Raw genomic sequence first — 57,671 nt, 5'->3', positions numbered from 1 at the left:
ATTGAACTTCTAATGAATCATGAAGAGAAGAATGTTCCTATTTTCAACCATATCGATTCTATCGGGATCAGACATAAGATATGGAGAATAGACAACCGTCTGAAACTTCAGCAGTTCAAAGAAGTAATTGATCAGATCGACTCTTTCTATATTGCAGATGGTCACCACAGGATCGGATCTACCGCTCTGAATGCCAAGCATCACAAAGAGAAAAACAAGAGACACAACGGTACAGAAGCCTATAATTTTGTATACAGTTTCATCGTATCCAACCAATCGATCAAGATCCATGATTACAATAGAATCTTAACGGATCTTAACGGGCTTTCCAGTGAAGAATTTTTAAAAGAACTGGACCAGTACTTCCTGATCCACGAAAAAGGCGAAACATCCTATTTCCCTTCTCAGAAATTCCATATCTCCATGTATCTGGACGGTAAGTTCTATTCCCTTCACGTGAAGCATGATCTCCGTTCAAGAGAAATGTCGCTGGATAATCTTGACCATCATCTTTTGGACAAATACATTTTCAAAAATATCCTGAAAATAGAAAATTCAGACAGCTCTGAGAAGATTTCCTACGCAAAAGGGACTTCTAACCTACAGGGAATTAACTTTTTAAAGGAGAAAATAGACAGTGGCGAAGGAAAAGTCGGTTTCGGAATATATCCGGTAAGTTTCAACGATATGATTAAAATTTCAGATCTGAAACTGAGCATGCCTCCAAAATGTACATTCATCGAACCGAAATTGGTTACAGCACTGTTAATGTACGACATGAAACCTTAATAAATTACTAATTTTTCCCTACTTTTATAAGCGGAAAAAGAAAGGTAAATAAAAAATGAAAAAAATCTTCATTATACTTCCACTCTTTTTGAGTGGATTTTTATTTTCTCAAAAAAAGCCCCAGAAAAAACCTGTAAAAAAGGCGACCACGGCAAAATTCAACTATCACGATGAGTTTAAAAAGATCTCAGACGAGATCATGACCAACGGTGCAGCCTATGAAAATCTAGGAGAACTTACCAAAGGGATCGGTCCGCGATTCAGTGGGACTTCCGGCTATATAAAAGCGGTGGAATGGGCAGAAAAAAAGCTCAAATCCATCGGCATTGAAATGATCTGGAGAATGGAAGCTAAAGCTCCGGTCTGGATAAGAGGAAAAGAATCCCTGGAGATAAAAACCGCTAACGGGGATTGGAAAAACATCAGAATGCTTTCTTTCGGAAATTCTGAAGGAACAGGCGGAAAAGATCTTACGGGGGAAATTGTTTTAATCAATTCAACTGCCGAACTTAATGCCATGTCCGTAGGGCAATTGAAAGGTAAAATAGCTTTCGCTAATCTTCCAATGGATCCAAAGGTCATTAATACAAATGATTCTTATCTGGCCACCGCAAAATCCAAATTAATTTCTGCTTCCGTGATTGCAAAAACAGGAGCAAAAGCTTTAATTATAAGATCGTTAACAACAGCAATGGATGATACACCTCATGCAAAAATGGTGTATTACGAACCTGATGACAAAGTAAGAATTCCTGCTCTATCCATTGGAGTAAGATCTGCTGATGAATTAGAAAAATTACTAAAAAATCAAAAGGTTACCGCCAAAATAAATATGACTGCCCAGTCAAAAGGCGACACGACCAATCCCAATATTATTGCTGAAATCCAAGGTAAAAAGGATGCAAAAGTGATCGTTTTAGGAGCTCAATTAGACTCGTGGGATTTTGGGGAAGGCGCTATTGATGACGGAACCGGTATTGCACAGTGCATCGAGGTTTTAAGAACATTCAAAGCGCTTGGTATTGAAAATAATCATACGATAAGAGTTGTTTTTTATGCCAACAGCGAAAACGGAGGACAGGGACGCGAAATGTATGCAGCCTATGTGAAAAAAAGGGATGAAAAACATGTTTTTGCTTTAGGAACAGATGCGGGAGGATATTCACCTAGAGGATTTTCCTTAGATATGCCGCCACAAAGACGAAAGCAGATTTTCGAATGGAAGAATTATTTCCTGCCTTACGGAATTTATGATTTTGACCAGACTGAAGCTATTCAGGATATATCCCCACTGAAAAAGCTGGATATTCCTTTGGCAGAACTGGTGGTAGATACTCAACGGTACTTCGATTACCATCACTCTGAACAAGATACTTTTGATAAAGTGAACAAAAGAGAACTTCTTTTAGGTGCCGTTGCCATGACACAGCTGATCTTTATGATCGATAAAAACTGGTAATATGAACAAGACCTTCACCCTTTCCCTTTTATTAGCAGGAATGGCTGTTTTCGGGCAGTCTAAGGAAGACTCTATCCAGTTCAGTAAGATCTCCACAGAAATCCTGAACAACGGAAAAGGCTATACCGACTTAAAAGATCTTACCAAAAACATTGGAAACCGTCTGAGCGGAAGTGAAGCTTATGAAAAATCGGTGAAATGGGCAGAACAAAAACTACGTGATGCCGGAGCTGACAAGGTATGGCTTCAGGAAGTGATGATCCCGGTTTGGGTCAGAGGAAAAGAATCTTTGCAGATCAAGACGGCGGATGGAACATGGAAAAAACTGAAAATGCTTTCGCTGGGAAATTCTGAAGGGACAGGCGGAAAAGATGTGTCAGGTGAGATTATTATGGTGAGGTCTTTGGAAGAATATGACAAGCTTCCTGCATCTCAAGTAAAGGATAAGATTGTATTCTTTAACTATCCTTTTAATCAGTCACATGTACAAACTTTTATTTCTTACAGAGAGGCCGGCGCGTACCGACGTTCCGCTGCTAATTTAACAGCTCAGAAAGGTGGAAAGTTTGCTGTCATCAGGTCTTTATCTTCAGCATTTGACAATGTTCCTCACACGGGTAATATGCGGTATGATGACAATATTTCTAAGGTTCCGGCCGTAACCATCGGAAATACAACAGCAGATGAACTGGAATTATTATTAAAAAATAAAAAAGTTACTGCAAAACTCAACTCCAACTGTGGCATGAAAGGTGAGAAACTCTCCCATTCTGTAATTGGCGAGATCACCGGAAAAAAAGACCAGAGTGTCATCGTGGTTGGAGGACATCTTGATTCCTGGGATGTAGGGGAAGGAGCGCATGACGACGGTGCAGGAATTGTTCAGAGCATTGAAGTTCTGAGAACATTTAAAAAATTAGGCATTCAAAATAACCATACCATCAGAGCGGTCTGTTTTGCCAATGAAGAAAACGGAACAAAAGGTGGAAAACAATACGGAAAAACAGCGAAAGAAAGCAATGAAAAGCATCTTTTTGCTATAGAATCTGACGCCGGAGGTTTTTCTCCAAGAGGAATTTCCCTGGAAATGGATGACAAACACAGAAAGCAAATCCAAAGCTGGGTGAATCTGTTCCTCCCTTACGGAGTCTATAACTTTGAAGGAAAATATTCAGGCTCAGATATTGCTCCGCTGCATGAAATGGGAGTTCCTACGGCAGAACTCGTCCCTGATCCTCAGCGTTATTTTGACATTCACCACACAGAAGAAGACACCTTTGAAAAAGTCAACCGCAGAGAACTTCTTTTGGGAGCAGCGGTCATGACTCAACTTATTTATATGATTGATAAAAACTGGTAAACTATGAAAAAGATAATTGGAACTTCATTATTATTTTTAGGAATGGCTGCTTTTGGCCAGTATAAAGAAGATTCTATACAGTTCAATAAAATTTCTACGGAAATTCTAAACAACGGAAAAGGCTACACAGAGCTTAGGGATTTAAGCAAGAACATTGGCCACCGTCTCAGCGGTTCCGCAGCGTACGATAAAGCCGTAAAATGGGCAGAACAGAAGCTTCGCGATGCCGGCGCCGATAAGGTATGGCTTCAGGAAGTAATGGTTCCCGTATGGACGCGGGGAAAAGAATCCCTGCAGATCAAAACAGCAGACGGAAAATGGAAAAACCTGAAGATGCTTTCACTGGGAAATTCTGAAGGTACAGGCGGAAAAGACGTTTCAGGTGAGATCATCATCGTGAAATCTATGGAGGAATATGACAAGCTTTCATCAGATCAAGTAAAGGATAAGATCGTGTTCTTTAACTACCCTTTTAGTCAGTCTTTTGTGGAAACATTCAGAGGCTACGGCGATGCTGCAAAATATAGAGTAACTGCTGCTTCATTAACGGCTAAAAAAGGTGGAAAATTTGCCATCGTGAGATCCCTGTCTTCAGCTTTTGACGATGTTCCGCACACCGGAGCGATGCGTTATGAGGATAAAGTGTTGAAGATTCCGGCTATAGCTATCGGAAGTACAACGGCAGACGAACTTGAAGCCCTTCTAAAAACGCAGAAAATTACTGCAAAACTGAACTCCAATTGCGGAATGAAGGGTGAGAAGCTCTCCCACTCTGTGATTGGTGAAATAACGGGTAAAAAAGACCAGAGCGTCATTGTTGTCGGAGGACACCTGGATTCATGGGATGTAGGTGAAGGAGCACATGATGACGGAGCCGGAATTGTTCAGAGCATTGAAGTTTTGAGAACGTTTAAAAATTTAGACCTTAAAAATAATCATACGATCAGAGTTGTTTGCTTCGCTAATGAAGAAAATGGCGTAAAAGGCGGTATCCAGTACGGAAAAACAGTAAAAGAAAAGAACGAGAAACATATTTTTGCCCTGGAATCTGATGCCGGAGGTTTTGCTCCAAGAGGTATTGCCCTGGAAATGGATGATCAAAAAAGAAATCAGATCAAAAGCTGGGCTGGCCTGTTCCTGCCTTATGGCGTTTACAATTTTGAAGGCAGATATTCGGGAACGGACATTTACCCGCTTCACGATATGGGAGTTCCTACCGCTGAATTGGTTCCGGATTCCCAGAGGTATTTCGATATCCATCACACAGAAGAAGATACTTTTGAAAAGGTAAACCGAAGAGAACTTCTTTTGGGTGCCACGGCGATGACACAAATGGTTTATATGATTGATAAAAACTGGTAGGATTTTACCTTTAAAATACTTTTGCCTTTATAAGTGAAAGATGTTGTCAACAGGTTGATTTTGATGAAGTTAGTCGCTTCCCATGATTAACTTGTTGATTTTTTTTATTTAATCTTTGTGTGAAAAATCTCCCGCAGATTTCTCAGATCGCGCAGATTTTATTATTGTGAATATAAAAATCTTTGATTTTTAAAAGGTTTATGTGAACTTCCTGTTTTCAAAGCATTCACTTTAAAATAACTAAAGTGTCAAAAAACTTTTGTGACTTTTGTGGTTAATAATTTCACAGATTCTATGCGGTTTCTATTTTTTTAAATTCTTCACCATTCTCCTGTATTTAAATTCATAAAGGAAACTTTTCCAGTAATGCCGTAATCCACCACCCGATTCCCAGTTAATATCAAACTTATCTCCTTCCAAAGAATAACCGGGCTGTATAATCTTAACATGAAGCATTGGCGGATTATCTTTTATTTTTTCATAATAATCAGGCTCCATATTTGATTTTCTGTAATATTGAATTTCGATAATCGTTTGTTTCTGTGATGCTTTAAAAATGTAAAGATTAATATCATACAAATCCTGATACTCTTTTTTTACTAATTCAATAACAGCATCTAGCGGCAAAGGTGTTTTATATCTGTTGATCTTATTCCTTAATTTTCGCATTTCCCGAAAGTCTTCTCCGAATTCATTAAAATCTGAAACAAGAAAAGTAGGTTGATGAGATATTTTATTCCAGCAATATTGTTCTGCCATTTTTATAAGCCTGGCAGCCATACTCTGTATATTTTCTTCTAAACTTTCCGGAGTCACTTATTATAGATTTATGCAAACTTAAAGTTACTTAATCACAAAAACAAGTTAAAAAATTCACTTTGGCATGAAATTCGCAAGCTAAATCATTGAAAAAAAATTATTTAAGCACAAACGATGAGAAAAGGTTACCGCGGAATATTCAGTTTCCGCTGAGCCGGAATAAGGCTGTCATCATATCTGATATAGTCCTATTTTCTTAGATACCGTATACAACGGAAGAGATAATCCTCTTATCAATTCCATTTTACGATGCAAACTGTGTACGGTGTCAAAGCTCATGAATCCTTTGTCGGGATTCAATACTGCTTTTAAATTAAAATTTTCTGGGTAACTTAAAGTATACCCTGATGTAAGACAATCAAACGGCCATATGATCATGACCTTAGCCAAGTATAACCATGATCCGTGCGCTATTAATGTATAACGGAATAATTCCGGACCGTTCTATGAAAGAACGGAAAACAGATGTATAACCCTTAAAAAGAGATTATGATGAGAGATTTTTTTGAAATGATTTTTAAGAGAAATGAAGATGCCGCAAAAATGAATATCTGGAGCCTGATGCTTCTGCTAAGCTTTGCTGTTTTTTCCGTATTGGTATATTTTATATATGCTACCAAACCAGGCTTTAACAGCTTAATAGTATATCTTACTGCATTTGCAGCTTATCTGGGCTTTGGACTTGTATTTATCAGCTCCCTTACCGGAAAAATGAATTCTTCCCAAATGAGGAAGAAATCCAGACACGCATAACTTTAATTTCAATTTTACTAGAAAACCGTTCAAGCAATTTGAACGGTTTTTTTTATGATCTACGGCTTTGTGTGATTTCCAAATATTTTTAACCTCCTGCAGATTTTCCAGATTGAATTATTTTAAACCATTAGGATCAATTAAGGAAAATTAAGACAAAAATCAAACGATTTTTTTAAGCGATTCCACTTAAAGTAAAACTAATCCTAAACACTATTAAAAGCTTAAAAACCTAATCGTTAAAATTTAAAAGAATCTGTATAATGTAAAGATTTTACCGTTTTATTCAACCACAAAAAGCACAAAAGCTTTTAATCTTAAACACTTTAGTACTAAAAGTTTAACATCCTGAAAATAAGAAGTTCACATAAGCCGAAAATCAAAGATTTTCATAAAAACTTAAGTGTACTTTCTATCCGCAATCCATTCAACGTTAAAAATAACTAAAGTGTTTACTAAGCTTTTGTGTCTTTTGTGGTTAAAAATTTTTGATAAGATTTAGAATCTGCGCCATTCGTGAGATCTGCGCGAGATTTTTAACCACAAAAGGAACAAAAGTTTTTAATCCTAAACACTTCAGAACACTTTAGCCTTAAAAGTTTAACATCCTGAAAATAGAGGAAGATCACAGAAACAGAAAATCAAAGATTTTCATAAAAACTTAAGTGTACTTTCTATGCGCAATCAATTCAACTTCAAAAATCACTAAAGTGTTTTTAAGCTTTTGTTACTTTTGTGGTTGAAAATTTTTGATAAGATTTAGAATCTGCGCCATTCGTGAGATCTGCGCGAGATTTTTAACCACAAAAGGAACAAAAGTTTTTAATCCTAAACACTTCAGAACACTTTAGCCTTAAAAGTTTAACATCCTGAAAATAGAGGAAGATCACAGAAACAGAAAATCAAAGATTTTCATAAAAACTTAAGTGTACTTTCTATGCGCAATCAATTCAACTTCAAAAATCACTAAAGTGCTTTTAATCTTTTGTGACTTTTGTGGTTAAAATTATCTAGCCCCTAGAAGTTATACACGCATACACGCCCCAATCCTAAAACCCTAAAACTTTCAAACACTCAAACATCAAATCCCACCTTCAGAAACTCCTTCTTCTCCAATTTCACCTCCATCACCTTTCCGTCTCTTCTGATCTTCACATTGATGGCATTCTGCCCGCTTTCAACTCTGTTGAGGAAATAGTGACAAGCACCGTCTTTGTCCAGATTTTCAAGATTGGTATTGTTGATGCTGATGATCGCATCTCCTACTTTCAGTGGGAAGTTTTCTTCCTGAAATACGAAAGCAACAGTAGGCTTTGCATCTATAAAGCGGTATCCGAAGCCGAAAGACTCCAGTTTGGCGGGTTCATTTTTGATGCGTTTCATGTAGATTTTATTTCCGGTCCAATCGAGGATGAAAATAAAGTTTTTAAAGAAATCATTTCCGATCAGGCTTGTGCTTCCGGTAGCGATAATTTCATTTGAAAAGCTCTCATTGCCCAAAGACAAACCTGCTGTCCTGAAAATATAGCCAGGAGCAGGCTTTGCAGCCCCATAAGCGCCCACTGAGTTCGTTCCGTACACTTCTACACTCTTTAACGCTTTTTCGGCATTATAAGCGTTGTCTGCGATTTTTAATCTTCCGGAAAATCCGGTATCAAAAGTGAGATCTATTTTCTTGCCCTGTAAATCGGTTTCTACGACAGGGGTTTTCTGCGCTCTCGGACTGAAGGGAATGACAATATCAAAGTCTGCAGGATTAAACTGAGCAAGATCTTTTGACGCTTCCATTGAGTTTTCCGAGTAATTGATTTTCCAGAACAGCTTCGCCATTTGGTTTGCTCCCAGAATACCATCTATTTTAAAACAACTCAATTCCGAAATACTGAAATCCATCACCACAGCTCCTACATCCTTGAAAACAGCTTTATCAACGGTCATTTCGGGCAGAATGGTAAAAATCTGTTCCTGCTTATTCTTCTGTGAATCCTTTACGGTACTTCTGTGTTTTTTCTCTAAGCCCAGTTCAGTATAAACCGCCGTAGAAATTACGGTAGGTGCACCGGTATCAAACAGAAAATTGTATGATTTCCCGTTGATGTTTACCTGTACAAAAGGCAGATCATTGGCAAATCTCAGGTTAATCTTTTCTACCGGATTCTGAAGCTGTACTTCCCCGCTTTTGAAGAATTTCTTCCCCTGTGCGGAAATGGTGGTTGTGGAGAGAATGAGAAGCGTGTAGAGGATTTTTTTCATGTGAATAATTTACCACGAAAATAGTGTTTTTCATTATTTACTAAACAATAAAACAGCACAATCAGATATTCCACACTATTTAAATCAATTATCTTACTGATTTTTAAACATTTGATTCAAATTTATTGGAAAATATTTTAAAATTTTTGGAAAATCTTTTCTGGCAAAATATTTACCAATTCCTCTTTATACTTTTCATCTAGAATTAAAAATTTCCAATCTTTTTCGTCCTGTGATATAGCACATGCTTTCATTTTTGCGTTAATCAAATAATAATCTTCTTTATCAAAATATTGAATATTATCTTTCCCATACTTGGCTTTCAATGCTAAATTAATCTTTTGTTTTGCAATTTCTGCATTGGGTATTAAACTCCACTGCACTTGAAATTTCATTTTGAAAGAGTAATTTGCTATTGAAAAATATTCATCATTTATTTTTTCAGGTTTTTCAATGTCGTCTATTTTAAAATTGCTAATATCAACCATAAAAGCTGGATTGTTATAGGCCATGTTCAACATATCGATCACATGTTCCTTAGTAACTTGGTTCAGATATTTTGGATAAATAAAATTTACAGCATTTTCTATTCTCTTTGATTTTATATTTTCTATAAAAGCTGTCAGTGATTTCCTGATATCCTGTTTATAATCAACATTCTGTCCCTTAGTACATGATACTATTGAAAAGAAACAAATCATCAGTATAAATAATTTTGTTTTCATCATTTAACAAATTTACAAATTGGATTATTAAAAAAGCCGTCCTCACGGACGGCTTTCAATATTTTAAATTCTCAATTACTGTACTTTCACAAGCTCAACATCGAAAACTAACCAGGCGTTTGGTGGAATAACACCTCCTGCTCCTCTTTCTCCGTAAGCCATTGCTGGTGGGATCAATAAGGTAGCTGTTTCACCTTCTTTAAGCAATAGGATTCCTTCATCCCATCCTTTGATTACTCTTCCCATTCCGATTGGAATTTCGATAGGCTCGTTTCTTTTGAATGAAGAATCGAATTCTGTACCGTCGATTAATTTACCTGCATAGTGTACAGATACATTGTCACCAGATTTAGGAGCTTTTGCACCTGCCACTGTTTTTGTGATTTTGTAGTATAATCCTGATTCTGTTTTCTGCATTCCAGCTTTAAGGTCTTCAACCATTTTCTCCTGGTTCGCTTTGAATTCTTCTTCTTTTTTCTTTCTGTCAGCTTCTTCTTTAGCGATATAAGCTTTATTGTTTTCTGCGATTTTAGCTTTTCCTTCCGTGAAAGTTTTTGCTGCATCGTAGTTTTTGTAAGCATCACCTTTTCCGAAAACAGAAACTTTCTCTAAAACGATATCCGTTTTAGGCTTGTCCTGAGCTCCTTTTTCTACGTTAGCGATTGCATCGATTACATCGTTACCTTTTACCACTTTTCCAAAGATCGTATGTCTTCCGTCTAACCAAGGAGTAGCCACTTCAGTGATGAAGAACTGAGAACCGTTTGTATTAGGTCCGGAGTTTGCCATAGAAAGGATTCCTTTTCCTGTATGTTTAAGGTCGTTTTTCTCGTCCTCGAATTTATATCCCGGATCTCCCATTCCTGTTCCCTGAGGATCACCTCCCTGGATCATGAAATCTTTGATCACTCTGTGGAAAATAGTTCCGTCATAAAAAGGAACGCCTTTCGCCTTAGCTTTGTTATCTATTTTCCCTTCTGCAAGACCGATAAAATTGGCTACAGTTACTGGTGCTTTTTTGTCTTCGAACTGCACGATCAGGTTTCCTTTAGAAGTCTGAAGATTTGCATAAAGTCCGTCATTAAGACCTTCGTAAGTTTCTTTGTCTACGTTCATTTTTTTATAGATTGGGGTACAACTCAACAGCGAGATACTTGCCGCTGCCAGAATTATATTCTTGTTAAACAATTTCATTATTTATAGAGCTTTTAATTTTATGATTAATGGTATATCGTTGTCTATATTCTTTTCGTCTCCAAAAGTCCCGTAGGCCAGTGAAGAAGGTACCAAAAGCGTTACTTCCTCTCCATCATGCATAAAGCGCAAAGCATTCTCTACCGCTTTCAGTTCATCAAAATGCCCGAATCTGGCATCTCTTCTTTCAAAAGGTTTATCGTAGATCTTGGTTTCATCAAAATCATACAGATCATAGGAATAAGAAATCGGCGTATCATCCGCTCTTCTTGTTCTCTGATCAAAACCCTCAACCGTTACCCAGTAATTAAGCTGTGTAGGATAATATTTCACAGACTGGCCCTTGATCCAATCCTGAATCTGGCCTCTTTCTATGGTATTCAGATTCCTCATTCTTTCCTTGGAAACATCCAGATCTTTCTGGCTTAATACTCCGCCAACGGGAGGATGCGCCTCGGGAGCTTTCCGGTTGCAGCTTAGCAGGCATACTGCTGATATGAAGAGTAATTTTTTCATAAACTTTTGCGAAAATACGCATTTCGGGGAAATATTGTTCAATAGGTTTTAAAAAATTTTGGAGAAAATGGTGAAGAATTTTCCAGGGGTGGAATTATGGGAGATTTAAAGATTAAAAAAAATTAACCACAAAAGTCACAAAAGCTTAGAAAACACTTTAGTAATTTTTAAAGTTAATAGATTGCGTATAGAAAGTACACTTAAGTTCTTATGAAAATCTTTGATTTTCTGCTTCTGTGATCTTATTGTTTTCAGGATGGTAAAACTTTTAAAACTTAAGTGTTCTAAAGTGTTTAACATTAAAAACTTTTGCCTCTTTTGTGGTTGAATTAATGAAATATTTAAAACAAAAAATCACCCCATAAAGAGGTGATCTTATATTTTGATATTCAAATATTTATTGAATGGTTACTTTAATCATCTGTGGCAGCGAAGGAAGTGTATTGAACGGATTCGGGTTGGCTAGCTGCTGTACCGGCAGGCTTTCCGTCTGTGCCGGCTGAGATCCGATATGTGCACCTGGGTAAGAACTTACCAGAGTTCCACTGTCAAAAAGCCCCATGATCGAAGAGATATCACCTCTTGTGGAGCCGTCTACCCCATTATTAGTGGTTGCTGCAAACCAGTCATTAGATTGTCCGTACATCGTTACCAGTGCGATACGGTCTCCTTTTCGGGCAGAAATGGTTTGGGATACTTTCCCTCCGTTTTTCCCGTCTATTCTGGGCTTTAAAACAGTATTCGCAGGATCTTTAAGAACAAATACTTCTTTTACACCGGATTTGGTTTTAAGGAAATTCGCCAGAACGTCCGCATTCCCCTGTTGAGAAAGTTCTTTCAAGCCTTGTCCGCGGTCATTCTCTCCTGTTTTAAAAACAGGACTCTCATTACCACTGTATACGACGACCAATACTGGTGAAAACGGAGAATTTGGACCTGTAATTCCGGTAAGATATTGGGTTAAAGCAGTTACTTTTCCTGTTTCAGCAAGATCTGTCAATCCGTTGGCTGATAATTTTCCCGGTGTAAAAATAGGATCTTCTTTCACCAGTGTACTTCCCGAACTATGGGATACTGTCCATACACCGGCGCTGATAGGGGTTTCATTGGCTGTACCGCCCGAGGTATTGGTTAATTTCAAAGTAAATTTGGTGCCTCCTTCAAAAGTAAGCTCAGCCTTCAGTAATTGTGAAGCGGGAGTACTCAATGCAACTTCTATAATATTCTTTGGAGTTGCTTCTGTGTCGCCAGGATGGGTAACAGCAGGGCCTGTAGGCTGATTGACCCGCGTCCCGTTATCCCAAAGCCTGATCTGTGAAGAAACATTCCCGGTTACCGGATCACCGTTATCCTGATATAACTTTATTCCGGGATTTGCCGGAGCAAAAAACAAGTCATTACTGTTTCCGTACATCGCTGCAAAACTGATAGTCTGACCTTTTCCCGCATAAAAACTGAAAGAAGTGGATTCTCCCGGATTAAGAACCGGTGATGATCCTGCATTCTGGAAAGTTCCGGACTGTGATAATGACTTACCTTCAATGATATTTTCTACGGTGATTACGGCTGAATCATTGACTGCCATTTCTCCATCATCATCAGTGCTGCACGAAGAAAAAGCTAAAACGCTCATTAAAGAAAGCAGACCAAGAGGTCGTTTGAACTTTACAAATTGCATAGTATTCTAAATTTTCTGAAAAATTACCAATATTTAACGAGAAAATAAAAAAACCAGCAGAATAAATTTCCGCCGGTCCTATATTGAATTAAATAATGCTTATATTAAACAGTCTCCAAAACATCTTTTTCAACCACAACTCTCCATCCGAAAGGATCTTCGCTAAGGTTGTTCTGAAGGTCTGTAAGATCTTTTTTAAGTAGAGCTGCATAGCTTTCCTCATCAGATAATCTTGGAAGTTCAAGCTTCACACCTTCATGTCCTAAAGCCTGGAATATAGTCGTTACTACTGCTGTTCCTACTCCCCAAACTTCTTTCAATGTTCCGTTTTTCTGAGCTTCTACCACAGTTTTCACTGCTACAGGCTCTATTTTCACTTCAATTCCTCTTTTCTTAGCCAATTGGATGAAGCTGTCTCTCGTTACTCCGTCAAGGATTTTCTCAGAAGTAGGAGGTGTATAGATCGTATCGTTTATTCTTACAAATACGTTCATTGTTCCACTCTCTTCGAAATATTCGTGGGTAGCATCATCCGTCCAGATGATCTGCTCATATCCTTCCTCGATAGCAAGTTGTGTAGGATAGAATGAAGCCGCATAGTTACCTGCTGCTTTAGCTGAACCTACTCCTCCGCTGGCTGCTCTTGAATAATGATCTGAAATTTTTACAGAAACAGGTTCTGAATAGTAGCTTTTCGCCGGTGTTGCCACGATGGCAAACATATATTTATTGGCAACTCTTGCTTTTAATGCTTCTTCCGTAGCAAAAATCAAAGGTCTGATATATAAAGACATTCCTTCTCCCTGAGGAATCCAGTTTCTGTCGATATCTACCAATGCCTTTAATCCGTCTAAAAACATTTCCTCAGTTACTTCAGGCATGGCCAGACGGCTTGCTGATTTATTGATGCGTTCAAAATTCTTTTCTGGCCTGAAAAGGAAAACCTGCCCGTCTTTGTCTTTATAAGCTTTCATACCTTCAAAACAAGCTTGTCCGTAGTTCACCCCCATCATGGCCGGAGTAAATGGTATAGGACCGTAAGGAACCAATTTTACATCACCCCATTTTCCATTTTCATACTCACATATCACCATATGGTCAATAAAAGTACTTCCAAATGAAAAATTGTTCGGATCAAAGTCCGAAAGTCTGGAGTTTTCAGTTTTTTGAATTATCATTTTTAAAAATTTTTACGATGTTCTACAAATTTAACATAATTTTCTAAATATAAAAATTTTGGAGTAAATTTGACAAAAAAATAGCTTGAAAAGAGAGATTAAAACCACAAACGACGGTAGTAAAACATTGTTTATCAGTGACTTAAATGAAAACTACCATTCTCATCATGGAGCGCTTCAGGAAGCAGAACATGTGTTTATCAAAAACGGATTAAATCAATTAAATGATTATGAAATTAATATTTTAGAACTCGGTTTTGGAACAGGTTTGAATGTTTTGGTGACAATTAATGAATATTTAAAAACTGACAAAAATCATGTTATCAACTATTTTTCCCTCGAAAAATACCCCATAAATGAATCTGAAATTAATGATTTGGCCTACTTTGAGCATTTTGATAACCCGGAATTCAAAAATATTTATCAAAAAATTCATCAGGCTGAATGGGGAAAATCCACCGAAATCATTAGCGGTTTTAATCTAAAAAAGATAGAATGCGACTTCTTTGACTTGAAAACCATAGACTTACCAAAAATTAACCTTGTATACTTCGACTGTTTTGGAGCGAGGGTACAGCCTGACCTTTGGGAAAAACCACTGTTTGAAATGGTTTCCGACAAAATGTCCGTTAACGGTTTGTTAACAACTTACTCTTCTAAAGGAAGTGTCAGAAGAATTCTTCAGGAACTGAATTTTAAAGTAGAGAAGAAACAGGGACCACCGGGAAAACGCGAGATGATTAACGCTATAAAAATGGAAGATCAGGAAAACATTGAAAGCTAGGAAGCGAAAGCAAACCTATGGAACCCATAGACAAATTTGCAGATTGCTGTATTGGCCCTTTCCACTTATTTCCTTATTTTAGCTATACAAAATATTATATATGATTGATAAGATCAACATTAGAGTGTATGCGTGTGCAGTAAAAGATAAAAAAGTACTGACCCTGTTTGAAGAATATGCCGGGGAACCTTTAATGAAATTTCCGGGAGGAGGTCTGGAATTCGGAGAAGGCCTTATAGAATGTCTTCACCGTGAATTCGATGAAGAGTTGAATGTAAAGATAGAAGTTGTAGAACATTTTTATACGCAGGAAGACTTCCTGGTATCCCGTTTCAGAGAAAACGAACAGCTGCTTACCATATATTATATAGTCAACATTACCACTGAAGAAGATTTCCTTATCCTTGATCCGTGTATTGAAAGAACAGAATGGATCGATATCGATACACCGGACAATCCTTTCCCACTTCCAATCGACAAAATTGTATTTGATAAATTAAAAGAAAAATTCCTGTAAGCAACTTACAGGAATTTTATATGTATTCTTTTATTTTCTGGTTTTAAAATCTCCAGCGCCTGGATAAGGTTGTAAATATCCGGAGTTCCAGTTAGATTGAAGTAAAGACTCTATAAACTCGTCTGTTCTATTCTTATGTGGGTTGTACTGGTCTTTCAGATCAATGTCTGCCATCTTCCCTTTTACATTCCACCAGAAAGCACTCCATCCGCCTCTCATTTCTTTAATGATCTCATAGACGTTTTTTCCGGTTGCCCTGTTCATCAGCTTGGCAAAAACCTGGCCTTCTGTAGTCGTAAGATCTCTAAGCTGCTTTTCATACTGATCGGCAAGCATGTTCTGTCTTTCCTTTACAAATTTCCTTTTGGCTTTGCTGTCCATATCGGTCATATCAGCCTGAATATCTCTGTACTGCTGAAGTGCAGTGACAAACAGCGGATACACCCTGTTCAGCTTTTTATTAAGGAAATAGTAGTAATTTTTATCCAGTTGGTTATTAAACCTGGGTTTATTGACCAGAACCAGCTCATCCAGCACCACTACGGGCTCGCCGTTAATTTCATAAACCTTCATCTTTTGGCGTTCGTCATAATAATATTTATTACCGAACTCATCCACTTTCAATGATTCCGCAGGATATTGATTGAGAGGCTTTGCAACAATAGAATCCTTCTGACCAAAAACACTGACTCCCAAAAAGAAGATAAAAAGACAGACAATCTTACTAAAATTCATTATTTTTACACTTATAATAACAAAAATTACACGCAAAAATCATTCCCTTTTATGAAATTTGAAAAGAAATCTTTAAAATTTTTAGAAAATTATTTAAACACCTCTTCTCCAACAGGTTACGAACATAAAGGACAAAAAATCTGGATGGACTACATCAGACCTTATGTAGATAAAATTGAAGTGGATCATTACGGAACTTGCTATGGGATAATCAATCCGGAGGCCGAATTTAAAGTAGTGATTGAAGCTCATGCTGATGAGATCTCATGGTACGTAAATTACATTACAGATGACGGATTAATCTATGTCATCCGAAATGGAGGCTCAGATCAGACCATTGCACCTTCAAAAGTCGTTCATATCCATGGTGAAAACGGAATTGTAAAAGGAGTCTTCGGATGGCCTGCCATTCATACCAGAACCAATCAAAATGAACCGGTTCCGAAAATTGAAAATATCTTCATCGACTGTGGTGCTGTTTCCAAGAAGGAAGTAGAGGAAATGGGAATTTATGTAGGATGCATGATCACTTACCCGGACGAATTCTTTGAAATGAATGACAGGTATTTCGTCTGCAGAGCATTGGACAACAGAATCGGAGGTTTTATGATCGCAGAAGTAGCCAGACTTTTAAAAGAGAATAAAAAAACGATTCCTTTCGGGCTGTACATCACCAATTCCGTACAGGAAGAAGTGGGTTTATATGGAGCAGACATGATCGCTGATACCATCAAACCTAATATCGCCATCGTTACAGATGTGACCCACGACACGACTACTCCAATGATTGAGAAGAAGAAAGAAGGTGATCAGAAGTGTGGCGACGGACCTGTGGTTTTCTTTGCACCAAGTGTTCACCATACGATCAGAGAATTGATTATTGATACGGCAAAATCTAAGAAGATTCCATTCCAGAGAGCAGCTGCCAGCAGAGCTACAGGAACTGACACCGATGCCTTTGCTCACTCTAACGGCGGGGTACCAAGTGCATTAATTTCCCTACCTTTGCGCTATATGCATACAACGGTAGAAATGGTATCCAAAGAAGATGTAGGCAACGTGATCAAACTGATCTACGAAACGCTTCTGAAGATTAAGCCGGAGATGAAACTGAAGTATCACTAATAAAGACACCAGATTTCAGACATCAGATAACAGACTTTAAGAGTCTGACATCTGATATCTTGCATCTGACATCTAAAATCTAAGTAAAAATGAAAACGAAGCTTATTGCTCCTTCCCTTTTATCCGCAGACTTCGGGAATCTGCAAAGAGACATTGAAATGCTGAACAATTCCCAGGCAGACTGGTTCCACATCGATGTGATGGACGGAAGATTTGTACCCAACATTTCATTTGGTTTTCCGGTCATGAAAACGGTTCAGCAGCATGCTAAAAAATTCGTGGACGTTCATTTGATGATCGTAGAACCGGATCAGTATGTAGATGAATTCATCAATCACGGTGCAGACCTTATCTCTGTACATTATGAAGCATGTACGCATCTTCACAGAACGATTCATCATATCCAGAGCAGAGGTGCAAAAGCAGGAGTTGTTTTAAACCCTTCTACGCCGGTTCTGATGCTCGAAGATATCATCGCTGATGTGGATCTTGTTCTTTTAATGAGTGTCAATCCGGGATTCGGAGGGCAGAAATTCATTGAGAACACGTACAAAAAGATTGCGGAAACTAAAGATCTTATCCTGAGCAATAATTCTACAGCTTTAATCGAAATTGATGGCGGAGTTAATCTTGAAAACGCTTCAAAACTATTCGAAGCAGGTGCAGACGTACTGGTTGCCGGAAATGCAGTTTTCTCTGCAGAAAGCCCGGAAAGAACCATCGAATTGCTTAAAATCTAAACATTTTAGACATATCCATACGAAAAGGCAGCTGAATCAGCTGCCTTTTCTTCTAAAAAAATATAGGGTTATTAGTCTGTCTGTTGAAAATTAAAGCTCAGATCTCCTCCATTGTAATCCTGCGAGATATTAGTCGGGAAAACCTGGGATGAAGTTGACAGCCATCGGTATTCCAGAAATTTTATATTCCCTGCAGTCACCGGATAGACCGCATTGCTGTTATCGGGTTTATTCTTCTTGTACCAGTCATTGGAATTCATTGTAATCATATACTTTTTGTCTTTTTCCAAAGCCAGCGCTTCAATCGCTTTCGTCAGTAAAGTATTCGATGTCGCTACATTGACGACCTCCGTTCTTAAGACTGTTTTGGAAGTATAATCCCAGATGGTAATTTTCAAGGCTGGATTCACATCCGGCAGTTTCACGGTAATGGCATTGATCTTTCCTTTTACATTAGGAGAAAACACGAGCCCGAATTCATAATTCCCAGCATTAACAAAATTGGTGACTGTGGTAAATCCTGTAGCTTCATGGTATTTATTTAATGGATTCTCTTCAGCATATACGATGGGTTGTGGAACAGGCTCATCTTCATCCTTACTGCAGCTTGCTGTCATCAATATTGAGCTCACGGCTATTGCTGTACATAAATTTTTAAGAGACAACGATCTCAAATTGAAAAATACTTCTAAATGTTTCATGGGTTTTAATTTTAATAATTGATAGGGCAAAGATTAAAATAACCCGAAAGTAAACCATCAGGAAAAACACTTATTGACAGGAGTTATTGCACCGTTTTTTGCTTCAGTCTAAAAACTTAGGGAGTAAATATATAGGCCTTTTGATTTTCAGAATATCTCATTTAAAACCACAAAAGACTGCTTATAATGATTTACTCTCGCAGATTTAGCTGATGGAACAGATTCTAATTTCACGCTTTTTTAAACATTAAGATCTATGAAGGATGTAAGATTAGTTAAGAAAAAATAAAATGATTTTTTAAGCTGTACTTCTTAAAGTGAAGCTAAAACTTAATATTCTTAAAAGCTTAACAAAATCTTAATGGTTTGATTTTTTTCTCCCGCAAATGATGCGGATAAAGCAGAAGAGCAAAACTAAAGATCTGCGTCATCTGATTGATCTGCGTGAAATTGTAAAATCATGCGATCTCTATTCATCAATTTCATTGATTCCAACTTTGCTTTCCTTTATAAGCATGATCATAATTTTCTTTGCGTTAAAAAAACGTTATTTGCTCCACAGGTTTTGATACTGATCCGTTTTGCATATGACCCTTTTTTTGCAATCGCAATTAAAAAAATAAAAAGACAGCTCTTGCGGGCTGCCTTTCTTCTTGCGGAATTTGAGCTTATGTGGTTATTAGTTTTTTTGTCGTAAGACTTTAATGCTTAAGATTCCCAGTGCTATTACTCATGTAAAAGTCCTAATAAAAACCTATATCATGCATCCGTAGAAATACTGAATTTGAAATTAAGTATTTCTACGTAATCCTGAGATTTATTGAGTCAACTGCCTGTTCCAGATGCACGCGCAGACCACTAAAGCGATACTTATGACTGAAAACACAGTCCTTACATTATTTAAAAGATTCCACCTGTTTTCAAAACGGTCACGCATCTGCTTCACCACATCCATTGTAGATCCGCTGATGTCAAACTTATCCAGCATGTCATTTAAGGGAACATTTCCGACGATCGTTACTCCGAACACGCCTATCAGATAAGCTGCGGATGCCAACAGAAGAAAAAGAAAGCTTGGCTGCTCTCCTCTGAACAGAAAAGTAGCCACAGGAAGCAGCACAGCAGTCCCCATAAAACTCATGAAAAATACAGGATTAAGGATCTCGCGGTTAATATTCTGCATAGATTTCAGATATTCCGTATCCGAAAGTTTGCCCAAGCCAAGGACTACAGAGCATGAGTAGGCATAAAAAAGCCCGGCGATCAAAGCCGTAAGCACGGCAGTAATTAGTAAAAATACCGTTGTCATTTTCATATATTTTGATTTGTGATAGATAGCAAAAGAAATCCTAGTAAGGATTCCATTTTTTGATAATTTGCTGTGCGGTGGTAATCATCTCTTCATCCCATGATTCAGGTTTAAAGTAATGAAAATCCCTGTTTTTAATCGATTCGGTAGTATTTCCGTCAAACAGCAGTCTGGTCAGTTCCGTCTGCTCAGCATAAAGTAAGAGATCTTCAACAGGTTTTGAATGAACAGTATTTTGTCTGTTCCAAATTTTCTCTTCACCAACCGGATAATCCGAAAGTTCAAGGATTTTTTTAACCCGGTTAAAATCATCAAAAAAGATCTGTTTCGCAACCTCTGTATTTAAAGTATGGCCAAGCCTTTCAATAATAACATATTCAGGATGGCACTGGATCAATACTTCAGGCAGTAGATTTAATATTTCTTCAGGAATACGGTCATCGTGAGTGTCTCTTCTAACGGGTTTCTTTCCGTAAGCACTTTCCTGCCAGCTTCCTCCGGAAAGGTGAATTTCGTTTACTTTTTCTAAGGGATAAAGGTTGATAATTTCCATCATATCCACTTTAAAATTACAGGACTGGCAGTAAATATTATGAAGATCCAGAATAAGAAAGCCATCAATATCTTCTACCAGCCTATCCAGAAATTCGCCTTGTTCCTTTACATCATCCATGGAAAATGAAAAAGCCAGATTTTCTACTCCCACGGGAATTTCCACAGCATCCTGAAGCCTGCTTAATCTGTCTTTTCCTATCTGAAGAGTTTTTGGGAGCAACGGAACCGGTAGCGGAACACCCTGATGAAAGTTTTCGGTGTTCATAAAACCGAAATGCTCTGTAATATGATTATACTTTCTTCGTTTTACTTCTTCTTTTAATTTTTTAAGCCAGATCTCCTGTCTTTCCATCCATCTCGCATCAAAAAGAGAATAATAAACACCGTGCCCCAAAAGTCTGCTGTTATCAGAATAAAAATCCAAAAGACCGGAAAGCCATTCCGGTTCTTCCACATCATATAAGGTATCAAAAGACCACTCCAAAACATCCACAGACTGAGTCTGCAGAAGAGGAAGTATCGCGGAAACAAAGTCTGCTTCCGGCATCATAGCCAGACCCAGTAACGGCTTTTTCATAGACTACCCCATTCCGCAGGCCGGACAGCCGCCTCCGTGTTTCAGAATAGTATCCCTTTTCACCACCTTTGTAGGCTCTGCTTTTACCGTCTTCGGAGAATCCATTTTTTTAACTTTTTTCACGGACTTAGTTCCCTTTTTTACAGGTTTTGTCGTTTGTCCGGATACACTTACAGCCAATAAGCTGGCCATTACTAATGCTGGAATTTTCATATTCTATTTTTAATGAAACTTACAATAAACGTTCCATTTATGATTATGCTAAAAATACAATAATTTAACGTATATCATTTTTAAATTTAAAGTTTAGACTTAATATTTTCACAATCAAAGCCAAGATTCAACCCCAATATCAGGAAATCAAATCTTCTTTGTTTATATTTAAGCTTTAAATTAAAAAGAAAATGAAAAACAGGTGGAGCACAGCCTTTTTCTTAGGACTCATAGCCGTATCGCATCCTATGAATGCTCAGATAAAACCGGACGACAATGCCAAGATGGAATGGTTTAAAAATGCCAAGCTAGGTGTTTTTATCCACTGGGGTATTTATTCTGTAGACGGAATTTCTGAATCATGGTCTTTCTTCAATAATTATATCAATCACGAGAATTATATGAAACAGCTGGGCGGTTTTTCAGCTTCACAGTATAAGCCAGATGAATGGACAGATCTGATTAAAAAATCAGGTGCTCAATATGCCGTCATCACTACCAAACATCATGACGGCGTTTCGCTCTGGAATTCAAAAGCTGAACAATCTACCACCATCCCTACCCATTCTTTAGCAAAAAAAGACGTTCTGACTCCTTTCGTCACAAGCCTTCAGAAATCAGGACTGAAGACAGGACTTTATTATTCCCTTCCTGATTGGAGCCATCCTTACTATGATATCAATACCCGTACGAAAAAACGGTATGAAATCAAAAATGATCCGAAACGCTGGCAGCAGTTCGTCAATTATTACCAAACCCAACTCACTGAATTATCTTCACAATACCATCCCGACCTGTTATGGTTCGATGGCGATTGGGAACACACTCCAGAGGAATGGCAGGCTTCCAAAACCTTAGATATCCTGAGAAAAAACAATCCCAATATTATCATTAATCCAAGACTCAATAAACACGGTGATTATGATACGCCCGAACAGGGAATTCCCATTGTAAGTCCATCAAATAAGTACTGGGAACTCTGTTATACGATGAATGATTCCTGGGGATACCAGCCTGATGATGAAAATTATAAGACGCCTAATATGATCATCAGAACTCTGGCAGATGTTATCAGTATGGGAGGAAATTTACTTCTGGACATTGGTCCGAAATCTGACGGCACCATTCCGGAAAAGCAGGTTGATATTCTAAAACACTTAGGAAGATGGGCTGCAAAAAACAAAGAAGCTATTTACGGAACCACCAAAGGATTGCCATTTGAAAACTTTAAGGGAAAATCTTCGTTTTCAGGAACTGGAAAATCAGTTTTCTTATACCTTGAAGAAGCCAAAGATTTTGTAAAAGTATATGGTTTGTCCAGTAAACCTGAAGCCGTAAGAATTGTAGGAGATGATTCTTCTAAAGTGAATTTCAGTTTTACTCATGACAAAACAATGACTGTTGATCTTTCCAAGGTGAAATTTGACCAGGATGTTACCACTGTAGAACTTGTTTTTAAAGAAAAACCGCTTTTCATAAATAAATTTCCAGCAGATACATATTCCCTTACTGACATTCTTGAGCAGAAAAGCACCAAAATGGCAGCTTATGATCTTGCCAACCATCTGCATGGCGGAAATAATCTTCTGAACGGCTCGGGACTTACCAGCGACGGACAGGACATGAAAATTCAAAAAACATCCAAAACTAATCCGGAAACTTTAGAATGGATCAGCAAACATGCGGAAGCATTATATGAAACAGGACAAGGTTTGCCCGAAGGACATTACTCAGGAATGAGCGCCCTTTCAAAAGACAGACAGACCATTTATCTCTTTGTTGAAGGGAAACCTACAGGTCCCGTGGCTTTGAAAGGAATAAAAAATAATGTCGCAAGAATCAGAATCGTGGGCGAAGGATCGATCATCAGTCATAAGGTTTTCAATAAACTGTATTGGAGTGACACGCCTGGAATGATGTACATCGATGTTCCAAAAGGTAGACTGGATAAAAATATGACCGTGATTGCCATACTTCTCGATAAACCGGTAGAATTACACCGAGAAAAAGTAAATGCTATAGAAAATAATTTATAATCAAGACATTACAGACATTTTGTCACAAAAAAACCAGAGAAAATTCTCTGGTTTTATATTTTTTGAGGTCGTTTTTCTTAGAAAATCTCTCTTCCTGAAAAATGGAATTGAGCCTCGATAAGAGCGTTCTCGTCAGAATCTGAACCGTGAACAGCATTTTCACCGATGCTTCTTGCAAACATTTTTCTGATCGTACCTTCCGCTGCTTCTGCAGGGTTTGTAGCACCGATCAATGTTCTGAAGTCTTCTACTGCATTAGCTTTTTCCAAAACAGCAGCTACGATAGGACCTGAACTCATGAATTCTACCAACTCACCGTAAAATGGTCTTTCAGCGTGTACTTCATAGAATTTTTTAGCGTCAGCTACAGTAAGCTGAGTTAATTTTAGAGCTTTGATCTTAAAACCTCCTTCTGCGATCTTACCTAATATAGCACCGATATGTCCGTCTGCTACTGCATCAGGCTTAATCATAGTGAATGTAATGTTAGACATAAATGTATATTTTTTTAATGCCGCAAAATTACAAAAAATATCTTTGATTTTTATTTTAATTTTTTTTAACATAAAAATAACTTTTATTAAGAAATGAATAAAAAACTTTGGCACAGTAATTGTTAATTCTATTACGATTCTCATGTTTAATTTGAGTTTTCATGGTTATTAGTTTTTACCCAGCTTCGGCTGGGTTTTTTATTTGCAAAAATACAAACATTATGTTGCGAATTTGATAATTTTTAAAACCCATTAAAACCATATTAATACATTATTGCTTCTATTTCAATCAATGAAATAAAATTAATTTTTCAATATTTTTTTTGTCACGTTTTTTTGACATCGAATCAATGTCAAAAAATGGCCATATCTGCCAAACTAATTGAGACAAAAAGTGGAGTTATTCAAAAAATGGAAGTGTTTTTTTTCAAAAGAAATTCTGCTTTAAAAAAATGAGCTTTTTTCAGACAAAGTGCAAAAAAAATTGTCTCAGATTAATTTAATAACCTAAGCCTTATACAAAAACATGGCTGTTAAATGGGAATTTTTCTATTTCTGAGCAGCTTCTTCCGCCTCTTCCATCAGTTTGATGTAGTTGGCATAACGGGAATACTGGATTTCACCGGTTTCCAGGGAATCAAGAACGGCACATTTGGGCTCATTAATATGAAGACAGTTGTGAAACTTGCATTCTTCTCTTTTCTTGAAGATCTCAGGGAAATAATGCTGTACCTCTTCTTTCTCGATGTCGATCATAGCAAATTCACGTACACCCGGAGTATCGATCACGTTACCGCCAAAGTCCCAGAAATGCATCTGAGCAAAAGTGGTGGTATGCTTTCCTTTCAGGTGGGAATCTGAAATTTCAGAGGTTTTTAAGTTCAATCCCGGTTGCAAGGCATTAACCAAAGTTGACTTTCCACATCCTGAATGTCCGAAGAACACAGAGGTCCTGTCTTTAAGAAGATCCTGAAGCTGGTCAAAATTCAGTCTGGAATAAGAGGAGATTTCTAAAGTATCATAGCCAATTTCCTGATAAAGGAATTCAATATCCTTCACAAGTTCTATTTCTTCTTCGTTCAGAACGTCGATTTTATTGAACAGAATTAAAGGTTTAATATTGTAAGCTTCGCAGCATGCCAGGAATCTGTCAAGGAATCCCAATGAAGTTTCGGGATGTTTTAAAGTAAAGATAAAACATGCAAGATCTATATTGGAAGCAATGATATGGGCTTCTTTTGAAAGGTTTACAGATTTCCGGATCAGGTAATTGGTACGCTGCTCTATTTTGGTAATCCACGCAACGTCATCCTGTTCCAGCTGAAATTCCACAAAATCTCCTACGGCAAGCGGATTAGTAAGTCTTGTCTTGATGAGTTTGAATTTACCACGGATTCTGGCTTCGAAAATTTTGTCTGTTCCGAATTCCATGACCTGGTACCAGCTGCCTGTAGATTTAATGATTTTTCCTTTCATATGATAATTGACTGCAAAGATAAGCAATTAGGGCTTAGGGTTCAGGATATAGTTGAAAACAAATAGTATAATTTTCCTTTAATCCAGATGCCCTAAGCCCTAATATGTATAGGTTTAAAAGACTCGAGACGGTTTCCCTGATCTCTAATCCAAAATTCCTTAATTCTTATCTCACTTATCTTTCGATCATAATACTGTTCTGTACTTCGATAGATTCTTCGTGAATCGCTTTGAAAACTTTTTCGATGAATTCCTGAGACATTCCGGTTTCCTTTGCTTTCTGATTAGCATATTCTGTGATCACTTTCCATCTTTCCGGCTGGAAGATGGCGATATCATTCTCTTTTTTAAGCTTACCGATCTTTTCAGAGATCTTCATTCTTTGGGAAAGAAGTTCGATCAATTGGAAGTCAAGATCAGAAATAAGCGTTCTGTGTCTTCCCATTTCATTATCGAAACCTGCAAGACCTGAATTTCTTACTTTTAAATTACCGATCAGTTGTGCCAATACTTCCGGAGTAATTTGCTGTGAAGCATCGCTCCACGCCTCATCAGGATTACAGTGTGATTCAATGATCGCTCCCTGGTATCCTACGTTAAGCGCTTCCTGTGTAATATCTGCAAGACCTGTTCTGTTTCCACAGATGTGTGAAGGATCAATCAGCATTGGAATATTGGGAAACTGGCTTTTGAAATCAAGGGCGATCTGCCAGTTCGGGTTGTTTCTGTATTTTGTTTTCTGGTAGGTTGAAAATCCTCTGTGAATAACACCAAGGTTTTTAATATCCTGTCCTAAAAGCCTTTCCAAAGCACCGATCCATAAAGCAAGATCAGGGTTGACAGGGTTTTTCACAAATACCGGCTTGTCTGTTCCTCTTAAAGCCATCGCAATTTCCTGAACCGTAAATGGGTTTACTGTAGAACGTGCTCCAATCCAAAGAACATCCACATCAGCTTCTAAGGCTGCAAATACGTGGTGGGCATTCGCTACTTCTGTAGCCGTTTTGAATCCGTACTCTTCCTTTACTTTTTTCAGCCAGTTCAGACCGATTACGCCTACTCCTTCAAAACCATTCGGCTTGGTACGTGGCTTCCAGATTCCAGCACGGAAAATAGACACCTGCGCGTTGGTTTCTCTTATTCTTCTAGCGGTTTCAAGCATCTGAGCTTCACTTTCCGCACTGCATGGTCCCGCGATCATTAAAGGCTGTGAAAGCTCATTGATCCACTCGTTTTTTACATCTATTAAATTCATATTTTTAAATTTATTGTTTTTATTTTTTTTAGATTAACAGCAATAGTCCTTTCATTATAAAATTTACTTTATAATTCTTTTCAAAAAATGCCGTTCAAAATGGTTTAAAGGAATCAGGAAAATAAAAGGACTTTAATTCTCCTGTATTTTTTGGAAAGAAATTCAGTTAGCAGTACCAATAAAATCGATAATACGTTCTGAAATTTCTATAATAGAAAGCAGAAAAACTAAAATAACCGCTAAAGAAATTAGCGGGTGAAGGAGACAGATATGGGTTTGATAATTTTTCCACCTGGATTCTGAAACTTCTGTTCGTTTAGTTTTAAATCTGATTTGTTTTTGTCAAAAACTTATTTTTCGCAAAAATCTTTGACAAAGATATAAAAAAACTGATTCTGACAAAAAAATTTTGAGATAAATACAAAAAAATTAGGTGAGATCAAACTTCATTAAATCGTCAAGATCCTTTAATAAAGGGTTTTTTTCAATAAATTTTTCGAAAATTTTTCTTTTGGTCACCACTTCGATTTTGAGACTATCGAAATCTCTCTGATAATCTACTTCAATAGCGTGGTTGTGAATCTTTGTTTTGAAATGGTTAAAGAATTCTCCTGCAATTTTGTCAAATTCTACTTTGGCAGAGTCTGAAGGGTATAAAACTTTAATGGTATGCTCCCCGGATTTGATCAGCTTAAATGCTTTTACGGCATTAAAAATAAAGCTGTTTCTTTTCTGAAGTTGTTTGAGCATAAGGTTCCATTCCATCTGCAGATCTGTTTCTGTGAAATGGTTTTGGGGAAGGTTTTCGGTTCTTACGACTACGGTTTCTTCTTTTACTTCCTTCTCCTCTTTATTCAGAAAAGAATTAATACTGAAGCCTGAAGAGACTCCCTGTCTTGATAAAGGTTTTGTGGTTTTTACAGTATTTTCCTGTACGGGTTCAGGTTGCTTAGCAGGTTTTTCCGTTACCGGTTCCTTTTTCTGCGGAGCTTTTTCCGGGATCTTCACTTCCTGTTTCTCACTGAGAAACGGGGCCAGTATTAAGAACTTTTTTTTTTAGTATCGCCTAAATTAGCTGTCAGGGAAGACAGCTGCATCAATGCAATTTCTACTGTAAGTCTTGGATTCTTTGAATTCTTATAATTGATATCCGCATGATTGCAGATCTCGACGGCGTCGATGAGCTGTTGGGCATTCCATTTCTGGCTTTGCTCCACGAATTTCACTTTCGTCCGCTCCCCGACTTCAATAAGTTCTATGGTCCTTGCATTCTGGGCCATCATCAGATCTCTGAAATGGTTTCCTAAGCCTGCAATGAAAATATGGGGATCGAAGCCTTTCTTCACAATATCATTAAAGGCAAAAAGCACTTCGGGGATTTTGTTTTCTTTGGCCAGATCCACGATATTGAGATACTGATCGTAGTCCAGGATGTTGAGAACTTCCGCAGCTTTAGCCAGCGTAATGTTTTTCTGGGAAAAGGTGGAAAGCCTGTCGAAAATGGAAAGCGCATCTCTTAAAGCACCATCAGCTTTCTGGGCAATCAGATAAAGTGCATCATCTTCGTACTGGATATTTTCTTTTTGGGCTATATTTCTTAAATGTCCCTGAATATCTTCAATGGTAATTCTCTTGAAGTCATAAATCTGGCAACGTGATAAAATAGTTGGTATTATTTTGTGCTTCTCTGTAGTGGCCAAAATAAAAATAGCGTGTGCCGGCGGTTCTTCAAGTGTTTTAAGGAAAGCATTGAAGGCCGCAGAAGACAGCATGTGCACCTCATCGATAATATAGACTTTATATTTACCTACCTGAGGCGCAAAGCGGACCTGATCTATCAGTTCCCTGATATCATCCACGGAATTGTTGGACGCCGCATCCAGTTCATAGATGTTGTAGGCGAAGCCGTCTTCTGAAACAGAACCGTCCTTTTCGTTAATCTTCCGGGCCAGAATTCTGGCACATGTCGTTTTACCCACACCCCTCGGACCGCAGAAAAGTAAGGCCTGAGCCAGCTGATTTTCTCCAATAGCGTGTTCCAGCGTATCTGTAATATGAGACTGCCCTACTACAGTGTCAAACTGTTGGGGGCGATATTTTCTTGCAGATACGATAAAATTTTCCATTGGTCAAAAATAAGAAATATAGTTTTAATCTGAAAATTAAAAGTTTTCAAATATCAACAAAAACTGATTTTCGGTAAGATTGGAAAACTTTTAATCATTAATCTTGCTTCTGGTATGCAAATTCTATAAGATCCACAATAGCTTTTTCTATTTCAGATCTTCCTTCGTCAGTCTTCATATCAAGGCCACAAAACTCGCTTGCATTGTATGCCGGATATAAGTTCAGATAATAAGCTCCTGAAACGATCAAAGCAATAATTGCTCTAAATCTTTTTGCACCGTCTCCAAAATAAGGATCTGTAACGTTTCCGAACAGATCGGCACCTACAGCTTCCCTCTGCTCTACCAATTTACGAAGGATAGGTTTGCTTTCAGAAAGTTCCCAAAGAATAATTTTTTGAAGTTCTTTATTTTTCTTCAGACTTTCAAACTGCATGAGAATTCCCTGAGTCAGAGCTTCCTTACCTTTAGAAGATTCCTGTTCTTCTTTGATGTCCGGACTGAACTTACTCCAATAATCCTGAGACTTTATATACTCGTCAATCAGTTTATCTGTACTTCCAAAGTACTCATAGATAAGCTTTTTGTCGAAACCGGCTACTGCTGCTATCTTACTTACTTTAAGACCTGAGTATCCTTTTACTCTCAAAATTTTTCCAACTGCTGCCAGCAGTTTTTGTTTTGTTTTTTCTTTGTCCCTAATGGGCCCTTGCACTACTTTTCTAGGCATAATTTATTATTTTTTCGCAATATGCATTTTTTTATTTATATCATCAAATACATTGAGTGTTTTATCAAGATGTTCTTTGTTGTGTCTTGCTGTCACACTCATTCTGATGCGCGCGTCTTTTCTTGCTACTGCAGGATACATAATAGGGTTTGTATAGACTCCTTTTTCTATTAATATCCTTCCGATATCCCACATTTTACTCTGGTCTCCTATTTTTACAGGAATGATTGCTGAACATGTGATACCGGTATCCAGACCGAGATCATCAAGACCTTTTTTGAAATAATTGATATTATCCCAAAGTCTTTCTCTCCAGATGGGTTCTTCATCAATCAAATCTATAGCTTTAACTATTCCTGCGGAAGAAGGTGGTGCTGTTGCTGAGAAAATCTGTTGTCTGGACTGGAATTTAAGGAATGATGCTATTTTTTTATTGGTAATAACATATCCCCCCAGGTTACCAAAAGTTTTACTGAATGTGCCGGTAATGAAATCCACTTTGTTCATTAATCCGGGATCTTCAAGACTTCCTCTGCCGGTTTGTCCCAAAATCCCTACCCCATGCACATCGTCTACCATAAGATAGGCATTATACTTTTTCACGAGGTCATATATCTCACTAATACGCGAAGTGTCGCCATCCTGAGAATATACTCCATCCACTACAACAAGTTTCGTACGGTACGTATTTTCAGATATCTTCAAAATGTGTTCCAAAGCTTCCAAATTATTGTGCGGAAATGTTTTTTTATTTGTAAACACACATCCTTCATGTACGCTGGCATGTACGGCCATGTCTAAAATAGCGATATCTTCCTTCTGCATCAGGATTTGTAAAGTGGCACTGTTTGCGGTATATCCGGTGGTAAAGATAACTGCTTCTTCCTCTTCTCTGCCAAAAAAACCGGCTATTTTTCTTTCTAAAGCATTATGATAATCAAAATACCCTCCGATAAGCGGTGTAGCTCCTGTTCCTGTTCCGTATTTTTCAATTCCATCAATAGCTGCCTGTTTCACTTTCGGATGCTGTGTGAATCCTAAATAATCGCTGGAGACAAAACTTACATATTCTTTATTCTGATTTGCAATATTGATGTTTAATGTTGCATTGGTTCCTGACATATTTTTCAGTCTGTAATTCATGTGACCTTTAGCTTTCATGTGGTCCAGGAATTCATAAAAATAGTTCGCTCTTTGGGCAATATCATAATCTGCAATATTCTCAAAGTCTTTAAAAGTTGCTGTTTCAAAATCGATACTCATCCTTAATGTTGTTAGTGTTAGTTGTTAGTGTTTATGTTAGTTGTTTGAAGAAACAAATATATGATTATTTAAAGCTTGTAAAATCTATCTATTATATTAAATATTATCCAGTATATAAGACATTTGACCTTATGATCTGATAATCAAATTACTTTATTTATCAATACATTTATTGCATGTTTCAATGGTTGGATATTTTTTTACTGAACCTAAATTTAACAAAAAAAAGACAACAATAAATCACTATTCATATATAAATCACAAAAAAAAGACAATTGTTTTCACAATTGTCTCATTATTAAAATATTATTTTTTAAAATCAATCTTTAGGTGTTAAAATTTCTTAAAATCACCCAGCTAAAGAAAGCCTTTTGGTCACTTCTTTTATGGGGTTTATTAAAATTTTGACAGAATTTTCATCAGATCGTTTTATTCTTCTTCCGGAATGCTCCCGGTGTGGTACCCGTCATCTTTTTAAAGAACTTGGAAAAGTTGGACGGATCATAAGTAAACACCCTCGCAATTTCTGCGATAGAATGGTTTGAATCTTTGATCATCATCTTGGCTTCATGGATGATTTTCTCATCATAAAAGTAACAGGGATGCTGGCCTTTCTCTTTTTTGATGGTATCCGTAAGATGGGTATGGGAAACAGCAAGGTATCGGGCAATTTCATTAAGCTCCATAAATTCAGGAACCGATCCGGAAAGCACTTCCTGAATATGTTTATCCAGAAAAGCAAAATACCGCATCGTTATCTCTTCGCTTCTTTTCATTTCGTTATCATCATTGGTTTATAGTAAAATATTAATCTATAAATTTAAAGATAAGAATAAAAAAAGCATGGTGAACTTTTCGGATACTTAAAACAAGCCTCTGCTCAGTGCTTAATGAAAACTGTCTTTAAAAGCTTGCACGGAATTTTTCACTTTCAGCTTTTCAAGGATATTCTGGCGGTGTCTGCTTACCGTATTGATACTTATTGAAAGAAATTCCGCAATCTCTTTACTGGCATAGCCCTCCCCTATATATTTTAAAATTTCCAGTTCTCTTTTGGATAAAATATTCTGATAATCCAGTTTCTCTTTTACCATCACTTCTCCTTTGGTGGTATTAATGATCATAAAATCCGAAATCAGCGGCTGTGTCTGAACCAGTGCCGTATGATAAAGACAAAGCGCAAATCTCAGCTTCCCGTTATCTGGTGAATAGACGTAGAACATACGGTGTTTCACCAGCCTGTATTCATCATTTTTGTCTTTCATCCTGATTTTTGAAAGGACACAGTAGTCTGCACGGAGTTCCGGATCCAGAGAATCCATCAGTTCGTAAAACCTCAGTTCATGGATGTACTTTTTAAGACGATCGTCCGGGTGGATCTTCTTAATAATCTCTTCTTCCCAGATGGAATTGATTTCTGCAGGATTTTCTTCCATACTCAAACCCAGTTCCAGTGCAGCCTTCGATTTGTACACATAGCTCTTATCAGCCTGCATATCGCTCAAGACCGAGACTGCCCCTTCCATCTGCATATACACCAATGCCCTCTGCTTGTACACTTCTATATCAAGTTGGCATTTTCCGGCCGTTTTATCCAGAAGGCGACTGTTCAGTTTGTCTATGATCTCCATAAATGGTTATTTATCAGTATTGGCGGAATATAGGTTTAGTTTTACTTTTGCTAAAGTAATAATTTACGCCCAGCTAAAGAGAATGAAGAGAATCGTTTTAAGCTTCTGTGCTGTTTTATCAGTCCAGACAGCCTTTGCACAGACATTGGAAAAGATGAATTGGTTTAATGAACCTGAAAAATGGGAGATCAAAAACAACAGTTTATCGATGTCCGTCACTCCGCAGAGTGATTACTGGAGAATTTCCCATTATGGATTTACAGTAGATGATGCTCCCTTTTACTATACCACTTACGGTGGAGAATTTGAAGCCAAAGTAAAAATCAGCGGCAATTACAAAGCCAGATTTGACCAGATGGGGCTCATGCTGAGAACAGATGAAAAAAACTACATAAAAGCCGGTATCGAATTCGTAGACGGAAAATACAATCTCAGCACCGTCGTTACCCATGGAACCAGTGACTGGAGCGTCATTACATTAGACAAAATCCCGTCTGCCGTCTGGATCAAAGCAGTGCGGAGGCTTGATGCTGTGGAAGTATTCTATTCTTTTGATGACAAAAATTATACGATGATGCGCAACGCCTATCTTCAGGACAATACTCCGGTGATGGTAGGCTTAATGGCGGCATGTCCGGACGGAAACGGCTTTACAGCAGTTTTTGAAGGTTTCAAAGTAAAACACCTTCCCGACCAACGCAGGCTGAAATGGCTTGAAAACAATCAATAGCGATTGAATCTTTATTCAATATACAGTCAATTTTTATTCACCTCCCACTTTGGGAGGTTTTTGTTTTAATTTAATTCAAATACAATGGAAAAGATGAATGACAGGTAATAATTTTTTTCACACAGATTACACAGATGATGCAGATGATGCAGATTTTTACTTTTATTAATCTGCTCTATCCGTATCATCTGCGAGAGCTGATTAGCTTTGTTTAATCTACAATTTTTGCGTTTGATATGAAAATTTGAGCGCAGAAAATCCGGGACACTTAAAAGCATTCCGGACTGATTAGAGTATAAAAAGGCATGTATAAAGCTCAAACTAAAAAAAGATTCATGCTGCGATGAAACTGTTTTCTCTTCAGATCTAAAAGGCTGAAATCATATGAGGGAACAAGTCATTCAGCCATTGCATCTGTGCTTTTAGAATTCATCTGACTGGTTATGTCAATTCAATAAAAATCTAAAATTCTGAATTTGTAAAGCCGCGGTCCAAAAATAAAAATCCTCAATCTCTTAGCAAAATAAAACACGTAGAACAATATTTCACTATATGTAGAATAAAATCTACAGACTTATGATGATATCCGTCTGTATGATAGATAAAATCGTTGTCAAATTATCTCAGAGTATGATAATTTATGCGTATAAAATCACTAATTTTACACCATAATCCAAATCTGTTTAAAAACAAAAACACATAACGCTAAAATATTTAATGAAAGAAAAATATATTCAGTTATTCCCATCACTTAAAAAAACTTCGGCTTGTACAATGACTATTATTAATAAACTTCCGTCCTAATCATCCGGAAAACATAGATCATTTTATACAGTTATGAAGGCTTGGACATTGTTTTCTGTCATTTTGTTTCCGGACATTTTCAGACAGCGTCATACTTCCACGGGACATGATAACGGCAACGGATTTTTGCAAAAGAAAGCAAAAACCATTGCTGCAGACCATTATAGTTATATGCCTGACCTGGCTAAAGCGGTCGTACCAGCCTTCAATATCATTAAAAACCATCAAAAACTAATTATAATAACCGCCGATAAGGGAGCGAAAACGCCTGCTGAGCAGGTCCGTGACTACAACAGCCTGTCTAACAATCCAAAGCATAAAAATTCTTATTTGAACAGGAAAAGTCTTAGGCTGTATAGAGTCATTCATCTGGTCAAAAAAATTAATGCGAAAATTAATTTCAGGCCTCATCACTCCGCTGAAACTATCGTTGAAATTACTCTTATTAAAGCCAATTTTTTATGAATGAACGAATCTTAATTGCTGATGACCACTATGTCGTAAGAGCAGGAACTGCTTTAGTGTTAGAGTCCGCTTATCCAAAGCTTACCATAGATTTTGCAGAAAATTATGAACAGGTACAGAAACATTTGTCTGAGCGCCATTATGACCTGATTCTTCTGGATATTGATATGCCCGGAACTCAGTACAAGAAAATGGTCACTGAACTTAAAAACATACAGGAAAGCCTGAAAATCCTTATATTTTCAGGGCATGATAAAAACGTTGCTATCCAATATATCAGGGAAGGTGCTGAAGGTTATCTCAGCAAGCAAAGCAGTGAGGAAGAGATCAGAGAAGCTGTAAAGTCCGTTATTGAAAAGGGATACTATTATCCTGGTGAACTGATTGGGCTTATTATCCAGAATAAAAAGAGCAATCCTGCTGAAAAGCTGTCAACCCGCGAATATGAGATCTTTAAACTGCTGGCAAGCGGCAATGGAAACCTTGAAATCGGAAACAAGCTCGATATCCAGATGTCTACTGTGAGTACTTATAAAAAAAGAATTTTCCAAAAACTGAACATCAGCAATATTGCAGAACTGATCAAAGTGCATGAAATGATGCATTAATCTATCAGAAAATCAAGAGTTAAAAAATTGGGACCGGAATATCTCATGAGAAATCCGGTCCCGGTACAAAGAAAAGTTACAGTTCTGACATTTCCGTCAGTTCTGAAATATTTTACAAATATTTTCTATCGTTAGTGCAGTGTTTTTAGAATCGGACGTGCAAATGATCATTAGTACAGTCTCTGAACTGATAAAAATAATTCTCTGGTATTGTCCGCTGTATTTGGATCTGTAGTCGTTGTATTACTCGATCCTGCTGTAGATTTATTATCTACACGGAATGCATAATATACTCTGTACCATCTTGGTTCCGGTTCCTGTATAGTTATATCAAAAGTCACCGTCTCATTGTGCGTCTGTGTAAGATAAACTCCGTCATCAAACTGCCTGAAAGTACCTGGTGAAAGTTTGATATTCCCGTTATCTGAATCTCCGGTATGCGTAGACATCTCAGAAACCCAGATCTTAATATCTGAAGTACCTACATTATAAAGACGCGGGTTAAATGTAGTCGCAGCACCTGTTATAGATGAATTTCCGTCAAACTGCGCATCCAGCCTTAACACACCACCTAAAACCGGAAGATCCGAAAGATAAGTACTGGCCAGAATATTCGTTCCTGAAGTGGATGCCGGGATACTGCCATGATAATACACCAACTCCCCTATTACGATGTCATCATTACTTCCTCCAAACGCAAATTTCCAGGTTTCACCATTGAACATATAATATCCGGCTTTATCTACTTTTGCTGTTTTTACAGAAGCCGTCGTTACAGCCTGAGTGACATAGACCAATGCTCCGGTCTGATCTGCAAGATATACGTCATCTTTAGCTTTAAGCTGATTTCCGGTCATTCTTGGGGCAATTACTCCATCTGCTACATTAGCTATATCGGGTTTTCCTGCTACATGGAGTGTAGCTTTAGGAGACTCTGTATTGATGCCAACCTGAGCTAAAACAGTACTGGAAATAAGAGTCAGAGCCAGACTCCAAAGAGATAATTTAATTTTCTTCATTTTTGATTATATTTGTTTTTTATTGATAAGGCATAACCATTTCAGATCATTATTTTGGCAGATACAGAGTGAGTTGTGACGACTGTTTGGGCAATTGATCTGATGGCAAAGTTATCCGCAGGAATAAATCAATTTTATAAATAATCAATGAAAAACCGGAAACGGCTTAAAAAACACAAATACTTAAAAAACAAATACTTAAACCAGTCATTTCCTGATATTGACTGCTCATGTAGATATTGAAACGGAATCTAATTATCTTCGAAACACAAATGGCAACCACTTATAACATCAAGACTGAAAGAATTGAACATTACAAAAGACAGCTGATCCATTATTATATGATTCTGATGGCCATCATTCTTTCTGTATTTGCTTTGATCTACACTTTTATCATTCCGGACAAAACCATGTCCCGATATCTGTATGGCGGATTGTTTTTCATGGTCTACACGTATATTATTGTCCGCAAAAGTTACTCGGTGGAAGTATTGATTCACACCTATATGATTGCTGCTTCCTTTTACAATTTTTACATTATGCTGGCTTTCTGGAATAATTCTGTGGCGAGCTTTGTCTGGCTGATTCCTATTCTTCTGGGAGCCTATGTTTTTCTCGCAAGAAAGTATGTTTTATTCTATTTCATTTTTGTGCTTTTCAATATCGTCTTAGGATATCTGATTTCTAATAATTTTGATTTCAATTTTCCAAAACACAGCCCTGAAGATGTGAAAATGACCGATACTGTGCTCATGATCTCTAATGTAGCCGTCATAGCACTCCTGCTCTACTTTAAGGACAAGATCAGACGTGTGGAAATTTATAATGAAATCGAGGAAACGCTGCAGACAGATCTTAAAACAACAATGCTTCCTGTAGAAAAAGAAAGCTTTTCAGAAGAATTGTTTGGAAAGATTGAACACATGATGAATGAGAAACATTTCTATAAGGATGTGAATTTCAATATTTCCAAATTATCCGCAGAAATGGGCGTGAACAGCAGTTATATTTCCAAATCGATACGGTATAAAGGTTTCCCTAATTTCAATAATTATCTTAATCTTTACAGAATCAACTGTGTTAAAAAGCTTCTGGATGAAAATGATCTGGAACGTGTGACTTTAATGTATATCTACACCGAAGCCGGATTTTCAAACCAGTCTACCTTTAACCGGGTTTTTAAACAGATCGAAGGAAGCACCCCTTCAGAATACATCAGCAGAATGCAGCAATGATCGGTTTTGCCAATAAACCTGATTGAATAAAGCGTTTTCAGAATTGAAAAAATATCATGAACTTTACGGTACATTAATTTCTATAAAAACCTCAGCGTTTTTAATCGTACAAAATCATGAATCTATCTGAAAAAGCAGAAAAAGGAAGCCAGCGTTTCCGGTATATCAAACTTTGTATTTTCTTTTCGGGACTTTCCGTATTTGCACAGCTTTATCTTTTTCAGCCGATGCTTCCCACCGTCTCAGACTATTTCAAAACAACGGCCGGCGACAGTTCTCTTCTGGTTTCTTCTTCCACGATAGGAATGGCCATTGGACTTTTATTTTTCGCTTTTAAAGCAGACAGTTATTCAAGAAAAAAACTGATGACGTTTTCTCTGGTTTCATCTGCATTGCTTACGATTATTTCAGCATGGATGCCAAGTCTCAGCCTTCTTATTGCGACAGGCGTTTTAAAAGGCTTTGTCGTTTCCGGAGTTTCAGCGGTGGCACTCGCTTATCTGACTGAAGAAGTTCATATTTCTGTCGTTGCCCTGGCCATCAGCATGTATCTCAGCGGAAATACTATCGGCGGTATGAGCGGAAGAATACTGGCAACCATCTTAGCCGGGGAATTCGGTTGGCGGAATGCTGTTCTGATCATAGGGATAGAAAGCCTGATTCTGGGACTGATATTCTGGAAACTCTTTCCCGATTCTAAATTCTTTAATCCCCAGAAAACGGATTATTCTCTGAAAGTCAAACAGATGAGAAAGTTCCTTACGGATTCTTATATGCTGCGTTTGTACTGCATCGCTGCTTTGCTGATGGGGACTTTTGTAAGTGTTTATAATTACCTGACTTTCAGACTTGAAGATCAGCCTTTTGCGTTGAGTCATTTTGTGATCGCTTTTATATTTTTAATGTATATTTTCGGCGTATTCGGTACGATGATTACGAGCAGACTTTCGAAAAGATTCAGCCGTAATCTTATTCTGAAAGGATCGGTTCTGTTTATGTTTTCCGGTACTTTGTTTCTGTTGTCGGAGAATATTTATGTCGTGATTTTCGGTCTAGGGCTATTCACTTTAGCCTTTTTTGCAGCGCATACGATGGCAAGCCAAATGACCGCACTGCATGCAAAACAAGGAAAGTCGTCAGCGACCTCCATTTATTGGCTGTTTTATTATTTCGGATCCAGCATTCTGGGAAGCGGAACAGGATATATTCTCCATGCTTTTTCCTGGACCGTTTTTATAATGGTGCTTTTATTTTCCATTGGAATTTCGTTTGTACTTGCGGCAAGAAACAGAGATTTGGGAACTTTTAAAGCTCTTTAACAAACAACAGATACCACACAACTACCACATTTTATTTTCTATTTTTCTTTAATTTTAAGAAAAAACTGTATTATTTTAACATATAATTAATTATTTATAGAAAAAATTAACAAAACATTCAAAATCAAAGGCAATTTACTCTAATGCAGGGCATAATATTTGCAAGTATTTAAGGACCACACACCTTTCTAAACTCACATTATTATGAACGCAGCAGATCTTAAAATTAAAAACTTAGTTGAATACAAAAACCAAACGTATACGATCACTGAAATTTTTCATGGCAGAAACCATGATTATTTTGTAAAAATTGAGAATGACATTCACAGTATTTCAGTTCCCGCAGATGCTATCACGCCTATTCAGATCACTGAAGAATGGCTAGAAAAGTTTGGCTTTTTGCGGACCTACAGCTCAGAGCAGAGAATTCGTTATGAAAGACCGGAAGCGTTTATCAAATATGACATTGATTTAAGTTCTAAAAAGATCCTGGAAGGCCTGAAAATATATGGAAATTCCATCAGATGCAGGTATATCCACGAGTTTCAGAATATTTTTTCGTGTCTTTTCGGAAAAGAGCCTGCAACATCCAGTTTCGGACTGTTAAAGGCTGAGTCTTAGTTTTATCATGTTTATTATAAAGAAACCGTTGCATTTTTGTGCAGCGGTTTTATTTTATACTTTTTTGAATTAGATTGAAAATAATTTGATTCTATATTGAAGGCGTTTTTACCACGCAAAGTTTAATTGTAATACTTTATACTTTAAGGAATGCAAAGAGGAAATCAATTTCATTGATTTGATGAAGCGATCGTTTTACCGGAGATTTCATCAGCTGCTCCCTGGTACTTTTGAAGTCACATATCAACAAATCATCGCATTGACTCATCAACGAATTATCAAATCATCACATCACACCCTGCTTCTGAAGACGCTTCTGTTTCGCCTTTTCCCTCTGTTCTTTACGAAAATCCCAAGGTGAAACGGCAGTTTTATCCTGCCACAAACCCAGTTTTTTTGTTTTTGCCTTAGTTTGCATCACTCCAAGATCTGCATCTTTGGAATAAGAATAATACCACCAGCCATATCCGGCCTTTATAATTTCCGCTGAAAGATATTTTCCGTTGTCGTAGTAAACCTTTGCCACTGAACGGCCATAACGGTCTTTATTCATTTCCGTAAACATGATCTTTTTGGCAAAAACCTGATCGGAGGTAAATTTCTTGGCATTTTTTCCGAAAGGCTGCCGGTTTTCGGGACAGTCCACTTCAGCCAGCCGAAGTTTCTTCTGTACATTCCCGTCCAATAAAACTGTGATCGTGTCTCCATCTGAAATCCCAACTACTTTTGCCGTCGTCTGTGAGAAAAATGAAAGAGGAAAGCATAACAATGCATATAGAAAAATTCTCATGATGCGAAATTATGTATTTATTTCGGAAACCCTTTGATACAGGTGCTTTTTTTATTTATTTCACTTTTAAAAATGTGAATGGTGAATTTTGCTTCGCAAGTGAATGGTGAATTTTTTGGTGAATATGAGCATGTAGAATCTCTAAAACCCTAAAACGCTCCGACTCTCAAACTCATACCACGTATACCGAAACTTCCATAACTACATTTTAAATCCTAATATTCAGTGTTGGGCAAATTCCAGTCTGAAAGCTTTCGGGCTTTTTCCACGCTGGGCTTTAAAGAATTTATTCAGATGGCTTTCATCCGTAAAGCCTAGTTCATCGGCAATTTCAGTGATTCGTCTGTCACTGTGTTTCAGGCGGTGTTCGATTAAAGTCGTTTTATAGTTATTGACGTACGACTGCAGGGTTTCGCCGCTGTGTTTTTTAAAATATTTCCCGAGATAATTCTCCGAAAAGCCAAACTCTTTACTGATGCTTTCCGTACGGATCATTTCCGGCTCATAAATATTGCTTTGAATATAGTTCAGGATATTGATGATGCGTGATTCAGAGGTTTCATCAATTTTTTGAGGCAGGTATTTAGCGATATTTCTGGCTACGACTACGATAAGCGTATTCACCAATTGAGCCGTAATATCACCATGGTAGACATCTCTGTTCACAGCCTCTCTGATCAGCGCTTCTACAATCGGACGAATGAGTGTTTTATCACTTTGATTTTTCAAAATACAGCCCGGTTTATGGTTGGCATTCTCCATAATAAACTCCAGCCGCTGAATATTTTCTTTTGAAATGCTGCTGTCTTTTAAATAGATATTACTGAACTGTAAAAAGAAAAACCGTGTTGTTGTATCAATCCAGAACTGGCTGCAATCCTGAGGAGTCAGGAGAAACATATGGTTGTCAGAATAGGAAAAACTGTGCTTGTTGATACAATGCCTACCCGTTCCCGACAATATAAAAACCAGCTCGAAAAAGTTCTTCCGGCTTTCCTTCTCGGGAAAGGTATCTAAAGTTTCAAAATGAATACTGTAAGGCTGATATAATACATCGCGGTTCATACAAATCGTATTTTATTGACATGAGCAAAAATATACAAAAACATAGAAACAATATACCATTAATCTGCTTAAAATCAGTATAATTTTGCTCCATAGAATATAAATATCACCTATGATAAAAACATTATTAAGTATATCCCTGTTATTGATTCTGTCTGTTTCACTGCATTCACAGGGGATTGAAGATAAAATTTACCACTACTCCTCTATGGATGCCATGAGAAACGGAGTATATACCGGAGACATTACTGTAAAAGAATTAAAACAAAAAGGCGATTTCGGACTGGGAACCTATAATTTTCTGGATGGTGAACTGATCGCGCTGGATGGCAAAATATACCGCATTGCAACCAACGGATCTGTTGAAGAGGCAGATATAAAAAGAAAGGTTCCGTTTGGTTCGTTTACTTTTTTCAAAAAAGATAAATCTGTGACAATTGAACAAATTAAAACGGTTGATGATCTTCTGAAGAAATTACCTGAGCTTTTACCTTCACGCAACCGTTTTTATGCCATAAAAATAGAAACAACATTCAGCAGTTTAACATTGGGTGGATCGATAAAGGTGGATGAAAAAGATGCCACAGGTATTGCCTCTTTTATGAAAACAAGACCATTGTACAAAAAGCAGAACATCAGAGGAACTCTTATAGGCTTTTACAATCCCGGATATGCAGGTGGCTTGGATTTATCACCGTTTCATTTCCATTTTATATCAGATGATAAAAAAGCCGGAGGACATATGATAGAAGGAAATTTTTCCGATTCAAAAATCACCATTCAGCTTGATGAAAAAAACGCTTACGAAGTGATATTACCGAACACTAATGATGTCGGTTACCAGCGAATCTGGACCTCTACGGAAGCAAAAGCACAGTATTAAATTTTTAAAAAATAAATATTCAATCTCATGAAGACAAGAAAATCAGCTTTTATACATGTAGCAGCCCTACTTTCATTCAGTCTGATCTCTGCCCAGCAAAAGGTATTGCAAACCGATTTCAATAAAGGAACCTGGGAGCAGGTAGGTCAAGGTTTACAGCGGAAATGGGTTTCGGGAGCGGAAAGCACTTTTGCATTCTGGAAAATGGATAAAGGAGCCCATGTTCCGCCGCATCAGCATCCGAATGAACAGGTATCCTATATTACAAAAGGAAGTGTTAAAGTTCTAATGAATAATAAAGAACATATCGTAAAAGCCGGTGGTGTTCTGATTATTCCGGCCAATATCACCCACGAATTTTTCTGTCTGGAAGACGGTACCGAGGATCTGGACTTTTTCACACCTGTCCGTAAAGACTGGACAGACGGAACAGCATCCTATCTTAAGCAACAGGGAAACCCGCTTGAAGTCGTGGCACAGTTTGATGAAATGAGACCTGGAAACGTAGCGGTAAGCCTTAATGGACGGGTCTTTGCTACTATTCATCCTTTAGCATCTCCAAAACTGCAGCTGGTAGAAATCATCAATGGAAAACCTGTTGCATTCCCTTCGAAAGAATTGCAGAAAAATGGCGGACCGTCAGACCATAATAAGTTTGATACACCGCTGGGCGTTACTGTAGATAAAGAAAATCGTCTCTGGATGATCGATATGGGTCTAGAACTGGGTAAAACCCGTCTTTGGTGTTTTGATCTAAAGAAAAATAAAGTAGTAGAAAAAATTGAATTGCCTGCTGATATTGCTCCCAAAGGAAGCTTTGTCCAGGATGTTGCGATCGATGAAAAAAACGGCTGGGCTTATCTTGCGGACATTTCCAATCCCGGTATCATTGCTTTAAACCTGAAAACAAAAAAAGCCAGAAGATTCAGCGGACATGAGGCGTTACAGTCTGAAGATGTCGATATGATCATCGATGGAAAAGTGATTGATTTTGGCGGAAAACCTTCCCGGGTAGGTGTTAATCCTATTACCCTTTCAAACAACAGGGAAACCATTTTCTTTGGATCTATGAACGGTACTTCATGGTATCAGGTTCCGGCCAAACTTTTCAGGGACAATGCTGATGATAAAACAATTGGTAATGCCATTCAAAAATTCGGCGATAAACCTGTCAGCGACGGTGCAGCAACGGATCAATATGGCAATCATTATATCACCAACCTTGGCGGACACAGCATCAGCAAACTGAATCCCAGCGGACAACTGAGTGAGTTGGTTAAAGACGGAAGATTAAAATGGCCCGATAATGTAGCGGTTTCTGAAGACGGATACCTATATATTTCGGTGAATCAGCTGGACAGCACGACTGCGTTTTCGGGTGATCAGGATAAAGGGAAGCCGCCTTATTTTATTTACAGGGTAAAACTTTGAAAAAATTAATAACCATCCCGTCAAAAATTCTTTGAATTTTCGCCACCCCTCCGGCGGAGGGGAATTTCTCCCCATCCAATTGAGATGATCACTACCATTGAGATTATAGAAACAATAATTAATAATAAAATCCAAATATCATGACTGATGAACAATTTTTATCAACAGCCGTTTTAAAAGCTAAAGAAGGAAAAAGAACAGCCTTAAAAGAGGCTCTGTTACAACTTATAAACCCCACACGCAGCGAACCGGGATGTCTTTACTACATTCTTTTTGAGGATAAAAATAATGCAGGTACTTTTTATATGCGTGAGGCATTTAAGGACACTGCAGCATTTGAATTTCACACCCAAACCATACATTTTAAAAACTTTGCGGCGCAGGTGGATGAGCTGATGAGCGAGCCTATCCAACTCGTTGAACTGAAACAGGTTTCGGACACTGAATAATCACAAAAAAACAGTAAATTATCAAAAATTCGCGAAGGAAGCTGGAGATGAAAGGAATGATGAGCTATGACTGTTACCTGCAATTGAGATAGTCCATAAAAATAATGATAAAACGGCATGCATAACGGAATTATAATTTGATTATCACGAACCTGCTCCTTTCCCATTCAAAACATTATTACTTATTACAAAATATTACAATATGAAAGCAATTGGATTTAAAACATCAATGCCAATAACGGAAGCGGAAAGCTTTATTGAATTTGAAAAAGAAATTCCTCAGCCTGCCGGAAGAGATATTCTGGTCAAAATAGAAGCTATCGCAGTAAACCCTGTTGATTACAAAGTACGTCAGAACAGCCTTAAAGATCAGGTAAGCACTGAACCTAAAATTATCGGATGGGATGCTGCAGGAACAGTGGAAGCTGTTGGTGACGGGGTATCACTTTTTAAAAAAGGTGACAAGGTGTACTATGCCGGAGCTATCAACCGGGATGGCTGCAATCAGGAATATCAGCTGGTGGATGAACGTATTGTGGGCCATGCTCCACACAACATAAGTGCAGAGGAAGCTGCAGCCATTCCTTTAACAGCCCTTACTGCCTGGGAACTTTTCTTTGAACGGATGCATCTTTCTCCGGAAAAAGATCAGGGTAAGAGCATTCTGATTATCGGTGGTGCCGGCGGCGTAGGTTCCATCGCGATACAAATTGCGAAAAAAGTCTTAGGATTGCAGGTGATTACAACGGCTTCCAGACCTGAAACGATTGAATGGTGCCAAACGATGGGTGCAGATTATGTAGTGGATCATCGTCATCTTTCAGAAGAAGTGAAAAAGACAGGTTTTGAAACGGTAGATTTCATTGCAGATTTTGTGAATGTCAACCAATACTGGAATGATTTTGTACATCTGATCAAGCCTCAGGGCCGGATTGGTTCCATAAGTGATCCTGCACAGCCTGTAGATCTCCGTCTGCTAAAAGGTAAAAGTGTCAGTTTTCATTGGGAACTGATGTTTACCCGGTCTACTTTTCAGACCTATGATATGCAGGAACAGCATAAAATTCTGGATAAAGTGGCTGAACTTATTGATAACGGTACTTTACAGACTACTTTGTATAAAATGTATACAGGATTTACAGCAGATCATCTGAAAGCAGCCCATGAACTTCAGGAAAGCGGAAAAGCTATAGGTAAAACAGTGATTAAATTTTAATTGGAAATTCCCATTTTCACTTTTGTGAACAGGCTGAAAGCTACGGAGGCCTGCATTCAATAGATTGCGGGTCTCCTGTTTTTTTTAATATAATTCAGAAGAAATACTACTCAAACAAAATCATTCAAAACACACACAATCAATTTTAAATCAACATATTAAATCTAAACTTATCACTCCTGTTTGAATTTTATTATTATATTTGATTTACAAAAATCAATTACTATGAAAAATTTAAAACTAATCATCCCAGGAGCAGAAGCTTTGGACCGATCAAAACTGAAAAATATCACCGGAGGTGTTTCTGCCGGTCCCTGCGGCAGCTGGGAAAATGCTGAGTTCTCAACATGTTTCAACTGCTGTCTCGGATTCTACCAAGGCCAAACCGATTTACCACTCGGTCCTGGTCCGTATGATGTTTGTAATGCAACCTGCGGTGGAACTCCTGTCGTGATCCATCCTTAACAGCAATAAACCGGAGATTTTTTCTATACCAGTACATTAAATAATACTTTAATCATCAAACTCTCAGGAGATGTAACCGGGTTCCGGCTACATCTCTCTGTTCTGAGGTTTTCTGCATGTGACCAGAAAAAAAATGAAATCCGGCTTTTGACTACCTATATTAATCTGCTCACCAATTTCAAAGAAATCCATTAATCCAGACTGCTCAAATTCTTTTTGCACAGATCTCTCATCGTAAAAGAAAATCTGTCCGCCATCCCCCACTTCAAAGGTATCATCCCCAATCTGTCGGCCTCTTCCGTAATTAGGTGATGTTTTAGACACTACTGAAAATATCATCCAGCCTCCATCCTGCAATTGATTATAGCAATCCTTTATGAGTTTTTCTCTCTGCCATGGGGTAAGCAAATGCAGCAGACCATAACAGAAAACTGACTGATAAGTCCGGCTGTCAAACGGCATTTCTGTAACAGAACCCTGCTTAACAGTCAGCTCTCCTCCGTAATATTCTTGGGCTAAATCTATTGCTGTCTTTGATATTTCAATTCCGGTGACTTCTATCCCGTTTTCAATAAATATACCGGCATTTCTGCCGTAGCCTATTCCCGGAATGAGAACATTTTCTACACCCTGCCGAACAAGAAAATCTTTTGCATAAACAGCAGAAGCTGCAGGCGCATATCCCCACATATGCTGATTTCGAATAAAAGCTGAGTCCCAAAAATCATGCATCTCCTGAGCTGTATTTGAAACCTCTTCTGCGGCCACTTCATCAGATATAAGATGACAGAAAAATCCAATTTTTTCAAGAGTTTCAATCATCAGGTCGGAATCAAAGGGTGTGTTCTCAATCTGAATCACGTTTTTAGCAGGACTTAAGCCGAATCTAATGACGGCATCCGGCAGTATTTTCTTCAGAGCATCTTCTATCTGCTTTATCTGTTCAGAATCCACTGGATTAATCTCATAGATTTTTATGACCTTGCATATTTTAATTCTTCCAAATAACGAGTTGAGCATTTTTTTATTTTTTAGTTATTATATCTAGATTTTACGATCAAAAAAAATACAGTTAAGCTGCTTCATCCGGCTCTCTGGTCCTACCTATTAGTTTGGAAGCTTCCGGACCTGCTGTACTGATATATCCAAAAAGTAATGCCATTACCGCGGATCCCACCCATATAGCTTCTTTCCATCCCTGTACGAAAGACTCTCTGGCAGCATGAATAAGAAAATCAGATTTTATTCCGGTTCCCGGAGCAACGGCCAAAGCATTGGCTATTCCTGCTTTTGCGTGTAAAGAAACAGTAGAGGGCATACCGACAAGATAAGGCGACATTGCATCACTATAACCTGATGTTACCATTGCACCTAATAATGCAACACCTAATGCAGAGCCCAGTTCCCGGGTAATATCATTGAGCGCTGAAGCCACTCCCTGCCGGTCTGAAGGAAGAGCAGATGTAATGGCCTCAGTAGATGGCGTCATAGAAAGTCCCATTCCGAAGCCCATGATAAGCATTCCGGGTAAAACGGACCAATATCCTCCTTCTACGGAAACAAGAACAGCCATCAGCGCAGCACCGGCACTTCCCAAAATTGCTCCCGTTGCCATTGTAAAACGGCCGCCGGCTTTATCTGTTACTTTTGGTGCCATACCGGAGGCCGCCATCATAAAAACAGCCATTGGCATCATGCCAAATGTCGATTTGAGTCCCGACCATCCTAAAACCGCCTGGAAATACGGAAAAAGAACTACAAAAATTCCTGCCTGTATGCCGAAAATGATGATCAGAGAAATAGAACCGCCCGATAAACCACGCTGATGAAACAACCGAACATCAAGAATGGGTGCGGCATAACGCTTTTCCCAAAATATAAATGCAATAAGTCCTGTAATCCCCAGGACAAAACCTATGACTGTAGAAGGATCTGTCCATCCTTTTCCGGGAACTTCGTGCAGCGCGAAAACAAATCCGATAATGGCAAAAACTGACAGTACGGATCCTACGATATCAAATGGATGTCCTGATATTTCTTTTGAATTAGGAATAATGCGTAATGTCATCACAAAAGCAGCCGCTGCTAAAAGAACAGGAAGTGCAAAAAGCCAACGCCAAGATCCCCAATCTATTAAAACAGCAGATAAAAACATTCCAAGAATTCCTCCTCCTCCCGCAACAGCAGTCCAGATTCCTATTGCTTTGGAACGCTCTTCATCAGGAAAGGTGGAGGTTATAACCGCAAGGGTAACAGGCATAATAAGAGCAGCTCCGATGCCACTCAGTAGTCTCGATATCAGCATGATGACTGGTGAAACTGCAAAACCGGACATGAGGCCTGCTATACCAAATATCAAAAGTCCTGTAAGTAAAACAGGTTTCCTTCCTACCCGGTCACCCACTGCCCCTAATGGGAGGAGGAACGCGGCAAGAGTGAGTGTATAGGTGTTGATCATCCACAGAACGGTATTTTGCGAAACTTTGAATTCAAGAGCCAGTTTTTGCTGGGCTACATTCAGTCCGCTTACGGATGCAACAACTGCCATCAATGCAATGCAGACGGTTATTAGGATCCACTGTCGTCTGCTTTTTTCTTTATTAGATTCCACTGTAATTTTTACTTCATTTTTCATTCTGTAAAATTATTTATCTTTGCTTTACAACAGAAAGTACTTTCCATTTGGAAAGCACTCTCCTAATAGAAAGTAACGATGGTACAACCTGAAGATTCAATTTTTGAAGACAGAGACTGCTCTAAAGCAATGCTCCTTATTAAAGATGCTCTTGAAGCAGTAGAAGGCAGATGGAAACTCCTGATTCTTTATTCTTTATGCAGCGGACCGAAACGGTTTACAGAAATTGCACGGGAAGTGCATGGTATAAGAGATAAAGCGCTTGCCAAAGAATTAAAGAACATGCAGGAAAGCAAGCTTATCAGGCGGGACGTGTATGATACCTTCCCTCCCACCGTTGAATATACAATTACAGAGCACGGTGCCTCACTGAGAAATGTTCTGTATGAACTATTGAGCTGGGGACGTACACACAGAAAGGAAATACTGGGGTAAGACTGAAATTGCTCTGGATTCGTGATCCTGATTTTTTTTAGTTTTGACTATAACCTTTTGTGTGATCATAAATAAGGACGGACTAAAGTCCGCCCTATTGAATTTCATATGATGATGCAGTATCTTTGAATGTTTAAAATAGCTTTTTGCAACAGTCGGTTATAATCCGGTCTTCAGTACTTTTAACAATTCCGTTTGCTGGATGACATCGTTTTTACTGTTAATCAGGTTATAATTGGCCTGAAGCCAGTTGTTTCTCACAACAAAGAAGGTATAGGCATCCATAAGGCCTTCTTTATATTTTTCTTCTGATTTCTGAAAAGACAGTTTCTGATTTTCAAAATTAGCTTCTAAAAGGGTATATTTTTCCTGAGCATTGATATACTGGGCCTTTATAGAATTGATGCTTTGAGTAAGATTATTGACAATCAATTCTTTATCATAAGTAGAATTGATCACATTTAACTTAGCGACTTCCACGTTGTTTTTGACCTGAAACTTATTAAAAATCGGAATATTAAGTCCAAAAGACACCGATTGGTTTTTGTTTTGAGAAAACTGATCGGAAAAACTGGCAGTAGAAGCATTATTATTTAAAGATTTATTATAAAAAGTAGACCAGCTATAGCTTCCGTTAAGGGTTGGTAAATAAGCTGAACCTGCAAGATCTACCGTTTTTTCCTGGGCTTTGATTTCTGCAAGAACAGTCTGGTATGCCGGATTATTTTCCAGTAACCTTTTGGTAAAATCAGATTGATTGAAATCATCTTCCGCTAAAGCCTCCTCATGAGTAGTCACAAAATCTATAGAGTCCTGAGGGATGGCTAAAGCGTTAAGAAGATTTATTTTGGCCAGATCACGTTGATTTTTTGCACTTACCCATTGTTCCTGCAACGTTCCTAAGTTGGCTTTTATGTCATAAATGTCACTTTTCGAGCGGCTTCCTATTTCCACTTCTTTTTCAGTTCGCTTAATTTGCTCTTCAATCCCTGAAATCTGAGTTTCCAGGACATCCAGCCAGCTTTTACTGTTTTGATAGATAAAAAAGGTTTGAATGACATTCAGTTTCACTTCATTCTGAGCTCTTTTAAGCTTGTAAGAGCTGGTTTCTTTGTTGAGTTTTGAAAGGGAAATATTCACATAATTTCGCCAGTTGAAAAGCTCAATATTGGCCTGAGCCTTCAGCTGGTCGTATTGTGTATTCAGCACTTCTCTCTGATTACTGGACTGATTAATTGATGATCCGAAACTATAGCTATGATCAACACCAGCCTCTACAGAAGGCAATAACATTCCTTTTGAAGCTGCAATCTGATGATCATTTTTCTTTATGTTTACCGTTGCCTGTTTTACCAGCGGATGATTGGCCGCAGCATAATCCAGACACTGCTGAAGATTCCATGATTGCTGTGCAGGAAATAGCCCCACAAAAAATATGAAGATTAGATTTTTCATGTACAAGATGAATTTAAATGTATTTTAAAGAAAATAAGTACCTGGAATGAAAATCATTCATATTTAAGATACTTCACAAGGCTTACTTTGGTTGCTTTGTAGGCTTTGATACTCACGACAGCGAATGTTAAAATAAGCAGCGTAAGAAGGCTTATAATGAATGGCCAAACCGGCATATCAATACGGTAAGCAAAATCTTTCAGCCATTCGTTCATCAGATAATAACTGATGGGAATGCTGATAAGAACCGCTGTGAGGGTAATCCAAAGGAATTGTTTGGTAAGTCCCATGATTAAAATTCCGTCTGAAGCTCCCAAAGTCTTTTTAATCGCTACATCTTTCAGTTTCTGTTCAATCATCAGTGAAGACAGGGCAAATAATCCTAACAGGGCCACCATTAAAACCATCGCATTCAGAATGGTGAAAAGGGTTTGCTGTTTCTGGTATCTTTCAAAAGTTTTAGCAAATTTCTGATCGATAAAAAAGTAGTCAAAAGGATACCCCGGTTCTACCGAGCCCGACCAATATTTTTTAATACGGTTTACCGTACCTTCAATATCATCCGGTTTTATTTTCAGCTGAATATTATAAACATATTCTTTTTTCCAGTCTGTTTCCCTGTAATGAAAAAATACAGTAGGTTCTATTTCAGATCTTAAACTTCTGACATTGAAATCTTTTACGATCCCTACAATATGGTATTTTATACTGTCAAATCCCGGACGGATCTCATTCTTGAAAGCTTCATCATCTTTCCAGCCGAATTTTTTAACAAAAGCTTCATTAACCAAAGCCGTATTCATGGTATCAGAAGCGAGATTCGGATTCAGCCAACGTCCTTTTTTCAGTTTTACATTCATAAACTGGAGGTAATTGTAATCCATAGATCCGTGCTGAGCCTGGATACTTTGATTCATAAAATCAACATTCGAACTGCTGGATCTGTTGGTTCCGGGAACAATTTCTCCATAAGAAACCTCATCTACTCCCGGTATCTTGCTCATTTCGGTTCTTAATCTTTCGTATTTCAGCCATGGTTTTGGATTAAATTCCCTGAAGTTGACGATCAGTATCTGTTTTCCGCTGTAGCCAAGATCTTTGTTCATCATATGTTTCACCTGTTGATTCACGATCAATCCGCCAATAATGAAGAATGATGAAATAATAAGCTGTAAAGTCAGAATTCCGTTTCTCAACCAGATTCCGTGTTTACTTCTTGCAAAGTTTCCTTTCAGAGTTTCTATGGCTTTGAAATTGGACAGATACATGGCCGGAATCAACCCGGAGATCAATGTGACCATGATGACCATGACAAAAGAATAAAAGTAGATATGCCAGTCATTCATCTTCATTTCCTTATCAAAAAACTTATTAAAGCTTGGCAAAAGAAGTTCTGTTAAAGCCAGTGAAAGCAGATAAGAAGCGATGCAAAGAACAAAAGTTTCCAGTAAAAACTGAACAATAAGATTGGTTTTTGTACTGCCAATGGCTTTTCTTACTCCGATTTCTTTAGCCCGCTGAGAAGCCTGTGCCGTTTTCAGATTGATAAAGTTAATAGCTGATAAAACAACAATTAAAACCGAAAGCGTAAACAATATCATTAAGGTTTTGAAATCAGGCACCCCAAACCAGGATGCTTTTGCGTGGAGTTTTATTTGATCCAGAGGCGTCAGTAAACTATCTGTAGGACCATACAAATCCAGATATTGCTGAGGGGTCAATCCCTCGGAATCCTTATCCAGTTTTGCCCTGTATTCAAAAATATCAGTAATAAATTTTTGTCGTAAAGTAGAAGGATCTGTCCCTTTTTTAAGCATAAAAAAACACCCGTAATTGAAGTTACCCCAATTGTTTTCATCATTTTTAATCTGCTTTACCGGGTTGATAATAAACTCTGGCTTAATCTGACTATTCTCTGTCGGCAATTCGTAAACGGCAGTGACTACATAATTTTTGCCGTCAAATTTCAAACTTTCTCCGGCAGCATTGGTAGTACCGAAAAGATTTTTAGCCGCAGTAGAAGACAACGCAATAGCACCTTCTCCTTTCAATGCATTCTTATAGGTTCCGGAAACTAGTTTAAAGGGGAAAAAATTAAAAAAGCTTTCCGTTGCGGTCAGTCCCTCCTGCTGATAGATTGTTTTATACTTAGTAGTCATTTTAACTCCTATTCCTGAGCCGTTGAACAAAACATAATCTTGTACTCCCGGAATTATATCTTTGGCACGTTTTGCAATAGGAACAGAAATGTTGTTTCCGTAAGAATTCTCTTTCTTATGATACGTTTGAAAATAGTAGATCTCGTTCTTTTTAGGATTCCATTTTTCGAATGACTCTTCATCATTCCAATGCAGCAGAATCAGCATAAATCCCGTAAGTCCAACCGTAAGTCCAAATAAATTGATTGCGGTAGACAGCCAGTTCTTTTTATAATTGATGAAAGCAATTTTAAGCCAGTTATTAAGCATGATCGTATAATTTTGTAAGTAATGAAGGTATATTTCCAGGAGGATTCAGGTCGAAAATACACCTGACATCCAGGAAACTGAGTTCCACGGTTATTAGTTTTTTACAATATAATGAGTTAAAAATGTTCCAGTTACTGGAGCTCCTGCGCATCCGCCTTTTCGAAAACATCTCTTCTTTGGGAAGCATGTTCTTCATTAAATATTTCACCATCCTTCATATTCACAATTCTGGAAGCAAAACCTGCATCATAAGAAGAGTGCGTTACCATGACAATGGTGGAACCTTCTCTGTGAAGCTCTGCCAGGAGATTCATCACTTCATTTCCGTTGGAACTGTCAAGATTTCCGGTAGGTTCATCGGCAAGAATCAATTGAGGTTTTGTCACCAAAGCTCTTGCAACGGCCGCTCTTTGCTGCTGACCTCCCGAAAGCTGCTGAGGATAATGCTTGGCACGGTGTCCGATATTGATCTGCTCCATAATTTCCTCTACCCTTCTTTTTCTCTCAGAAGAGGAAACTCCGTTATAAATCAAGGGTAATTCTATATTTTCATACACACTAAGCTCATCTATCAGATTGAAATTCTGGAAAATAAAGCCTATGTTTTTCTTTCGGATAGCCGATTTCTTTTTCTCTCCTGCTTTTACCGTTTCCACTTCTGCAAATTTGTAAGATCCTGTAGAAGCATCATCCAGCAGACCGAGAATATTAAGAAATGTAGATTTTCCACAGCCTGAAGGCCCCATTATGGCTACAAACTCCCCTTCTTTGATATGAAGACTGATGTTATTCAAAGCATTGGTTTGTACGTCTTCAGTTTTATAGATTTTAGAAAGATTCTGAACGTTGATCATTTTAATTTTTATTTAAAGGTGAAGGTTATTATTATTATTTTTTAATCTCAAGGATTTCGTATTTTTTAATATCTGAATAGTCAGATGTAATCACTGTTTCTCCGCTTTTCAGCCCTGAAACTACTTCGTAAAATAAAGGATTTTCGCGACCTAAAACAACGTTTCTTTTTTCCGCTTTATTTCCTTTTACCACGAAGATCCATTTTCCGTTGGTATCTTTATAAAAATTACCTTTTGGAACCATTACACTCTGGGTATCAGCAGATAGTTTGAGCTTTACGCCAAAGGTCATCCCTATTTTCAGGTTTTGCGGTTTTACATCTGTAAAGTTAAGTTCTACAGAAAACTGTCCGTCTTTTACTTCCGGTAAAATTTTAGTGATGATCACTTCATATGATTTACCGTCGTTATCCAGACTTCCTTTAATTCCGTTTTGAAGTTTATTGATGTAGTACTCATCTACTTTAGCTACCAATTTATAGCCATCCATTAAGTCAATCTTACCAATACTCTGTCCCGTCGTAAGGTTTTCGCCTATTGAAACATTAAATGATGACAGCCTTCCTGAAACCGGAGCCATGATCAGGAAATTGTTTTTATTGGAATGCAGGATCTGACGGCTTTTTTCCATTTGACTGATTGAAGAGTTAATGGCAGACATTTGTGAGCTTCTTGATTTTTTTTCGTTAAAAGCTCCCTTTTCTACGATTGATTTTCTTTGTTTCTGGTAATTCAGATTCTGCAGACTGATGTCATAATCCGTCTTTTTCCCGATCTCAGCATCATAAAGACGTTTTTGCAGATTAAACGACTGTAAAGCCGTATTATAATCATTCTGGGACTGCAACAGTTCTTTGTCCTGTACGAATTCCTGATTTTTAAGTTCAAGAAGTGTACTTCTCATCTGGCTGATCTGCTGCATGATTCCCGTTTCCTGATTCAGATAATTAAATTCTGTATTCGGATTGTAGACTCTTGCAATGGGTTGTCCTTTTGTGAGGATCTGCCCGTCTTCCGCAAATTTTTCCTTTATGGCGCCACCTTCCAGAACATTCACCAGGGATGAGTTTAAAGATTGCGTCTGTGCGGTGAGCATCAGCATGTCTTCAAATTTTCCACGGGTGACCTCTTCTATCTGAATGTCTTCCGCTGAAATATTATACGTCTTTTTCTGTTTCATGAAATACAGACTGAACAGTGATCCTGCCACTATAATCATCAATCCGATTAAAACAATTTTCAATGTAGATTTCTTTTTTACTATTTTCGTATCCATAATTAAGATAACTCGTTTGCTTACAATTAATTACACAATCCAGATGCCAGTAAATTATAAATCTGTAAGTGATTGACAATCTGAAATAAAGCTTTAAACCCATTGGTTAAAACTGTTCATTATCGGACACTTTTTGTGCGAAAATGAACACTTAAGCTTTACATTTGTGTAACGAGTTCTCTGTTTTAATTAATTTTTTAAATAATATGCGTAAAAAAGAAGCCCATATATTGATTGTAGATGATGATGAAGATATTTTATTTTCGGCAAGAGTCTGGCTCAAGAAATTTTTCTCGGAAGTAAGCTGTCTCAGTCAGCCCACAAAAGTTCTGAAATTTATCGTTGAACATCAGATCGATGCGGTTGTTCTGGATATGAATTTCCGGAAAGGATTTGAAAGTGGTCAGGATGGTCTGTACTGGATGAATGAGATCAAAACCCTTGAACCCCAGCTCCCTGTCATTCTGATGACGGCTTATGGCGAAGTGGAATTAGCGATCGAAGGTTTAAAAAAAGGAGCATCTGATTTTATCCTCAAACCATGGAATAACGAAAAACTGTATGCTTCTGTGAATCTTGCCGTAGATCTTTCACGGAAAAATAAAAAGCTGAGCCAATGGGAAAATATCAACCAAAAAAGCAATCAGTATCAGCTGGAAAGTCATTCGCCTAAAATGCAGGAAATTCTTGAACAGATAAAAAAAGTTTCTCCTACTGACGCTAACATCCTTCTTCTGGGGGAAAACGGAACGGGAAAATATGTTTTGGCGGAATCTATTCATGAACAGTCTGACAGAAAAAATGAGCCTTTTGTGCATATTGATCTGGGAAGTATTTCTGAGAATCTTTTTGAAGCGGAATTATTCGGATATAAAAAAGGAGCTTTTACAGACGCTCACCAGGATTATGCAGGAAAAATAGAAAACACCCAGAACGGAACTGTTTTTCTGGATGAAATCGGCAACCTTCCCCTTCAGCTCCAGACCAAACTGCTAAGTTTGATCCAAAACAGAAAACTCTCCAGAATTGGTGAAACGAAGGAAAGAATGCTGGATGTGCGTTTTATTTTTGCAACCAATGAAAATCTGAAAAAAGCAGTCGCAGAGAACCGTTTTCGTCAGGATTTATACTACAGAATCAATACCGTGGAAATTAATATTCCCGCTTTGAGAGAAAGACAGGAAGATATCACTCTTCTGTCTACCTATTTCTTAGACCGCTACAAACAGAAATACCATAAGCCGAATTTAGAATTATCTGAAAACTTATTATCCCAGCTAAAAAATTATCCATGGCCCGGAAATATCCGTGAACTGGACCACTGTATAGAACGAAGTGTGATTTTATCCAACGACAAAAGTCTTCAGTTGCTGATGCCCCAACTGGAAGAACAGGAAAGTACAATCACTAACCTGAATATTGAAGATATGGAAGAAATACTCATCAAAAAAGCACTGAAAAAACATCAGGGTAACATATCTTTGGCTGCAGAAGACCTTGGACTCTCAAGAGCGGCTTTGTACAGAAGGATGGAAAAGTTCGGATTATAATTGAATCTATAGATACATTTCAATGCGTAAAAATAATTACATCTGGCTGATTTACATTTCATTAGCTATCGTCTGCGGAATATTGGGCTATCATTTCTTCCAGTTGGAGAAATGGATCAATGTGCTTCTTTTTTCTTCCCTGATGCTGATTCTAATCATTTTAGCCAATTCCTCATTTTTATCTCAAATTGCCAAAACAGAGAAAATTATTCAATCCATCATCAAAAAAGATTTTTCATTATTTCCAAAGGAAGAAGCTTCTGAGTTAATAAGCAGCAGTGTACAGTTATACTACCAAAGTAAAAATGAACACCTTTCCTTGTCTTCCTACAAACTCCTGTATGAAAGTATTTTAGACCAAATAGACACCGGTTTGATGATTTTATCTGAAACCGATAAGGAATGGAAAGTATTTTATGTAAATCCTACGTTCCTGAATATACTTGAAATTCCAAAATACAATTCATGGAAGCTGTATGCCGCTAAAATTCCTGAATTTTATAAAATTATTGAAGAGACCAATTATGAAAGCTGGCAGGAATTTCTTGATATTTCTATCCGCCAGAATGCGAAACAGTCTTTTTCCATGAGAACGAAACAGGTAAAAAATGTTCAGCACAGCTTTTTCATCATTACTTTGGAATCTGTTCAGAAAATCATTGAACAGAAAGAAAAACTGGCCTGGAACAATCTTATGAAAGTGATTTCTCATGAACTTTTAAATACATTAACTCCGGTCAACAGTCTTATCCAAAATCTGGAATACATCAGTAATCAGGAAACGGTAAACAAGGAAGATCAGGAAGAAATGAGAGAAAGCCTGATGATTATCACTTCAAAATCAAAGCAACTGCTCAATTTCGTTGACAATTACCGTCAGGTGGCCGAACTTCCGAAACCTATCCTTAAAAATGTATCGCTGAAAACAATTACAGAATCTGCGGTCGATTTCTTAAAACACGAATTTGAAAAAAATAATATCCAGGTGGTTTTAGATCTGGAAGAACATTTCGTCTCCGCAGATGTAAAAATGATTGAACGAAGCATTATCAACCTTTATCTCAACGCTATATTTGCGGTCTCAGAAAAGGAAGAAAAGATCATTACAACATCCATAAGATCTCAAAACAACAGAGTTATTTTAACGTTAACAGACAATGGTTCCGGCATTACTGATGAGATTAAAAATAAAATATTCCTTCCGTTTTTCACGACAAGAAACGGCGGCTCCGGAATTGGTTTAACCCTTTCCAAAAGCATTATGGAAGCCCACCGGGGTTATCTTATTTATCATGCACAGGAAGAAGGCAGTTCTTTTGAAATGTGGTTTCTGCAATAGAAAAAATTGCGGATTTTTAAGATCACGAAAATGTTTTAAAATTTCGCGCAGATTTTATTTTATTAATCTGCTTTATCCGCATCATCTGCGAGAGAAAAAATTTAAACCATTAAGATTCTGTTAAGCTTTTAAGAATATTAAGTTTGAGCTTCGCTTTAAGACGTACAGCTTAAAAAATCATTTGATTTTGTCTTAACTAATCTTAC

General features: G+C 37.7%; 54 protein-coding genes (1 of these 54 running past the window's edge). 24 read left to right on the top strand and 30 right to left on the bottom strand.

Annotation, left to right across the window (positions count from 1 at the left end; all coding sequences use genetic code 11):
* The 4 genes in view from IW22_RS14325 to IW22_RS14310 are tightly spaced (at most 55 nt apart) and all read left to right on the top strand, a layout consistent with a single transcriptional unit that may run on beyond the window.
* Positions 1-789: the 3' portion of a DUF1015 domain-containing protein gene (locus IW22_RS14325; protein WP_034727556.1), read on the top strand. It extends 456 nt beyond the left edge of the window; only the last 789 of its 1,245 coding nucleotides appear in the window; its start codon lies beyond the left edge, outside the window; the stop codon is at positions 787-789.
* Positions 790-844: 55 nt separating this feature from the next.
* Positions 845-2,248 carry a M20/M25/M40 family metallo-hydrolase gene (locus IW22_RS14320; RefSeq protein ID WP_034727554.1) on the top strand — a complete coding sequence of 468 codons (1,404 nt, stop codon included), beginning with the start codon at positions 845-847 and terminating at the stop codon, positions 2,246-2,248.
* Position 2,249: 1 nt separating this feature from the next.
* Positions 2,250-3,608, top strand: coding sequence for a M28 family peptidase (locus IW22_RS14315; RefSeq protein ID WP_034727551.1), 1,359 nt, complete (start codon positions 2,250-2,252; stop codon positions 3,606-3,608).
* 3 nt (positions 3,609-3,611) lie between these two features.
* The gene (locus IW22_RS14310) at positions 3,612-4,970 is read left to right on the top strand and encodes a M28 family peptidase (protein ID WP_051891247.1); all 1,359 of its coding nucleotides are present in this window, start codon (positions 3,612-3,614) and stop codon (positions 4,968-4,970) included.
* Positions 4,971-5,273: 303 nt separating this feature from the next.
* On the opposite strand, the gene IW22_RS14305 is transcribed toward IW22_RS14310, so the two are convergent.
* Positions 5,274-5,750 carry a hypothetical protein gene (locus IW22_RS14305; protein ID WP_165571892.1) on the bottom strand — a complete coding sequence of 159 codons (477 nt, stop codon included), beginning with the start codon at positions 5,748-5,750 and terminating at the stop codon, positions 5,274-5,276.
* Between the two features lie 528 nt (positions 5,751-6,278).
* Here IW22_RS14305 and IW22_RS14300 point away from each other — a divergent pair.
* The gene (locus tag IW22_RS14300) at positions 6,279-6,542 is read left to right on the top strand and encodes a hypothetical protein (RefSeq protein WP_131401735.1); all 264 of its coding nucleotides are present in this window, start codon (positions 6,279-6,281) and stop codon (positions 6,540-6,542) included.
* Between the two features lie 1,074 nt (positions 6,543-7,616).
* On the opposite strand, the gene IW22_RS14295 is transcribed toward IW22_RS14300, so the two are convergent.
* The 6 genes from IW22_RS14295 to IW22_RS14270 all read right to left on the bottom strand — a co-directional run bounded on the left by IW22_RS14295 (position 7,617) and on the right by IW22_RS14270 (position 14,086).
* Positions 7,617-8,795 carry a retropepsin-like aspartic protease gene (locus tag IW22_RS14295; RefSeq protein WP_034727543.1) on the bottom strand — a complete coding sequence of 393 codons (1,179 nt, stop codon included), beginning with the start codon at positions 8,793-8,795 and terminating at the stop codon, positions 7,617-7,619.
* A gap of 137 nt (positions 8,796-8,932) precedes the next feature.
* Positions 8,933-9,523 (bottom strand): hypothetical protein, encoded by a 591-nt coding sequence (locus IW22_RS14290; protein ID WP_051891246.1) that lies wholly within the window; start codon positions 9,521-9,523, stop codon positions 8,933-8,935.
* A 72-nt stretch (positions 9,524-9,595) separates the two neighbouring features.
* On the bottom strand, positions 9,596-10,636 hold the full coding sequence (locus tag IW22_RS14285; protein WP_228384052.1) for a peptidylprolyl isomerase: 1,041 nt from the start codon (positions 10,634-10,636) through the stop codon (positions 9,596-9,598).
* An 81-nt stretch (positions 10,637-10,717) separates the two neighbouring features.
* Positions 10,718-11,230, bottom strand: a complete 513-nt coding sequence (locus IW22_RS14280; protein ID WP_034727537.1) for an FKBP-type peptidyl-prolyl cis-trans isomerase — start codon at positions 11,228-11,230, stop codon at positions 10,718-10,720.
* Between the two features lie 397 nt (positions 11,231-11,627).
* The gene (locus IW22_RS14275; protein ID WP_034727535.1) at positions 11,628-12,908 is read right to left on the bottom strand and encodes a spondin domain-containing protein; all 1,281 of its coding nucleotides are present in this window, start codon (positions 12,906-12,908) and stop codon (positions 11,628-11,630) included.
* Positions 12,909-13,012: 104 nt separating this feature from the next.
* A complete protein-coding gene (locus IW22_RS14270; RefSeq protein WP_034727533.1) occupies positions 13,013-14,086 on the bottom strand; it encodes a branched-chain amino acid aminotransferase in 1,074 nt (357 codons plus the stop codon).
* Between the two features lie 85 nt (positions 14,087-14,171).
* Between IW22_RS14270 and mnmD the strand changes: the two genes are divergently transcribed.
* Together mnmD and IW22_RS14260 are read left to right on the top strand one after the other, a co-directional pair.
* Positions 14,172-14,870, top strand: coding sequence for a tRNA (5-methylaminomethyl-2-thiouridine)(34)-methyltransferase MnmD (gene mnmD / locus IW22_RS14265; protein ID WP_034727531.1), 699 nt, complete (start codon positions 14,172-14,174; stop codon positions 14,868-14,870).
* Positions 14,871-14,970: 100 nt separating this feature from the next.
* Positions 14,971-15,387, top strand: a complete 417-nt coding sequence (locus IW22_RS14260; protein ID WP_034727529.1) for an NUDIX domain-containing protein — start codon at positions 14,971-14,973, stop codon at positions 15,385-15,387.
* Between the two features lie 30 nt (positions 15,388-15,417).
* Here the strand turns inward: IW22_RS14260 and IW22_RS14255 are convergent, their stop codons facing one another.
* Complete coding sequence (locus IW22_RS14255) at positions 15,418-16,122, bottom strand: DUF4294 domain-containing protein (RefSeq protein WP_034727528.1); 705 nt, start codon at positions 16,120-16,122, stop codon at positions 15,418-15,420.
* A gap of 51 nt (positions 16,123-16,173) precedes the next feature.
* Between IW22_RS14255 and IW22_RS14250 the strand changes: the two genes are divergently transcribed.
* Together IW22_RS14250 and rpe are read left to right on the top strand one after the other, a co-directional pair.
* Positions 16,174-17,247, top strand: coding sequence for a M42 family peptidase (locus IW22_RS14250; protein ID WP_034727527.1), 1,074 nt, complete (start codon positions 16,174-16,176; stop codon positions 17,245-17,247).
* A gap of 89 nt (positions 17,248-17,336) precedes the next feature.
* Positions 17,337-17,987 (top strand): ribulose-phosphate 3-epimerase, encoded by a 651-nt coding sequence (gene rpe / locus IW22_RS14245; RefSeq protein WP_034727525.1) that lies wholly within the window; start codon positions 17,337-17,339, stop codon positions 17,985-17,987.
* Positions 17,988-18,058: 71 nt separating this feature from the next.
* On the opposite strand, the gene IW22_RS23685 is transcribed toward rpe, so the two are convergent.
* The 4 genes from IW22_RS23685 to IW22_RS14220 all read right to left on the bottom strand — a co-directional run bounded on the left by IW22_RS23685 (position 18,059) and on the right by IW22_RS14220 (position 21,342).
* Complete coding sequence (locus IW22_RS23685) at positions 18,059-18,688, bottom strand: DUF4082 domain-containing protein (protein ID WP_131401734.1); 630 nt, start codon at positions 18,686-18,688, stop codon at positions 18,059-18,061.
* An 817-nt stretch (positions 18,689-19,505) separates the two neighbouring features.
* Positions 19,506-19,997 carry a DUF1772 domain-containing protein gene (locus tag IW22_RS14230; RefSeq protein ID WP_165571891.1) on the bottom strand — a complete coding sequence of 164 codons (492 nt, stop codon included), beginning with the start codon at positions 19,995-19,997 and terminating at the stop codon, positions 19,506-19,508.
* 40 nt (positions 19,998-20,037) lie between these two features.
* On the bottom strand, positions 20,038-21,129 hold the full coding sequence (locus IW22_RS14225; protein WP_034727520.1) for a DUF692 family multinuclear iron-containing protein: 1,092 nt from the start codon (positions 21,127-21,129) through the stop codon (positions 20,038-20,040).
* A 3-nt stretch (positions 21,130-21,132) separates the two neighbouring features.
* On the bottom strand, positions 21,133-21,342 hold the full coding sequence (locus tag IW22_RS14220; RefSeq protein ID WP_034727518.1) for a hypothetical protein: 210 nt from the start codon (positions 21,340-21,342) through the stop codon (positions 21,133-21,135).
* A 191-nt stretch (positions 21,343-21,533) separates the two neighbouring features.
* Here IW22_RS14220 and IW22_RS14215 point away from each other — a divergent pair, with 191 nt between their 5' ends.
* Positions 21,534-23,378 carry an alpha-L-fucosidase gene (locus IW22_RS14215; RefSeq protein WP_034727516.1) on the top strand — a complete coding sequence of 615 codons (1,845 nt, stop codon included), beginning with the start codon at positions 21,534-21,536 and terminating at the stop codon, positions 23,376-23,378.
* 77 nt (positions 23,379-23,455) lie between these two features.
* On the opposite strand, the gene IW22_RS14210 is transcribed toward IW22_RS14215, so the two are convergent.
* From IW22_RS14210 to IW22_RS14170, 9 genes are all read right to left on the bottom strand, one after another.
* Positions 23,456-23,872, bottom strand: coding sequence for a nucleoside-diphosphate kinase (locus IW22_RS14210; protein WP_034727888.1), 417 nt, complete (start codon positions 23,870-23,872; stop codon positions 23,456-23,458).
* Positions 23,873-24,421: 549 nt separating this feature from the next.
* Positions 24,422-25,348, bottom strand: coding sequence for a ribosome small subunit-dependent GTPase A (gene rsgA, locus IW22_RS14205; protein WP_034727514.1), 927 nt, complete (start codon positions 25,346-25,348; stop codon positions 24,422-24,424).
* A gap of 175 nt (positions 25,349-25,523) precedes the next feature.
* Positions 25,524-26,603: a chorismate mutase gene (locus IW22_RS14200; RefSeq protein ID WP_034727513.1), complete on the bottom strand. Its 1,080-nt coding sequence runs from the start codon at positions 26,601-26,603 to the stop codon at positions 25,524-25,526.
* Between the two features lie 429 nt (positions 26,604-27,032).
* Positions 27,033-27,611 carry a hypothetical protein gene (locus tag IW22_RS14195; RefSeq protein ID WP_051891243.1) on the bottom strand — a complete coding sequence of 193 codons (579 nt, stop codon included), beginning with the start codon at positions 27,609-27,611 and terminating at the stop codon, positions 27,033-27,035.
* Between the two features lie 32 nt (positions 27,612-27,643).
* Positions 27,644-28,729 (bottom strand): DNA polymerase III subunit gamma/tau, encoded by a 1,086-nt coding sequence (gene dnaX, locus IW22_RS14190; RefSeq protein WP_034727512.1) that lies wholly within the window; start codon positions 28,727-28,729, stop codon positions 27,644-27,646.
* A gap of 97 nt (positions 28,730-28,826) precedes the next feature.
* Positions 28,827-29,459, bottom strand: a complete 633-nt coding sequence (locus IW22_RS14185) for a TetR/AcrR family transcriptional regulator (RefSeq protein WP_034727511.1) — start codon at positions 29,457-29,459, stop codon at positions 28,827-28,829.
* A gap of 6 nt (positions 29,460-29,465) precedes the next feature.
* On the bottom strand, positions 29,466-30,722 hold the full coding sequence (locus tag IW22_RS14180; RefSeq protein WP_034727510.1) for an aminotransferase class I/II-fold pyridoxal phosphate-dependent enzyme: 1,257 nt from the start codon (positions 30,720-30,722) through the stop codon (positions 29,466-29,468).
* 419 nt (positions 30,723-31,141) lie between these two features.
* On the bottom strand, positions 31,142-31,498 hold the full coding sequence (locus IW22_RS14175) for a helix-turn-helix domain-containing protein (RefSeq protein WP_034727509.1): 357 nt from the start codon (positions 31,496-31,498) through the stop codon (positions 31,142-31,144).
* A gap of 111 nt (positions 31,499-31,609) precedes the next feature.
* Entirely contained in the window at positions 31,610-32,353 is a 744-nt protein-coding gene (locus IW22_RS14170) for a response regulator transcription factor (protein ID WP_034727508.1), read from the bottom strand.
* Between the two features lie 82 nt (positions 32,354-32,435).
* Here IW22_RS14170 and IW22_RS14165 point away from each other — a divergent pair, with 82 nt between their 5' ends.
* The 3 genes from IW22_RS14165 (at position 32,436) to IW22_RS14155 (ending at position 34,960) form a co-directional block, all read left to right on the top strand.
* Positions 32,436-33,083, top strand: coding sequence for a DUF1349 domain-containing protein (locus IW22_RS14165; protein WP_034727507.1), 648 nt, complete (start codon positions 32,436-32,438; stop codon positions 33,081-33,083).
* 837 nt (positions 33,084-33,920) lie between these two features.
* Positions 33,921-34,352 carry a hypothetical protein gene (locus IW22_RS14160; protein WP_034727505.1) on the top strand — a complete coding sequence of 144 codons (432 nt, stop codon included), beginning with the start codon at positions 33,921-33,923 and terminating at the stop codon, positions 34,350-34,352.
* Positions 34,349-34,960 carry a response regulator transcription factor gene (locus IW22_RS14155; RefSeq protein ID WP_034727502.1) on the top strand — a complete coding sequence of 204 codons (612 nt, stop codon included), beginning with the start codon at positions 34,349-34,351 and terminating at the stop codon, positions 34,958-34,960. The genes IW22_RS14160 and IW22_RS14155 overlap by 4 nt, the downstream gene beginning before the upstream one ends.
* Positions 34,961-35,130: 170 nt before the next feature.
* Here IW22_RS14155 and IW22_RS23680 read toward each other — a convergent pair whose 3' ends face one another.
* On the bottom strand, positions 35,131-35,979 hold the full coding sequence (locus IW22_RS23680; RefSeq protein WP_051891242.1) for a hypothetical protein: 849 nt from the start codon (positions 35,977-35,979) through the stop codon (positions 35,131-35,133).
* 272 nt (positions 35,980-36,251) lie between these two features.
* Here IW22_RS23680 and IW22_RS14145 point away from each other — a divergent pair, with 272 nt between their 5' ends.
* The 3 genes from IW22_RS14145 (at position 36,252) to IW22_RS14135 (ending at position 39,154) form a co-directional block, all read left to right on the top strand.
* Positions 36,252-37,214: a helix-turn-helix domain-containing protein gene (locus IW22_RS14145; protein WP_034727499.1), complete on the top strand. Its 963-nt coding sequence runs from the start codon at positions 36,252-36,254 to the stop codon at positions 37,212-37,214.
* A 116-nt stretch (positions 37,215-37,330) separates the two neighbouring features.
* Entirely contained in the window at positions 37,331-38,533 is a 1,203-nt protein-coding gene (locus tag IW22_RS14140) for an MFS transporter (RefSeq protein ID WP_034727496.1), read from the top strand.
* A 204-nt stretch (positions 38,534-38,737) separates the two neighbouring features.
* On the top strand, positions 38,738-39,154 hold the full coding sequence (locus tag IW22_RS14135; RefSeq protein ID WP_034727493.1) for a hypothetical protein: 417 nt from the start codon (positions 38,738-38,740) through the stop codon (positions 39,152-39,154).
* 286 nt (positions 39,155-39,440) lie between these two features.
* Here IW22_RS14135 and IW22_RS14130 read toward each other — a convergent pair whose 3' ends face one another.
* Positions 39,441-39,944 (bottom strand): thermonuclease family protein, encoded by a 504-nt coding sequence (locus IW22_RS14130; protein WP_034727490.1) that lies wholly within the window; start codon positions 39,942-39,944, stop codon positions 39,441-39,443.
* A gap of 222 nt (positions 39,945-40,166) precedes the next feature.
* Positions 40,167-41,009 (bottom strand): AraC family transcriptional regulator, encoded by an 843-nt coding sequence (locus tag IW22_RS14125; RefSeq protein WP_034727487.1) that lies wholly within the window; start codon positions 41,007-41,009, stop codon positions 40,167-40,169.
* A gap of 112 nt (positions 41,010-41,121) precedes the next feature.
* Here IW22_RS14125 and budA point away from each other — a divergent pair, with 112 nt between their 5' ends.
* The 5 genes from budA to IW22_RS14100 all read left to right on the top strand — a co-directional run bounded on the left by budA (position 41,122) and on the right by IW22_RS14100 (position 45,453).
* Positions 41,122-41,892: an acetolactate decarboxylase gene (budA, locus tag IW22_RS14120; protein ID WP_034727484.1), complete on the top strand. Its 771-nt coding sequence runs from the start codon at positions 41,122-41,124 to the stop codon at positions 41,890-41,892.
* Positions 41,893-41,919: 27 nt separating this feature from the next.
* Complete coding sequence (locus IW22_RS14115) at positions 41,920-43,323, top strand: L-dopachrome tautomerase-related protein (RefSeq protein ID WP_034727481.1); 1,404 nt, start codon at positions 41,920-41,922, stop codon at positions 43,321-43,323.
* Positions 43,324-43,463: 140 nt separating this feature from the next.
* On the top strand, positions 43,464-43,772 hold the full coding sequence (locus IW22_RS14110; protein ID WP_034727479.1) for a putative quinol monooxygenase: 309 nt from the start codon (positions 43,464-43,466) through the stop codon (positions 43,770-43,772).
* Between the two features lie 202 nt (positions 43,773-43,974).
* Complete coding sequence (locus IW22_RS14105; RefSeq protein WP_034727475.1) at positions 43,975-44,988, top strand: zinc-binding alcohol dehydrogenase family protein; 1,014 nt, start codon at positions 43,975-43,977, stop codon at positions 44,986-44,988.
* 225 nt (positions 44,989-45,213) lie between these two features.
* On the top strand, positions 45,214-45,453 hold the full coding sequence (locus IW22_RS14100; RefSeq protein WP_034727472.1) for a hypothetical protein: 240 nt from the start codon (positions 45,214-45,216) through the stop codon (positions 45,451-45,453).
* A gap of 87 nt (positions 45,454-45,540) precedes the next feature.
* Here the strand turns inward: IW22_RS14100 and IW22_RS14095 are convergent, their stop codons facing one another.
* Positions 45,541-46,473 carry a class I SAM-dependent methyltransferase gene (locus tag IW22_RS14095; protein ID WP_228384049.1) on the bottom strand — a complete coding sequence of 311 codons (933 nt, stop codon included), beginning with the start codon at positions 46,471-46,473 and terminating at the stop codon, positions 45,541-45,543.
* Positions 46,474-46,525: 52 nt separating this feature from the next.
* Entirely contained in the window at positions 46,526-48,088 is a 1,563-nt protein-coding gene (locus tag IW22_RS14090; RefSeq protein WP_051891241.1) for an MFS transporter, read from the bottom strand.
* 78 nt (positions 48,089-48,166) lie between these two features.
* On the opposite strand from IW22_RS14090, the gene IW22_RS14085 reads away from it, so the two are divergent.
* Entirely contained in the window at positions 48,167-48,523 is a 357-nt protein-coding gene (locus tag IW22_RS14085) for a winged helix-turn-helix transcriptional regulator (protein ID WP_051891240.1), read from the top strand.
* Positions 48,524-48,682: 159 nt separating this feature from the next.
* Here IW22_RS14085 and IW22_RS14080 read toward each other — a convergent pair whose 3' ends face one another.
* The 4 genes from IW22_RS14080 to IW22_RS14065 form a co-directional block, all read right to left on the bottom strand.
* Positions 48,683-49,978 carry a TolC family protein gene (locus IW22_RS14080; RefSeq protein ID WP_034727470.1) on the bottom strand — a complete coding sequence of 432 codons (1,296 nt, stop codon included), beginning with the start codon at positions 49,976-49,978 and terminating at the stop codon, positions 48,683-48,685.
* 53 nt (positions 49,979-50,031) lie between these two features.
* Positions 50,032-52,446: an ABC transporter permease gene (locus IW22_RS14075; RefSeq protein WP_034727467.1), complete on the bottom strand. Its 2,415-nt coding sequence runs from the start codon at positions 52,444-52,446 to the stop codon at positions 50,032-50,034.
* A 131-nt stretch (positions 52,447-52,577) separates the two neighbouring features.
* Entirely contained in the window at positions 52,578-53,300 is a 723-nt protein-coding gene (locus IW22_RS14070; protein ID WP_034727465.1) for an ABC transporter ATP-binding protein, read from the bottom strand.
* Between the two features lie 34 nt (positions 53,301-53,334).
* Positions 53,335-54,576 (bottom strand): efflux RND transporter periplasmic adaptor subunit, encoded by a 1,242-nt coding sequence (locus tag IW22_RS14065; protein ID WP_034727463.1) that lies wholly within the window; start codon positions 54,574-54,576, stop codon positions 53,335-53,337.
* 206 nt (positions 54,577-54,782) lie between these two features.
* On the opposite strand from IW22_RS14065, the gene IW22_RS14060 reads away from it, so the two are divergent.
* Together IW22_RS14060 and IW22_RS14055 are read left to right on the top strand one after the other, a co-directional pair.
* Positions 54,783-56,126 (top strand): sigma-54-dependent transcriptional regulator, encoded by a 1,344-nt coding sequence (locus IW22_RS14060; RefSeq protein WP_034727461.1) that lies wholly within the window; start codon positions 54,783-54,785, stop codon positions 56,124-56,126.
* 22 nt (positions 56,127-56,148) lie between these two features.
* Positions 56,149-57,465 (top strand): sensor histidine kinase, encoded by a 1,317-nt coding sequence (locus IW22_RS14055; RefSeq protein ID WP_034727459.1) that lies wholly within the window; start codon positions 56,149-56,151, stop codon positions 57,463-57,465.
* Positions 57,466-57,671 lie beyond the last annotated feature (206 nt).

The organism is Chryseobacterium sp. JM1 (genome assembly GCF_000737715.1).
GTDB lineage: Bacteria > Bacteroidota > Bacteroidia > Flavobacteriales > Weeksellaceae > Chryseobacterium.
Note: the sequence above shows the minus strand (reverse complement) of the source record. Positions and strands in the feature narration are given on the sequence as shown.

Bases quoted from the DNA above. Each gene is read 5' to 3' on its own strand.
- IW22_RS14320 (WP_034727554.1), top strand. From the start codon at position 845: ATGAAAAAAATCTTCATTATACTTCCACTCTTTTTGAGTGGATTTTTA.
- IW22_RS14315 (WP_034727551.1), top strand. From the start codon at position 2,250: ATGAACAAGACCTTCACCCTTTCCCTTTTATTAGCAGGAATGGCTGTT.
- IW22_RS14310 (WP_051891247.1), top strand. From the start codon at position 3,612: ATGAAAAAGATAATTGGAACTTCATTATTATTTTTAGGAATGGCTGCT.
- IW22_RS14305 (WP_165571892.1), bottom strand. From the start codon at position 5,750: ATGGCTGCCAGGCTTATAAAAATGGCAGAACAATATTGCTGGAATAAA.
- IW22_RS14300 (WP_131401735.1), top strand. From the start codon at position 6,279: ATGATGAGAGATTTTTTTGAAATGATTTTTAAGAGAAATGAAGATGCC.
- IW22_RS14295 (WP_034727543.1), bottom strand. From the start codon at position 8,795: ATGAAAAAAATCCTCTACACGCTTCTCATTCTCTCCACAACCACCATT.
- IW22_RS14290 (WP_051891246.1), bottom strand. From the start codon at position 9,523: ATGATGAAAACAAAATTATTTATACTGATGATTTGTTTCTTTTCAATA.
- IW22_RS14285 (WP_228384052.1), bottom strand. From the start codon at position 10,636: ATGAACGTAGACAAAGAAACTTACGAAGGTCTTAATGACGGACTTTAT.
- IW22_RS14280 (WP_034727537.1), bottom strand. From the start codon at position 11,230: ATGAAAAAATTACTCTTCATATCAGCAGTATGCCTGCTAAGCTGCAAC.
- IW22_RS14275 (WP_034727535.1), bottom strand. From the start codon at position 12,908: ATGCAATTTGTAAAGTTCAAACGACCTCTTGGTCTGCTTTCTTTAATG.
- IW22_RS14270 (WP_034727533.1), bottom strand. From the start codon at position 14,086: ATGATAATTCAAAAAACTGAAAACTCCAGACTTTCGGACTTTGATCCG.
- IW22_RS14260 (WP_034727529.1), top strand. From the start codon at position 14,971: ATGATTGATAAGATCAACATTAGAGTGTATGCGTGTGCAGTAAAAGAT.
- IW22_RS14255 (WP_034727528.1), bottom strand. From the start codon at position 16,122: ATGAATTTTAGTAAGATTGTCTGTCTTTTTATCTTCTTTTTGGGAGTC.
- IW22_RS14250 (WP_034727527.1), top strand. From the start codon at position 16,174: ATGAAATTTGAAAAGAAATCTTTAAAATTTTTAGAAAATTATTTAAAC.
- rpe (WP_034727525.1), top strand. From the start codon at position 17,337: ATGAAAACGAAGCTTATTGCTCCTTCCCTTTTATCCGCAGACTTCGGG.
- IW22_RS23685 (WP_131401734.1), bottom strand. From the start codon at position 18,688: ATGAAACATTTAGAAGTATTTTTCAATTTGAGATCGTTGTCTCTTAAA.
- IW22_RS14230 (WP_165571891.1), bottom strand. From the start codon at position 19,997: ATGACAACGGTATTTTTACTAATTACTGCCGTGCTTACGGCTTTGATC.
- IW22_RS14225 (WP_034727520.1), bottom strand. From the start codon at position 21,129: ATGAAAAAGCCGTTACTGGGTCTGGCTATGATGCCGGAAGCAGACTTT.
- IW22_RS14220 (WP_034727518.1), bottom strand. From the start codon at position 21,342: ATGAAAATTCCAGCATTAGTAATGGCCAGCTTATTGGCTGTAAGTGTA.
- IW22_RS14215 (WP_034727516.1), top strand. From the start codon at position 21,534: ATGAAAAACAGGTGGAGCACAGCCTTTTTCTTAGGACTCATAGCCGTA.
- IW22_RS14210 (WP_034727888.1), bottom strand. From the start codon at position 23,872: ATGTCTAACATTACATTCACTATGATTAAGCCTGATGCAGTAGCAGAC.
- rsgA (WP_034727514.1), bottom strand. From the start codon at position 25,348: ATGAAAGGAAAAATCATTAAATCTACAGGCAGCTGGTACCAGGTCATG.
- IW22_RS14200 (WP_034727513.1), bottom strand. From the start codon at position 26,603: ATGAATTTAATAGATGTAAAAAACGAGTGGATCAATGAGCTTTCACAG.
- dnaX (WP_034727512.1), bottom strand. From the start codon at position 28,729: ATGGAAAATTTTATCGTATCTGCAAGAAAATATCGCCCCCAACAGTTT.
- IW22_RS14185 (WP_034727511.1), bottom strand. From the start codon at position 29,459: ATGCCTAGAAAAGTAGTGCAAGGGCCCATTAGGGACAAAGAAAAAACA.
- IW22_RS14180 (WP_034727510.1), bottom strand. From the start codon at position 30,722: ATGAGTATCGATTTTGAAACAGCAACTTTTAAAGACTTTGAGAATATT.
- IW22_RS14175 (WP_034727509.1), bottom strand. From the start codon at position 31,498: ATGAAAAGAAGCGAAGAGATAACGATGCGGTATTTTGCTTTTCTGGAT.
- IW22_RS14170 (WP_034727508.1), bottom strand. From the start codon at position 32,353: ATGGAGATCATAGACAAACTGAACAGTCGCCTTCTGGATAAAACGGCC.
- IW22_RS14165 (WP_034727507.1), top strand. From the start codon at position 32,436: ATGAAGAGAATCGTTTTAAGCTTCTGTGCTGTTTTATCAGTCCAGACA.
- IW22_RS14160 (WP_034727505.1), top strand. From the start codon at position 33,921: ATGAAGGCTTGGACATTGTTTTCTGTCATTTTGTTTCCGGACATTTTC.
- IW22_RS14155 (WP_034727502.1), top strand. From the start codon at position 34,349: ATGAATGAACGAATCTTAATTGCTGATGACCACTATGTCGTAAGAGCA.
- IW22_RS23680 (WP_051891242.1), bottom strand. From the start codon at position 35,979: ATGAAGAAAATTAAATTATCTCTTTGGAGTCTGGCTCTGACTCTTATT.
- IW22_RS14145 (WP_034727499.1), top strand. From the start codon at position 36,252: ATGGCAACCACTTATAACATCAAGACTGAAAGAATTGAACATTACAAA.
- IW22_RS14140 (WP_034727496.1), top strand. From the start codon at position 37,331: ATGAATCTATCTGAAAAAGCAGAAAAAGGAAGCCAGCGTTTCCGGTAT.
- IW22_RS14135 (WP_034727493.1), top strand. From the start codon at position 38,738: ATGAACGCAGCAGATCTTAAAATTAAAAACTTAGTTGAATACAAAAAC.
- IW22_RS14130 (WP_034727490.1), bottom strand. From the start codon at position 39,944: ATGAGAATTTTTCTATATGCATTGTTATGCTTTCCTCTTTCATTTTTC.
- IW22_RS14125 (WP_034727487.1), bottom strand. From the start codon at position 41,009: ATGAACCGCGATGTATTATATCAGCCTTACAGTATTCATTTTGAAACT.
- budA (WP_034727484.1), top strand. From the start codon at position 41,122: ATGATAAAAACATTATTAAGTATATCCCTGTTATTGATTCTGTCTGTT.
- IW22_RS14115 (WP_034727481.1), top strand. From the start codon at position 41,920: ATGAAGACAAGAAAATCAGCTTTTATACATGTAGCAGCCCTACTTTCA.
- IW22_RS14110 (WP_034727479.1), top strand. From the start codon at position 43,464: ATGACTGATGAACAATTTTTATCAACAGCCGTTTTAAAAGCTAAAGAA.
- IW22_RS14105 (WP_034727475.1), top strand. From the start codon at position 43,975: ATGAAAGCAATTGGATTTAAAACATCAATGCCAATAACGGAAGCGGAA.
- IW22_RS14100 (WP_034727472.1), top strand. From the start codon at position 45,214: ATGAAAAATTTAAAACTAATCATCCCAGGAGCAGAAGCTTTGGACCGA.
- IW22_RS14095 (WP_228384049.1), bottom strand. From the start codon at position 46,473: ATGCTCAACTCGTTATTTGGAAGAATTAAAATATGCAAGGTCATAAAA.
- IW22_RS14090 (WP_051891241.1), bottom strand. From the start codon at position 48,088: ATGAAAAATGAAGTAAAAATTACAGTGGAATCTAATAAAGAAAAAAGC.
- IW22_RS14085 (WP_051891240.1), top strand. From the start codon at position 48,167: ATGGTACAACCTGAAGATTCAATTTTTGAAGACAGAGACTGCTCTAAA.
- IW22_RS14080 (WP_034727470.1), bottom strand. From the start codon at position 49,978: ATGAAAAATCTAATCTTCATATTTTTTGTGGGGCTATTTCCTGCACAG.
- IW22_RS14075 (WP_034727467.1), bottom strand. From the start codon at position 52,446: ATGCTTAATAACTGGCTTAAAATTGCTTTCATCAATTATAAAAAGAAC.
- IW22_RS14070 (WP_034727465.1), bottom strand. From the start codon at position 53,300: ATGATCAACGTTCAGAATCTTTCTAAAATCTATAAAACTGAAGACGTA.
- IW22_RS14065 (WP_034727463.1), bottom strand. From the start codon at position 54,576: ATGGATACGAAAATAGTAAAAAAGAAATCTACATTGAAAATTGTTTTA.
- IW22_RS14060 (WP_034727461.1), top strand. From the start codon at position 54,783: ATGCGTAAAAAAGAAGCCCATATATTGATTGTAGATGATGATGAAGAT.
- IW22_RS14055 (WP_034727459.1), top strand. From the start codon at position 56,149: ATGCGTAAAAATAATTACATCTGGCTGATTTACATTTCATTAGCTATC.